Here is a 56981-nt window from a genome sequence, read left to right as displayed (position 1 = left end):
CCGGTCCGCGAGCACCACGAGGCGCAGCGCCGTCGACTGGTCCGGCACCGGGCGCACCCCGGTGAGGCACACGGCCGAGAGGCCGTCGGTCAGCGCGCCGTAGCGGCTGGGGTGGACGCGTGCGAGGTGGTCGAGGAGCGCGGGGAAGTCGTCCAGGGAGGCGCCCTCGGCGGTCTGCGCCGCGCGGGTCACCTGCTCGTCGGAGTACGGCGCCGGTGCCTCGGGCAGGCCGCGGTGGCGGTAGTCCTCGCCGTCGATGCGCAGGGCGCGGAAGTGGGCGGACAGGCCCTGGATCTCGCGCAGGAAGTCGGCCGCCGCGAAGCGGCCCTCGCCGAGCTTGCCCGGCAGCGTGTTGGAGGTGGCGGCGAGCGCCACGCCCGCCTCGACGAGCCGGGCGAGCAGGCTGGAGACGAGGACGGTGTCGCCGGGGTCGTCGAGCTCGAACTCGTCGATGCACAGGAGACGGTGCCCGGAGAGCGTCCGCACGGTCTGCTGGAAGCCGAGGGCGCCGACGAGGTTGGTCAGCTCCACGAAGGTGCCGAACGCCTTGCGGGAGGGCTCGGCGGGGGTGGCGTGCCACAGGGAGGCCAGCAGGTGGGTCTTGCCGACGCCGTAGCCGCCGTCGAGGTAGACGCCGCGGGGGCCGGCGGGGGGCTTCGGGGTCTTGCTCCTGCCGAGGCCGAGACCGAAGAGGCCGCGCCTGCCGGTGGCGGCGGGAGCCCCGTCCAGTCCGGTCGCGAAGTCCTCCAGGACGCGTACGGCCTCGCTCTGGCTGGGCTGGTTCGGGTCCGGGATGTAGGTGCTGAAACGGACCGAGTCGAAGCGGGGCGGCGGCACCATCTCGGCGACCAGGCGGTCCGCGGGGACGTGCGGCTCGCGGGCGCACAGGGACAGCGGGGCGGCGGCGGGCGCCGTCCCGGCTATCGGGGGGCGACCGGAGGGGGTGGAACCGGGGGCGGGGGAGGAGGACGACACGGGGGTCCATGGTAGGGCCTGTCCGGGAGGTGGCGGGGTGCGCGGTCGGGTGTGCCCGGCCCGTGTGTCGTTCGGTGGCCCGGTGGGGGTGCTGGGCGGGGGTGGGGTGCGCGGCCCGGCGTTGCGGGGTGCCGCCGCGCCCACCCGTGCCGCCCCTGGCGGCACGATTGCCCGCGGTTGCGGTTGTGCGGCTGAGCGGCCGCCGATCGCGCGGTTCGGGTTTCGGCCGCGTGGAACACTGCACGGCATGCGACGCCTGTTCCCCGTGACACCCGTGACCCCTGTGACCGATCAGACAGCCGGCCCGGGCTCCGACGGGACCGATCGGGAGTGGAGCCTCGCCGAGCTGGCCGCCGCCTACGCCTATCCCGAGCAGGACGGGCGGCCGGGGGCGTGGCTGCGGGCGAACATGGTCTCCACCCTCGACGGTGCCGCCCAGCACGACGGCCGGTCCCAGCCCATCTCCAGCGCGGCCGACATGCGCGTTTTCGGCACCCTGCGCGCCCTGGCGGACGTGGTGGTCGCCGGCGCCGAGACCGTACGGCAGGAGGGGTACCGCCCGGCGCGCTCGCGTGCGGAGTTCGCGGAGCTGCGGCGGGCCGCCGGGCAGAGCCCCGCGCCGGCGATCGCGGTGGTCAGCGCGAGCCTGGAGCTGGACTTCTCCCTGCCGCTGTTCACCTCGCCGCTGGTGCCGACCCTGGTCCTGACCGGCGCGGCCGCGACCCCGGACCGGATCGCGGCCGCCGAGAAGGCCGGCGCCCGGGTGGTGATCGCCGGTGACGGCGTCGGCGTGGACCCCGCCCGCGCCGTCGACGCGCTCGTCGCCCTCGGTCACACCCGGCTGCTGACCGAGGGCGGGCCTCGGCTGTTGGGGCAGTTCGTCACGGCCGGGGTGCTCGACGAGCTGTGCCTGACCGTCTCGCCGATGCTCACCGCGGGTGACGCGCAGCGCATCGCGGGCGGGCCCTCGGTCGAGGTTCCGCGGCGGTTCGCGCTCGCGTCCCTGCTCGAGGAGGAGGGCTTCCTCTTCACCCGGTACCGGCGTGACTGAGGGAATCGGTGGAATCTACCGTTCCGCTTAGTCCGAGCCGGGCACACTGAATCCGGCAGTACCCGTGCGATCACGGGGCAGGATGGTTTCCGCAGGGACCGGTAGGGCCTACGGAGGGTGGGCCCGACGGTCCCTCGAAGGAGAAGGGGCGCCTGAGTGTTCACAAGCGTTTTGATGATCGAGAAGGCCCTGACGTCCGCCGACGTGGAGTTCGTCACGACCTTGCACGGGGAGGAGGCGGTCGCCTTCCACGTGCTGCTCCAGCCGCGCGGCGATCAGGCGGACAGGCTGCTGAGAGCCATCGACGACGTCGCGCTCGGCGAGCTGGACGACGCCGTGCGCGAGGGGGAGACGCCCGAGGGCCAGGAGGCGCAGAGCGTCGGGCAGCGGGCACTGGAGGTGTCCCTCACCGCCCTGCGCGCGTCCGGGGCCGAGGCCGAGGGCCGCCTGATCGAGGACCACCCGCTCGACGAGCTCAAGTCCCTGGTCCTGGAGATCGGCGCCGACGAGGTGATCGTCCTGACCGATCCGCACTACGTGGAGGAGTTCTTCCACCGGGACTGGGCTTCGCGGGCCCGGCACAAGGTCGGCGTACCGGTCCTGAAACTGTTCTCCCACAGCAAGGCATAGGCTGGGGCCGCGCTCCCGCGCCGGGGGCGCGCCCACCAGCACGACCACCGCTCGCAAGCAGCACGCTCGTGAGCACCCACCTCTCGTACCACCCGCCGCACCTCTGGGGAGAACAGCGCATGGCACCCGGCCTTCCTACCGCCATGGACCGACCGCACTTCATCGGCATCGGCGGCGCCGGAATGTCGGGCATCGCCAAGATCCTCGCCCAGCGCGGCGCCGAGGTGGCGGGCAGTGACGCCCGGGAGTCCGCGACCGCCGAGGCCCTGCGCGCGCTCGGCGCCACCGTGCACATCGGGCACGCGGCGGAGCACCTCGCCGACGACGCCACCTGCGTGGTCGTGTCGTCGGCGATCCGCGAGGACAACCCCGAGCTGGCCCGCGCCGCCGAACGCGGCATCCCGGTCGTGCACCGCTCCGACGCCCTCGCCGCGCTGATGAACGGCCTGCGCCCGATCGCGGTCGCCGGCACGCACGGCAAGACCACCACCACCTCCATGCTGGCGGTCTCCCTGTCCGAGCTGGGCCTGAACCCGTCGTACGCGATCGGCGGCGACCTGGACGCGCCCGGCTCCAACGCGCTGCACGGCGACGGCGAGATCTTCGTGGCCGAGGCGGACGAGAGCGACCGCAGCTTCCACAAGTACGCCCCCGAGGTCGCCATCGTCCTCAACGTCGAACTCGACCACCACGCCAACTACGCGTCGATGGACGAGATCTACGAGTCCTTCGAGACCTTCGCCGGCAGGATCGTCCCCGGCGGCACCCTGGTGATCGCCGCCGACCAGGACGGCGCCCGGGAGCTGACGCGGCGGCTGGCCGGGTCGGTGCGGACGGTGACGTACGGGGAGTCCGAGGACGCCGACGTGCGGATCCTGTCGGTCGTCCCGCAGGGCCTGAAGAGCGAGGTCACCGTGGTGATGGACGGCGCGGAGCTGACCTTCGCGGTCTCCGTCCCCGGCCGCCACTACGCCCACAACGCGGTCGCCGCCCTCGCGGCGGGCGTGGCCCTCGGCATCCCCGCCGCCGAGCTGGCCCCCGCCCTGGCCGCCTACACGGGCGTCAAGCGGCGCCTCCAGCTCAAGGGCGAGGCGGCCGGCGTCCAGGTCGTCGACTCCTACGCGCACCACCCCACCGAGATGACGGCGGACCTGGAGGCCATGCGCGCCGCGGTCGGCGACGCCCGCATCCTGGTCCTCTTCCAGCCGCACCTGTTCTCCCGCACCCAGGAGCTGGGCAAGGAGATGGGCCAGGCCCTCGCGCTGGCGGACGCGTCGGTCGTCCTCGACATCTACCCGGCCCGCGAGGACCCGATCCCCGGCATCACCAGCGAGCTGATCATCGAGGCGGCCCGCGCCGCGGGCGCGGACGTCACGCCGGTCCACGACAAGGACGGGGCGCCCGCGGTGGTCGCGGGAATGGCGAAGGCCGGTGATCTCGTTCTCACCATGGGCGCGGGCGACGTCACCGACCTCGGACCGCGCATCCTGGACCAGCTGTCGAGCACGGGTAAGTAAGGGGCTGAGGACTCATGTCGTACGACGTCGAGAAGCCGGACGAGCAGTGGCGCGCGGAGCTGGCTCCGGCCGAGTACGCCGTCCTGCGCCAGGCCGGCACCGAGCCCGCCTTCACCGGTGAGTACACCGACACCAAGACCGAGGGCGTCTACTCCTGCCGCGCCTGCGGTGCGGACCTGTTCACCTCCACCACCAAGTTCGAGTCGCACTGCGGCTGGCCGTCCTTCTTCGACCCGAAGGACACCGACGCGGTCGAGCTGATCGAGGACCGGTCCCACGGCATGGTGCGCACCGAGGTGCGGTGCGCCCGGTGCGGCTCGCACCTCGGGCACGTGTTCAAGGGCGAGGGGTATCCGACCCCCACCGACCAGCGGTACTGCATCAACAGCATCGCGCTGCGGCTGGCGCCCGCGGAGGGCTGAACCCGCGGTTCAGAGCGCGGCGGCCGGGAGCGTCACGTTGAATCCTCCCCTCCCTGGAGGGGGAGGGGATTCCTGGCTCAGGCCGCCTCCTGGAGCAGCGCTCCAGGAGGTCTTCCGCCCTCGACGCCAGCCCGTGTTTGCGGCCCATCCCGGTCAGGGCGGCCTTGGTGGCGCCGATGGCGGCGTCGGCGGCCTTGCGGGCCATCGTGGTTTTGGCGAGGAACTTGGGGCGGAAGTCCTCGACCGCGATCGTGTCGTGGTCGCGGACCACCTTCTTCGCCCACTTGCGTCCGGTGTCCGCCCGCTGCCTGGCGACCTTCTTGTGTGCCTTCGCCCGCAGTCTCTTCGCCGTCCGGTAGCCCTTCGAACCGGCCTCACCCTTCTTCGGCCTGCGGCGGGCCATCATCCGGTCGTACCGGGCCAGCTTCATCCGGGCCTTCCCGCCGTGCGCGGGATGCGGCAGGTCGTGCGCGTCGGACGTGGTGGTCGCCGTCTCCTTCACCCCCCAGTCGACACCGAGGACCCGGCCGGTCCTGGGCAGCGGCTGGATCTGGACGGGGACGACGAACGAGCAGTACCAGTGCCCGAGACTGTCCTGGTACACGCGCACCGAGGACGGCTCACCCGGCAGCTCCCGCGACCACACGACCGACAGGACGATGCCGCCCGCCAGGTGCAGCCGGCCGTCCCTCAGCCGGAACCCGCGCTTCGTGTAGTTCAGGGTCGGCAGCGCATCACGCTTGGCCTTCCACTTCGGCATCCCGGCCCGGCGCGCCATGGGCAGGCGCTCTGTGATGTCCTTGTGCGCCTTGGCGCGGGAGCGGCCGAAATCGCGGATGACCTGCTGCTGGGGAACCGAGGAGCCCTCCCGTAACCACGGCGTACGGGCACGGGCCTCGGTCAGCATCCTGTCGAGCCGGGCCGGGCCGCACGTGGCCTTCTCGTCGGTGGACGTATTGCGCAGGTGTACAGCCCTGGACTTGGCGACGCACTCGTTCCACACCCAACGGCACCGGCCCCACTCCGCCCCAGCGCGGTGCGGGCAGCGGACGACATCCGCAACCGGTACGTGTACCGGACAAGCCCGGCCCCCACCCCCGCCCCCACCTGCGCCATTCCGCCCCCTCCACGGCCCCGGCCAGGACACTCTGCCGCCCCCGAACCCTGCGAAGGACCATACGTACGACAGCCGCACAAACACCCGCCGATCCCGCAACCACCACCCCAACCAGCGATCTCAGGCACACGCGTTCGCATTACCTCGGGGTCATGCCGACATCGGTACGGGCCCTCCCCGCCCGGAACCGGACGCGGCGACGCTCCGCGTCCCAACATCCGGACGCGATTCCTCCTCGGCGTGAACGCCAGAGTCTCCTCGCAGGAATCAGGTGAACACCGTCGCGTCCGGTTCGCCGCCCAGCTCGATCGTGCCGCCGTGCGCCCGTACCAGCGAACCGGCGACGGCGAGGCCCAGCCCGCCACGGTCGCGGCTGCGGGCCTTGTCGACGCGGTAGAAGCGGTCGAAGTCCCGTTCCCGGTCGGCCACCGGAATCCCCGGGGCGCCGGTACCTGACGTGCGGCGCATCGAACACGTCATGGGCTACCCGGTCTCGCTGCGGGGCGATGACCCGGACGTGCCCGAGGAGCCACCGACGCCGTCTTCGCGTGGCTGCGTGAGGTCGACGCGCGCTTCAGCCCGTTCTGGCCCGACAGCCAGGTGTCCCGGCTGGGCCGGGGTGAAGTCCGTCCCATTGAAAACGAGTTGCGGGAAGTGCCCGACCTCTGCGAGGAGTACCGGGTCACGACCGGCGGCGCCTTCGACGTCGGACACGGTCGCCACGGCGGCTTTCGCGATGGGCGCCGAGGGCGCCGCGTGGGCCGTGGCGCGCGAGGGCTGCCGGGGCGCCTTCCACGGCACAGGGTTACACACGGCCACCACGGTCCCGCGACATCGGACGTCTAGACTCTCCCGGCAACGACCCGTAGCGACCTGGCCAGAACTTTCCGCCCCACCCGAAGGGTATTCGGCGTTTTGATACGGATGGAATCAGTCACCAAGCGGTACCCGGACGGCACCGTGGCGGTCGACAGGCTGTCGCTGGAGATACCGGATCGCTCGATCACGGTCCTCGTCGGACCGTCCGGCTGTGGCAAGACGACGACCCTGCGGATGATCAACCGAATGGTCGAGCCCACCGAGGGCGCCATCCTCCTCGACGGCGCGGACCTCCAGCAGCAGCCGGTCACCACGCTGCGCCGGTCGATGGGGTACGTCATCCAGAACGCCGGGCTCTTCCAGCACCGGACGATCATCGACAACATCGCCACCGTGCCCCGCATGATCGGCTGGGGCAAGCAGAAGTCCCGGGAGCGGGCGGCGGAGCTGATGGAGCGGGTGGGGCTCGACGCCTCCCTCGGCAAGCGGTACCCGTACCAGCTCTCCGGCGGCCAGCAGCAGCGCGTCGGCGTGGCGCGGGCGCTCGCCGCCGACCCACCCGTGCTGCTCATGGACGAGCCGTTCTCCGCCGTCGACCCCGTGGTCCGCAAGGGGCTCCAGGACGAACTCCTGCGCATCCAGGAGGAGCTGGGCAAGACCATCGTCTTCGTCACGCACGACATCGACGAGGCCATCAAGCTGGGCACCATGGTCGCGGTGATGCGCACCGGCGGCCGGCTCGCCCAGTTCGCGCCCCCCGCCGAGCTGCTGTCGAACCCCGCGGACGACTTCGTCGAGGACTTCCTCGGCGCCGACCGCGGCATCCGGCGGCTGTCCTTCTTCCCGTCGGCCGGCCTGGAGCTGACGAGTGACCGGGTCGTGGGCGTGGACGCCACGGCCGAGCAACTCGCCGCACCCGACGCCTCCTACCTGCTGGTGACCGACGCGGAGGGCAGGCCGCTGGGCTGGGCCGAACCGCGGGACCTGACCGCCGGGGACATCGCGGTGGAGGGGCTGCTGTCGTACGGGCGGCCGTTCGTGCCCGGCACCGACTCGCTGCGAGCCGCGCTCGACTGCGCCGTACTCTCGCCCACCGGCTGGGCCGTCGCCGTGGACGCCGACGGCCGGGTGACCGGCGTCGTCTCCCAGCAGACCATCGGCGAGGCGATCCGCACCGCCCACGGCGCCGGGGACACCGGCGACGCGCGGGCCGACGACGCGCCGCAGGCGGAGTCCGCCGGTGTCACGAAGGTCGGTCCGTGAACGGCTTCTTCGACATTCCGAGCGACCTCGGCAACACCTATTTCGGCCTGATCGGGCTGCACCTGCGCGAGGCGCTGCTGCCGGTGCTGGCCGGGCTGCTGCTCGCGCTGCCCATCGCCCAGCTCTGTGTGCGCTTCCGCTGGCTGTACCCGCCCGTGCTCGGCGTGACCACCGTGTTCTACGCCATCCCGTCACTGGCCGTCTTCGTCGTCCTCATCGACTACACCGGCCAGACCGAGCTGACCGTGATGATCCCGCTGGCCGTGTACAGCCTGGTGGTGCTCGTTCCGGCGATCGTCGACGGCGTGCGGTCGGTGCCCGAGGAGACCCTGGCCGCGTCCACCGCGATGGGCTTCGGGCCCGTACGGCGCTATCTGCAGGTGCAGTTGCCGATCGCCGTGCCCGCGATCCTCGCCGGGCTCCGGGTGGCCGTGTCGGCGAGCATCTCCCTGGTCAGCGTAGGCGCCCTCATCGGCAACCAGGGCGCGCTCGGCAACCTGCTCGCCGACGCCCAGAAGTACGGCCGGCCCGAACTCGCGGTGAACTCCGTCCTCACCACCGCCGTACTGGCGATCCTGTGCGACGCGGCGCTCGTGCTGGTCCGGAACCTGTTGACGCCCTGGATGCCGCGCGGCAAGGGCAAGCGCCCGAAGGAGGCCGCCGTGCGGCAGGAGCGGTCCGAGCCGGAGAAGGCGGAGTCGCCGAAGACGCCGGAGACGCCGGAGACGCCGGAAAAGGCGGTCACCCGGTGAACGTCCTCAACTTCGTCAACGCCTTCTTCAGCGACAGCGCCCACTGGCACGGCTACGACGGCATCCCGCAGCGCCTGCTGGAACACGTCCAGTACACACTGATGGCCCTCGGTCTCGCCGCCGCGATCGGCCTGCCCCTCGGGCTGCTCACCGGCCACACCGGACGCGGCGGCAACGCCGTCGCCTTCGTCGCCACCGCCGCCCGCGCGCTGCCCAGCTTCGGTCTGCTGGTGCTGATCGCCGTCGTGGTCGGCATCGGCCTGCTGCCCGTGATGGTCCCGCTGGTCGTACTCGCGATCCCGCCGATCCTGGTGACCACCTACGAGGCGGTCCGCTCCGTCGACCCCTCCCCGGTGGACGCCGCGCGCGGCATGGGCATGCACGAGACGAGCATCCTCTTCCGGGTCGAACTGCCCGTCGCCCTGCCGCTGGTCCTCAGCGGACTGCGTTCGGCGGCCATCCAGGTCGTGTCGACGGCGACCATCGCGGCGTACGTCAGTCTCGGCGGGATCGGCCGGTACATCATCGACGGGCTCTACCAGCGCAATTACGAGAAGGTGGTCGGCGGTGCCACCCTGGTGGCGCTCCTGGCGCTCGTCACGCTCGCCGTGTTCTGGGCGGCGGAACGGCTGGCCGTGTCGCCGGGGGTGCGCAGGCGCTGACGCCGGAACATGATCTCGAACACAGTCTCGAACACCGTTGTGAAAGAAACCGTAACCAGGCCGTTCTTGACTGACCGACAAGTGGCTCGTTTGGATCGGTGGATGACTTCTACCGCGAAGAGCAGCAGGTCCAGGACGAGGCACACCGGCGCGGCGGCCGTCGCGCTCACCGCCGCGGCGGCGCTGCTCGCGGGCTGTTCCTCCTCCGACGACGCCTCCGACAACCCCCTCGCAGGGGAGAAGGCGGAGGCCGGCACCGTCGTCGTCGGCTCGAACAACTTCGCCGAGAGCACCCTCCTCGCCGACATCTACGGCGAGGCGCTCAAGGCCAAGGGCCTCAAGGTCACTTACAAGCACAACATCGGCAGCCGGGAGACGACGTACGGCCTGATGAAGAACGGCTCGGTCACGGTGCTGCCGGAGTACAACGGCGCGCTGCTGGCCTACCTCGACCCGGAGGCGGAGCAGAAGTCCACCGAGGCGGTCAACACCGCGGCCAAGGCCCAGCTCGACAAGAAGCTGACGCTGCTGGAGTCGTCGCCGGCCGAGAACAAGGACTCGGTCAGCGTCAACGCCGAGACCGCGAAGAAGCATGGCCTCACCGCCGAGTCGACCCTCGCCGACCTCAAGGACATCGCGCCGGACCTGGTGATCGGCGGTTCGCCCGAGTTCCAGACCCGGCAGCAGGGGCTGAAGGGCCTGGAGTCCGTGTACGGGCTGAAGTTCAAGTCCTTCAAGGCGCTCGACGCGGGCGGCCCGCTGACCCAGTCGGCGCTGACGAAGAACACCGTGCAGGCGGCGGACATCTTCACCACCGACCCGACCATCATCAAGGAGAAGTTCGTCGTCCTGAAGGACCCGGAGAACCTCTTCGGATACGCGAACGTCACCCCGCTGGTCCACAAGGAGGGCCTGTCCCAGGAGGGCGTCGACACGCTCAACGCGGTCTCCGCCAAGCTGGACACGGAGACCCTCCTCGACCTGGACGCCCAGGTGCAGCTGGACAAGAAGGACCCGCTGGACGTGGCCAAGGAGTGGCTCGAGTCGGCGGGTCTGGTCTGACCCGCCGTACGCCGGTCACGACGCCGCGGCGTCGATCAGCTGGTCGATCAGGGCGATGAGGACGTCCCGGCAGGAGGCCCGCTCCCGCGCGTCGCACAACAGCACCTGCACGTGCTCCGGCAGCGCCAGGGCCTCCCGGATCTCCTCGGCCGGATACGGATGCCGTCCGTGGAAGCCGTTGACGCCGACGACGAACGGAATGCCCCGCCGCTCGAAGAAGTCGATGGCCGCGAAGCTCGACTCGGGCCTGCGCACGTCGATCAGGACCACGGCGCCGAGGGCACCGATCGCCAGGTCGTTCCACATGAACCAGAACCGCTGCTGACCGGGCGTGCCGAACAGGTACAGCACCAGTTCCCGGCCGATGCCGATCCGCCCGAAGTCCAGGGCCACGGTCGTGGCCCGCTTCTCCTCGATTCCGGCGAGGTCGTCGACGTCCAGCCCCGCCGCGGTCAGCGGTTCCTCGGTGCGCAGCGGGGCGATCTCGCTGACCGAGCCGACCATGGTGGTCTTGCCGACGCCGAAACCGCCGGCGATCAGTATCTTCACGGCTTCGGGGGCGGCAGCCGGGGGTGCGGGTGCCGTGGGCGCCTCAGCGGCGCGGTCAGAGCCGGCCAAGGCCGTCCCTCACTTTCTGCAGCAGGTCCAGGTCCGGGGTGGCTCGGGAGACCGGGTGCGGGGGCCGGGCGGTGATCCGGTCGGCCTCCAGCAGGTCGCAGAGCAGGATGACGACCACGCTCACCGGCAGGTCCAGGCGGGCCGCGACCTCGGCCACGGCGACGGGCTCGGCGCACACCCGCAGGATCCGCAGGTGCTCGGGCTGCGGCCGCGCGGCCCGCGTGGGCTGCGGGTCGATCGCGGTCACCGTGGTGATGAGGGTGAAGTCGGCGCGGCTGGGCCGGGTCCGGCCGCCGGTCAGGGTGAACGGCCGTACGAGCCGGCCGCCCGCGTCGCCTCCGGTCACGTCACTCGCCGGGGCCGGCGGTGGCCCGCGGTGCCGCGCTCAGGTGCTCGCCGATCTTCTTCACCAGCATGTTCATCTGGTACGCCACCACGCCGACGTCGGCGTTCGGGCCGGTGAGCACGACGAGGTGGGCGCCGGCGCCCGCGGAGGTGAGTATCAGGTAGCTGTTGGCCATCTCGATCAGCGCCTGGCGCACGGGGCCGCCGCGGAAGTCCATGCTGACGCCCTTGCTGAGGCTCATCAGGCCCGAGGCGGTCGCCGCCAGCCGCTCGGCGTCGTCGCGCAGGAAGCCGGTGGACTTGCTGACGACCAGTCCGTCCTCGGAGAGCACCACCGCCTGGTTCACGTCGGCGACCCGCTCCACGAGTCCGGTGAGCAGTTGGTCCAGCTCGGTGTGCGTGGGGGGGGAGGGTCGGGTCATCGCGAGTCCTTCGTCGGCGGTCGGCGGTCTGCGGTCGGGGTCGAGGGGGCGGCGGAGGAGAGTACCTGCTCGTCGGGTTCGGTGTCGGTGGCGCCCGCTTCGGCGTCATCGGCCTGGGCCCGCAGGGTGCCGCTCCGGAAACCGGCGAGGGAGGAGGCGGCGCGCTCGGCGGTGAAGTCGCCGTCGTCGTCGGACGCGCCCTCCGGTCCGTCCCAGCCGGTCACGGCGTCCTCGTCGCGCAACTCGGCGGCCAGGCTGGTCTGCGGCACCCGGCGGGGCAGCGGGGCCAGGCCGTTCCCCTCGGATGCGGAGGATGCGGAGGATGCGGAGGGGGCGGACGACGCGGCCGGGGCGGTGGTGCCGGGCCGGCTCGCGGGTACGGGCCGCACCGGTCGTACGGGCCGCTTCGCGGGAGCGGGGGCCGCCCCGGGCACGGAGGACGTCTCAGTCACGGAGGACGCCTCGGGCCCGCCGGACGCAGCGGCTTCGGGGCCGGCCGGAGACGCCGTGCGGTCGGGCCCGTGGGCCGCGTCGAGCGGCTCGCGCACCACGACGTCGTGCGGGATCAGCACGATCGCCGTGGTCCCGCCGTACGGGGAGGAGCGCAGCGTGACGGTGATGCCGTGCCGGTGCGCGAGCCGGGCGACGACGAACATGCCGAGCCGCAGGTCGTCGGCGAGCGCGACCACGTCGAACTGCGGGGGCACCGCAAGCTGGGCGTTGAACGAGGCGTAGTCCTCCTCCGACAGGCCCAGCCCGCGGTCCTCGATCTCGACGGCCAGCCCCTTGGCCACCAGCGCCGCCCGCACTCCGACCGGGTGGGGGGCGGGGGAGTAGGCGGTCGCGTTGTCGATGAGTTCGGCGAGCAGGTGGATCACGTCGGCCACCGCGGGCGGCGCGAGCGCCACCTCCTCGTCGGTGTGCAGCTCCACCCGCTGGTACTCGGCGACCTCGCCGACGGCACTGCGCAGGATGTCGACCAGCGCGACGGGCTCGCGCCAGGTGCGCCGGGGCTGTTCGCCGCTGATGATGACGAGGTTCTCCTCGTAGCGGCGCAACTGACTGGCCGTGGAGTCCAGTTCGTACAGTCCCTTGAGGATCTCCGGGTCGGTGTGCTCGCGCTCCAGCGCGTCCAGCTTGCCGAGCTGCATGTTGACGAGGTTCTGGCTCTGCCGGGCGATGCCGAGGATGACCTTCTGGAAGCCGCGCCGGGTGTCGGCGAGTTCGACGGCGGTGTGCACGGCGGTGCGCTGCGCCGTGTTGAACGCCTGTGCGACCTGCCCGAGTTCGTCCCGCCCGTAGTCCAGCGGCGGGGTCGCCGACTCCACGTCCACCTTCTCGCCCCGCTCCAGCCGGGCCACCACGTCGGGCAGCCGTTCCTCGGCCAGGCTCAGGGTGGCCAGCCGCAGACCGCGCAGCCGACGGGACAGCGAGCGGGTGATGCGCCAGGACATCGCGACGCACAGCACCAGGGCGATCAGACCACCCGCGCTGAGCGAGGCGGCCGTGATCAGCAGCCCGCGTGCCTCGTCGGCGCTGCGGTCGAGCAGCCCGTCCGTCTGCTGCCGGATCAGCGCCGCGTACTGGTCGGAGACCTTGTCCAGGGCGGTGGTCCAGCGCTGCCGTGCGTCCGGCAGGTCGATCCGGCCGTCGCCGTCCGCCGCGCGGGCCGCCAGCACCTGGTCCTCGACGGCCCCCAGGGTCTGCCACTCGGGGCTCGCGAGGATCCGCTCGGTCTGCGCCTTCGCGCTGCCGCGCAGGGAGGGGACGATCTGGTCCTGGACGAGCCAGCGCCGGGTGTGGACCAACTGCGCGAACCGCGCCCACTCCTTCTCGTCCATCCGGCCGGACGGCCAGGCGAGGGTGAGCCGGGCGTCCTCCTGGGAGACCAGCTCCGCCGCGTGCTCCAGGGCGACCAGCGGTCCGGCCTGCGAGGTGAGGTCGCCGTCGTCGACCTGGGAGAGCTCCTGGAAGGCGTGGATCTGCTCGTCGATGATCGAGGTGTACTGGTCGAGCGCCTGGTCGGAGGTGATGTCGCTGGGGTCGTCCACCTGGTTGCGGTAGTACTCCAGGCTGCCCACCGAGCCGAGTACCGAGTAGAGGCGGTCCGAGACGCGGGCGGGCGCGCTCTCGATCGCGGCGGACTGGCCGACGAGCTGGGCGACGGCCTCGTCCGTCTTCTTCCGCTGGGCGTCCAGTTCCGTCCGGTCACCGCCGGGTTCGGCCAGATGGGCGGCCGAGAGACCGCGCTCCTTCTGCAGCGCGAGCGCCGCCTCGGTACCCATGGCCCCGGTGTCGCGGCTCAGTTCCGTCTGCGCGCGCAGCCGCAGGCCCTCCGAGAACATCTGGATCGTCGTCACCCCCCACACGGCGGCGAGGGTGACGCCGGGGACGAGGGCCAGGAGGATCAGGGAGAGACGTATGGAGCCGAGGCGGCGCCGGGCACCTGTCCGTGCAGACATCGTCGTCCTAGGCGATCAGTGGGGGAGGGTGGCGGTTGTGCGCGGGCGCCGGCGGCCGCGGTGCCCGGTCACCGGGTGCCCCCGGCGGCGAACTTCGCGACCGCGTCGGCGTTCGTCCGGGTCACGAACGCCGGGCCGGTCAGTACGGGTGCCACTCCGCCACCGCTGACGTTGCCGTTGGTGCGGTACAGCCAGAGCGCGTCCACCGCGAGATATCCCTGGAGGTACGGCTGCTGGTCCACCGCGAACTGCACGTCCCCGCGCTTGACCGCGGCGACGAGGTCCTCGTCGAGGTCGAAGGTGGCGACATGGGCGCTGCTGCCCGCCTCGTCGACCGACTCGACCGCGGTGAGGGCGAACGCCGCGCCGTTCATGACGACCTCGTCGATGCTGGAGTCCTGCCGCAGCCGGGCGGTGACGGCCGCGCCGACGGCCTTCATGTCGGTGCCCTCGACGTAGAGCATCTCGGCTTCGCCCTCGAAGGTCTTCTTCACGCCGGCGCAGCGGGCCTCCAGGGCGACGTTGCCCCGCTCGTGGATGACGCACAGGGCGTGCCGGGCCTTGAGGTCGTTCAGTTTGTCGCCGACGGCCCGGCCGGCGACGCTCTCGTCCTGCCCGAAGTACTGCAAGAGCCCGGTGGACCGCCAGGCGTCGATGCCGGAGTTGAGGCCGACCACGGGGATGCCGGCCGCCCGGGCCTCGGCGACCGGTCCCTTCATCGCCTGCGGTTTGGCCAGGGTCACGGCGATGCCGTCGGCCTTGTCGCGGATCGCGTCCCGCACCAGGTCGGCCTGGTCGGCGGTGTCGGCGTCGCCGGCGTACGTCAGGTCGACGCCGTCCTTGTCGGCCGCGGCCTGGGCGCCCTTGCGCACCCGGTCCCAGAAGGCGTCGCCCTCACCGCCGTGGGTGACCATGACGATCTTCATCCGGTCGGCGCCGGACCCGCCCGCGCCGTCCGCGGCCGAGCCGTCCTCCTCCCCGCCGAGGGCGGAGCAGCCGGCCGCCAGCAGGCAGACGGCCGCGGCGAGGGCCGTGGCGCGGAGGCGTCCGGGGGAGTGGGTGGGCGGGGGAGATGTACTCATGGGGGTTGGGGCACCTCGCTGTGCGGCCGAGCAGGAGGAACGGGGCGAGGTGGACCGGAGCCGTGTTTCGGTACGCCAACCGGGTGAATCTCGCCTGGCCGGAGCAAACCGTGAGTGACGGCCGGTAGTCAAGTGACCAGCGATCAGGTGCGAGTTGTCGGTGCCGCATCGTGATGAACGGGACGGGTGAAGCACCGGTGAAGTGTGGTGTAAGCGCGAGTGCGCACGGAAGGCCGGCGTCCGGCCCCGGGTGCGTGCCGGGGCGCGGACGCCGGTGGCCCGGTGTCAGGCGGGCTCGCCCGCCCGCTGCTCCAGAGGCCGCGGGGCCGTACGCGCGTCCCGGGCCTCCTTCCTGCGGCGTCGGCGGTCGCGGCGCGACTCCTGGTCGGGCAGCCAGCCGAAGACCAGGCAGCTGCCGACACAACCGAGGAGCAGCCCGACGACGAACCCGCCCAGGTTGGAGGTGACCCACGTGCCCAGGGAGGCCAGGACGCCGATGAGCGAGTAGAAGAGCCGCTGGGAGGGGTTCACCAGGGCCAGCAGTCCGCACAGCAGCATCACGACGGGCAGGAGATAGCCGGCCACGCCCTGCATGCCGACGTGCAGCACCACCTTGAAGGACGCCTTCATGGTGAACAGGACCTCGGCCCCGGCCAGCGTGAGCAGCAACCCGCCCCAGAACGGCCGTCCGGAGCGCCAGCGGCGGAAGCCGGCCCGGAATCCCGCGCGGGCGCCGGGCATCAGCAGCCCGACCCGCTGAAGCGCAGCTTCAGGCCGGGAAGCTTGAAGACCCCCGCCGTCGTCGCGTAGTTGGTCTGCCGCAGGTTCTTGATCTGCACGGTGTCGGCCTGCTGGCTGAAGACGCCGATCGGTCCGCGGCCCTTCGGGCTGGCCTTGTCCAGGGTGCTGGCGTCGTTGCCGATCTCGATGTTGTTGAAGGCGGCGTCACCCGACAGGAAGGTCGAGTCGGTGGTCAGGTCGCTCGCGGACACCCGGGTGTCCCCCTCGCCCGCGGTGATGAGCAGGTTGGTGCCGCCCAGATCGACGCTCTGGCACAGCTTGGTGAGCTTCGCCTCCTTGATCACGGAGGTGACGACCAGCACCTGCCCGCCCGTGTCCCCGGCGTTCGGGCTGCCCTCGGCCATGTTGTCGAGGCCGCCGAACTGGGCGAATCCCTTCCCGTCGAGCTCCGTGGCGGTGACGGTGAAGGGCATGCCGGAGATCGCGAACTGCACGCCCAGGGCGCCCTGGGCGGTGAGTATCGCCAGGCCCGCGGTGACCGCGGCGGCCGGTACGGCCAGCACCGCGGCCCGGCGCAGCCTGACCCGGCCGCGTCTCACGGGTGCCCCGGCGGCTTCCGGCGCGAGGGCGCCTTCGGGGCCGGTCTCGGGTTCGGGGGTGTTGCCGGCGGACGGGGTGACGTCCGAGGACGAGGCCATGTCTGCTCCCAGAGGCATAGTGAATGCGGAACGGGTTTCAGTGGCACGTTCTTGAGCGGCACGTTGTCCTGGCGCGGACAGCGGCTGGTGCGCGCGCCTCCCGGCAACTCCCGGCGGATGCAGGGGCTTTCACGTTACGCACCAGTAGCCAATCGGGAAGTTACCGGTGGTTACACCTCGGGGTCAAGCAAGTTGTGCGTAAAGAGTGGGGGTTGTGTGCCACCTGCCGCCTTTCCGGCCCGGCGCCTGCGGAGACCCGCGATTATTCGCCAACTCATGTTCAGTCGCTTGACGTTGGCTGAACGTCAGGTCTACAACTTCCCCTGATTCCCCGGATCCGTGGCGCCGGATCCGTTCCCGCGGCACCGTCCGCGTTCCCGGCCCCGGGACCCGTCCTCCGGACTGGACCCGGCCCCGCCCCCAACGGGGCACGCCGCACCTCCTGGGCAGGGCCCGCACTCACCGGGCACCGCCTGCCCGCATCCACTGGGCCCGGCCCGTGCCCGGCGTCCGACCGGGCACGGCCCGTACCCCATCGCATCGCGCCCGGTCGCACCTCCGCGGCCGGCCACCCCTGCTTCACCGAACCCCACTTCCGGAAGAGGTAGCCGCATGCGTACTCGTACTCTCCTCACCCTCACCGCAGCCGTCGCCGCGCTGACCCTCCCCGCGGCGGTTCCCGCCGTCGCGGGCACCGCGGCCGACACCCCCGTCCTCACCACCGGTGCCGCCGGCGGCACGCCCGTCGCGGTCGGGGACACCCTCACCGCCTCCCTGGCGAGCGGCACCAGCGCCACGTTCCACTCCAGCGCGACCGGCACCAGCGGCGTCTCGTGCACGTCCTCGCAGTTCACCGTGAACGTCACCGACAACCCCACGGCCCCCGGTACGGCCACCGAGTCGCTCACCGCCCACACCTTCGACAGCGGCAGCTGCACCAGCAACGTCACCGGCGTCCTCGGCGTCAACGGCATCACGGTCCACAATCTGCCCTACACCACCACCGTCTCCTCCGACGGCGCCGTCGCCGTCACCCCGCCGAGCGGCTCCACCGTCCGGACGACGGTCGCCCTGCGCACCCTCCTCGGCAGCATCAACTGCGTCTACGAGGCCCCCGGCCTCACCGGCACCGCGAGCAACGACACCAACTCGATCGCCTTCGCCGACCAGCACTTCACCAAGGTCTCCGGCTCGGGACTCTGCTTCGCCAACGGGTACTTCACCGCCACCTACGCCCCCGTGACCGACGGGAACGCGACGGTGTTCGTCAACTGACCCGTACGGCGGCCCGGCCCGCGCCTCGAGGGGCCGGCCGGGCCGCCGTCGGCGGGGTCGCGAAGAAGGCGGATCTGACGGTGAGTTATCGTGTACAGGGGGTTAATACAGGCGGCACGGCCTGTTGAGTTCCAGCCCAGGAGAGTTCAGCCGATGGCGAGGCAGCTACGCGCCGAACAGACCCGCGCGACGATTCTCGGGGCGGCCGCCGACCTGTTCGACCGTCACGGCTACGAGTCGACCAGCCTGAGTGAGATCGTGGCCCACGCCGGAGTCACCAAGGGCGCCCTGTACTTCCACTTCGCGGCGAAGGAGGACCTCGCCCACGCCATCATGGAGCTCCAGTCCAGAACCTCGCGCCGACTGGCGAAGGAGCTGGACGGCCGGGGCTACACCTCCCTGGAGGCGCTGATGCGCCTCACGTTCGGCATGGCCAGGCTGTGCGAGGAGGGGCCGGTCCTGCGGGCCGGGCTGCGGCTCGCCACCGGGGGCGTGCCGGTGCGGCCGCCGCTGCCGCACCCCTTCACCGAGTGGCGGGAGATCGCCTCCTCCCGCCTCGTGGACGCCGTCCGCCAGTCCGACCTGCATCCGGACATCGACGTCGACTCCGTCGCCCACACCCTCGTCTGCTCCATCGTCGGCACCCGCGTCGTGGGCGGCACCCTCGAACCGGCCGCGCGACAGCCTCGCCGGCTCGCCGGGATGTGGCACCTCCTGATCCGAGGCATGGTGCCGGTGACCCGACGCGCCCGCTACCTCACGCTGGCGGCGCGCCTGGAGCGGGAGATGGGCGGGATCTGACCCGGCGGTAGTGAGCCGGGCGGGACGCGGGCCAGCCCTCGCTGCGGCATGGGCTTGGCTCCCGCCGGGATGTGCGGCCGGCCCTGCCGGGGCACGGCGCGGCTCCTGCCGGGATGTGTGGCCGGCCCCCGCCCGGACACGGCCGGCTCCGCCCTTGCGCCGCAGGCCGCGCGATACGGTGAGGCGCATGCCCGACACCCCGTCCGAGCCCGCCCCCGCCCCCGCCCCCGTCATCGTCGGCGACGAGCCCGGGGCCTTCCCCCACGGCGTGCTGGCCGAGCGGCACCCCGCCATCATCCGGCAGGTTCGGGAGGCGTTCCCCTACGGCCCCGAACGGCAACGGGCGCTCGACGCGCTGCTCACGAGTTGCCTGGACGGCGTGATCGAGCCACTGCCCGCCGGTGCCGACGCCCGCGACCGGGACCGCTGGGCGGACTGGGGGATGGACGCGTACGCCGGCCGCTCCTGGTTCGACGTGCCCTGGCTGTGGGCCGAGAGCCACTTCTACCGCCGGCTCCTCGACGCCGTCGGCTACTTCGGCCCCGGCACCTGGCAGGGCGTCGACCCCTTCCGGCCCGCCAAGCTCGCCGAACTCGACGCGCCGGAGACGGACGAGGAACTCGCCGCGCTCGACGGCCTCGCCGACCTGCCCGCCGACGACCGCACGCGGGCCCTGCTGCACGGCTCGCTCTGGGGCAACCGCGCGGACCTCGGCTTCCGCCTCTCCGACAGCGGTACCGGCACCGAGGACCGGGTACCGGCCCTGGTCGCGGACGACAGCGACACGCTCTGGTCGCTGCTCCCGCCCGCCGGACGGGGCACGCCCGGCCCGAGGACCTTGTGCCTGGTCGCCGACAACGCAGGCCGTGAACTCGTCCCCGACCTGCTCCTCGTCTCGCACCTCCTCGACGAGGACCGCGTCGACCGGGCGGTCCTGCACCTCAAGCCGTATCCGTACTACGTCTCCGACGCCACGCCCGCCGACCTGCTCGACGCGCTGCGGCGGCTCATCGGGGCGGGTGGCGCGGCGGCCGTCCACGGTGAGCGGCTGTGGGCCGCGCTGACCGACGGCCGCGTCACCGTCCGCGCCCACCCCTTCTCCTGCGCCCCGCTGTCGTACGCGGACATGCCCGGCGACCTGCGTGGGGAGTTCGCGGCGGCCACGGTCACCGTCCTCAAGGGCGACCTGAACTACCGCCGCCTGGTGGGTGACCGTTGGTGGCCCCCGACCACGCCCTTCGCGGACGCCACCGCCTACTTCCCGGGCCCCGTCGCCGCGCTGCGCACCCTGAAGTCCGACGTCGTCACCGGCCTGTCCGCGGACACGGAGGCGGCACTGGTGGCGAGCGGGGAACAGCGCTGGCGGACCAGCGGGACGCACGCGCTGATCCAGGTCCGGCGCTGAGCGTCCGCGTCAGGAGGCGGCGAAACCCCGCCCGCGACCCCGAGAGGACGAACCGGCGAAAGTTCCCGCGTCCCGCCCCGATTCACGCGATGGTGTGATCATGTCCCAACCCGAGGATGCCCCCGGAGGGCCATGGGTAGTGCCCGGCCATGACGCAACAGCCCTTCGAACTCCCACACTTCTACATGCCGCATCCCGCGCGGCTGAATCCGCATCTCGACGAGGCCCGCGCCCACTCGACGACGTGGGCGCGCGAGATGGGCATGCTGGAGGGCTCCGGGGTCTGGGAGCAGTCCGACCTCGACGCGCACGACTACGGCCTGCTCTGCGCCTACACCCACCCCGACTGCGACGGGCCGGCGCTCTCCCTCATCACCGACTGGTACGTGTGGGTCTTCTTCTTCGACGACCACTTCCTGGAGAAGTTCAAACGCAGCCAGGACCGCGTCGGCGGCAAGGCCCACCTGGACCGGCTCCCCCTGTTCATGCCGCTCGACCTCGCCACCGACATGCCCGAGCCGGAGAACCCGGTCGAGGCCGGCCTCGCCGACCTCTGGAAGCGCACGGTGCCGGCGATGTCGGCCGACTGGCGCCACCGCTTCGCCGTCGCCACCGAGCACCTGCTCAACGAGTCCCTCTGGGAGCTGTCCAACATCAACGAGGGGCGGATCGCCAACCCCGTCGAGTACATCGAGATGCGCCGCAAGGTGGGCGGAGCCCCCTGGTCGGCGGGGCTGGTGGAGTACGCGACCGCCGAGGTGCCCGCCGCCGTCGCCGGGTCCCGGCCGCTCAGGGTGCTGATGGAGACCTTCTCCGACGCCGTGCACCTGCGCAACGACCTCTTCTCCTACCAGCGGGAGGTCGAGGACGAGGGCGAGCTGAGCAACGGGGTGCTGGTCCTGGAGACCTTCTTCGGCTGCACCACCCAGGAGGCCGCCGAACTGGTCAACGACGTCCTCACCTCCCGGCTGCACCAGTTCGAGCACACCGCGTTCACCGAGGTGCCCGCGGTGGCTCTGGAGAACGGCCTGACCCCGGCCGAGGTCACCGCCGTCGGGCTGTACGCCAAGGGCCTCCAGGACTGGCAGTCCGGCGGCCACGAATGGCACATGCGCTCCAGCCGGTACATGAACAAGGGCGCCCGCCCCACCGCCGGCTGGCAGGCGCTGACCGGCCCCGGCACCTCCGCCGCGGACGTCGGCGCGCTGCTCGCCGCGGCCGGCGCCGAGCGGGCGCGCCCGTACACGTACGTGCCGTTCCAGAAGGTCGGGCCCTCGATCATCCCCGACATCCACATGCCGTTCCCGCTGGAGCTGAGCCCCGCCCTCGACGGGGCGCGACGGCACCTGTCCGAGTGGTCGCAGGCGATCGGTTTCCTCAGTGAGGGCGTCTGGGACGAGGACAAGCTCGAGAGCTGCGACCTTCCCCTGTGCGCCGCGGGCCTCGACCCGGACGCCACCCAGGAGCAGCTGAACCTCGCCTCAGACTGGCTGGCCTTCGGGACCTACGGCGACGACTACTACCCGCTCGTCTACGGTCACCGGCGCGACCTGGCCGCCGCCCGGCTGACCACGGCCCGGCTGTCGGCCTGCATGCCGCTCGACGCCGAGCCGGTCCCGCCGCCCGCCAACGCCATGGAGCGCTCCCTGATCGACCTGTGGGCACGCACGACGGCCGGCATGACACCCGAGGAGCGGCGCCCGCTGAAGTCGGCCGTCGACAAGATGACCGAGGCCTGGGTGTGGGAGCTGGCCAACCAGATCCAGAACCGGGTCCCCGACCCGGTGGACTACCTGGAGATGCGGCGCGCCACCTTCGGCTCCGACCTCACCCTGGGCCTGTGCCGCGCCGGACACGGCCCGGCCGTACCGCCCGAGGTCTACCGCAGCGGCCCGGTCCGCTCCCTGGAGAACGCGGCGATCGACTACGCGTGCCTCCTCAACGACGTCTTCTCCTACCAGAAGGAGATCGAGTACGAGGGCGAGGTCCACAACGCGATCCTCGTCGTGCAGAACTTCTTCGGCGTCGACTACCCGGCAGCCCTCGGCGTCGTCCAGGACCTCATGAACCAGCGCATGCGCCAGTTCGAGCACGTCGTCGCGCACGAACTGCCCATCGTCTACGACGACTTCCAGCTGTCGGACGAGGCGCGGGCCGTCATGCAGGGCTATGTGACCGACCTGCAGAACTGGATGGCGGGCATCCTCAACTGGCACCGGGAGGTGCCGCGGTACAAGGCCGAGTACCTGGCCGGGCGCACTCACGGCTTCCTCCCGGACCGGATCCCGGCCGTGCCCGTCCCGAGGTGCTCCGCGTTGCCCGTGCTCGGCTGACCGTCGGTCAGTCTCACTCGTTCGTGGCTCGTCACGCGCCGGTGCGCCGGGTAGAGCACCTGCCGGAGGCGATCCATGGAACAGACAGCGCTGCGACCCAAGCCGATGCCCGGTCGGGAACCGGGGCCCGGCACCGCGCCCGACGGCGTCCGGCGCCCGCACGCCGGGCGCCGGCGCCGCCGGCGGCTCACCAACCTGCTGCTCGGGGTGTTCGCCGCGACGGTCCTGCTCCTGGCGGGCGTGGGACTCGGCACGATGGGCGCCACGGTGATCGGTATGAGCAAACTCGCCGAACTGCAACGACAGGCGGGCGCTCCGGGGACGGGAGCGGGGACGCCGACGGACGGCCGGGCCGCCTCGGCGCGACCGTCGGCCGGTCCGCTCCCGCCCTCGGCGCCTGCCGCCGCGACCCTCGGCGTGGAGGCCGTGGACGACGAGAAGCCGGGGGCCCTGGTCGTGGGCGTCCACGTACCCGGCCCCGGGTACGCGGCGGGCCTGGTCCGGGGCGACGTGCTCCTGGCGTTCGGCACGACCCGGGTCGACTCGGCCGCCGACCTCGCAGCCGCCGTGTCCCGCGCCCGGCCGGGCAAGGAGGTCAAGGTGACCGTGCGCCACGAGAGCGGCGGCTACCAGCAGCTGACGGCCGTACCGGGCGTGGTCACCTGACCCGGCTCACCTGACCCGTGTCGCCCGCCCCGCCGCTGCCCCGCCCGGCCCCGCCGTCAGGCGACCGTACGGAAGTGGCTCGTGAGCCGTCCGGCGTCGTCCAGCACGTGGTAGGCCAGCCCGACCGGGGCGTCCCGGTCCGCGACCTGCTCTCCCTCCCAGGGGAGCCGCAGGGTCCACGTCACCCCGGGGCCGGTCACCAGGGGCCGTCCGGCGAACACCGTGGAGGCGGGCGTGTGCGCGTGTCCCGTGATCAGCCCGGCGATCTCGGGCCGGCGGTCCAGCAGCGCGGCGAGGCGCTCGGGGCGGCCCAACCGGTAGGAGTCGGGCAGCGGGTGGTGCAGGGGCGTCGGCGGGTGGTGGAAGGCGAGCAGGGCCGGACGGTCGCCGCCGAGTTCGTCGAGGGTCGCCTCGATCCAGTCGTACGTCTCCTCGTCCAGCTCCCCTTCGTCGCTCCCCGGGATGCTGGAGTCGCACATCAGCACCGCTCCGCCGTCGAAGACCCGCACCTCGTTGACCGGCCCGTCCGCGGCGGGCCGCCCCAGCAGGGCCTTGCGGTAGGGCGCGCGGCTGTCGTGGTTGCCGGGACAGGTGAGCACGGGAAACGGCGCGGTGCCGTCGCGCAGCCCCAGGACGCGGGCGGCCTCCTCGTACTCCGCCTCCGTGCCGTGGTCCGCGATGTCACCGGTCACCAGCAGGGCGTCCACCCGCCCCGGCAGTTCCCAGAGCCGGTCGCGCACCCGTTCGGCGCGTCCGGTCGCCCGAGCGCTCCCGTCCAGGTGCAGATCGCTGATGTGCGCGAGTACGAGCACGGTGCAGTCCCCCTCCGGGTGCCGAAGGGCACGCTTCGTGGCTAACGTTTGCACTGCATCCAACCATTAGGTGTGGTGGTCGATCAATGCCAATCGGCTCGCGTCGCTCCCTCGCCGGGGGCAGGATGCTGCTCGTAGTCCCTTCACTCTTGTTGCCCTGGGAGGCCCGGATGACCGGCAGCGCGCCCGCTGCTCCCTTCACCGCCGACGACTACCGGGCCCGGATGGAGCGTGCCGCGCGGGCGGCCGCCGACGCCGGACTGGCCGGGCTGCTGGTGGCGCCGGGGCCCGACCTCGTATGGCTCACGGGCTACGCGCCCACCGCGGCCACCGAACGGCTCACCCTGCTCGTCCTCGCCGCCGACCGCGACCCCGTCCTCGTCGTCCCGACGCTGGAGGCCCCCGACGCCGAGAAGGCCGCCGGCGCGCCCGCCCTGAGCCTGCGCGACTGGACCGACGGCAAGGATCCCTACGCCGCCACCGCCGCCCTCCTCGACGGCTCCGGACGGTTCGGCATCAGCGACAACGCCTGGGCGATGCACCTGCTGGCCCTCCAGCGGGCGCTGCCCGGCACCTCGTACACCTCGCTCACCGACGCGCTGCCCATGCTGCGCGCCGTCAAGGACGCGGCGGAGCTGGAACTGCTGGCGGCGGCGGGAGCGGCCGCGGACGCCGCGTTCGAGGAGATCCGGAAGGTGCGCTTCGGCGGACGCCGCGAGTCCGACGTCGCCGCCGACCTCGCCCATCTGCTGCGGCGGTTCGGGCACTCCCAGGTCGACTTCACCATCGTCGCCTCCGGCCCGAACGGCGCCAATCCGCACCACGAGGTCGGCGACCGCGTCATCGAGGACGGCGACATGATCGTCCTCGACTTCGGCGGCCTGAAGGACGGGTACGGCTCCGACACCTCGCGCACCGTCCACGTCGGCGCGCCCACCGACGAGGAGCGCAGGGTGCACGACCTCGTCCGCGAGGCGCAGGAGGCGGGCTTCCGGGCGGTGCGGCCCGGCGTCGCCTGCCAGGAGGTCGACCGGGCCGCCCGCGCGGTCATCGACGGCGCCGGGTACGGCGAGTACTTCATCCACCGCACCGGGCACGGCATCGGCGTCACCACGCACGAGCCGCCGTACATGATCGAGGGCGAGGAGCGGCGCCTCGTGCCCGGCATGTGCTTCTCCGTCGAGCCCGGCGTCTATCTGCCCGGCCGTTTCGGGGTACGCATCGAGGACATCGTGACGGTCACCGAGGACGGCGGCCGGCGCCTCAACGACACCACCCGGGAGATGGTCGTAGTGGAGTGACCGGCACAGACGGACCCCACGCCCCGGCAGACCCGGAAGACGACGGCGCGACCATGACCCAGGTACCGACACCCACCGCGGACACCGTCCGCCGACTGGTCCGTTCCCTGCTGGGGGAGAACGCGGAACCCGACGTGCGGCCCGTCGCCGAGGGCACCGGGCCCGCCACTTGGTGGGTCGGCGCCCGGCATGTGCTGCGCCTGGCCCCGGACCGCGAGACCGCGGTACGGCAGCGGCGCGAACTGCGCCTGCGCGAGCTGGTCCGCCCGTACGTCCCCGTCGCGGTGCCGACGAGTGTCGCGCACGGCGAGTGGGCGCCGGGCCTGACCTACACCCTGGACGCCAAGGTGCCCGGCGGGTCGGGCGAGGACCACGACGTGTCGGCCCTGGGCGAGGCGGACCTCGCGGCGCTGCTCACCGGAGTGCGCGAGGTGCCGGTCCGCCAGGCCGAGACCCTCGGTGTGCCCCGGGCCGCCCCGCGTTCCCTGGAGTCGCTGCGGGAGGCCGCCGAGCGCGCCGCCCGGCGCCTCGCCGAGGCCGACGAGTTCGACCCCGCGCGGCCGGAGCGGCTCACCCGGTCGGCGACGGTCCAGCTGGGCGCCCAGCCCGGCGCGGCGGTCCTGGTCCACCACGGGCTGGCCGGCGAGCACCTCGTGGTCGGCGCCGACGGCCGGGTGCGCGGTGTCCTCGGCTGGACCGACGCGGTCCTCGGCGACCCGGCCGAGGACATCGCCGGGCTCGCGCTCTCGGTGGGCTCGCCCGCCGCCGTCCGCGCCGCCACCCTCGCCGGTTACGGCGCCCGGCCGTGCCTGCGCGGCCTGTGGCTGGCCCGCTGCGACACCCTCGTCCACCTCGCCGCTGCCCTCTCCGGCCGGGCGTCCGCGGCCGGGTCGCTGCCCCTGCTCAGGACCCGGCTGCGGCGCGCCTGGGAGCCGATCATGCTGGAACGGGTGACGGAGCTGCGCGGGGACGGCACGGACGACGAGCCGTCCTGAGCGCCCGTCACTCCTGTACGAGCACGACGCTCGACTCGCCCGGTACCCGCAGCACCCCGTCCGCCCCCGGCGCCTGCACCGGCTCCCACGCGGCGAGCACGCGCGCGGGGCGGGTGCCCAGCGGGATCGCCGCCGGTTCGGCGCCCAGGTTGACGGCCACCCGGATGTCGCCGCGCCGGAACGCCAGCCAGCGCGCCTCGGCGTCGTACGCCACCCGGGTGTCGGCGAGGTCCGGGTCGGTCAGGTCCGGTTGCCCGCTCCGCAGGGCGATCAGCCGGCGGTACCAGTCCAGTACGCGCGCGTGCGGCTCGCGTTCCGGCTCGGACCAGTCGAGGCAGGACCGTTCGCGCGTCGCCGGGTCCTGCGGGTCGGGCACGTCCTCCTCCTTCCAGCCGTGCGCGGCGAACTCACGCCGCCTGCCGCTCCGTACCGCCTGGGCGAGTTCCGGGTCGGTGTGGTCGGTGAAGAACTGCCACGGGGTGCCCGCCGCCCACTCCTCGCCCATGAACAGCATCGGTGTGAACGGCGCGGTCAGCGTCAGCGTCGCGGCGCAGGCCGCCAGGCCGGGGGAGACCAGCGCGGCCAGGCGGTCCCCCTGGGCGCGGTTGCCGACCTGGTCGTGGGTCTGGCTGTAGCCGGTCAGCCGGTGGGCGGCCACCCGGCCGCGGTCCAGCGCGCGGCCGTGACCGCGGCCCCGGAAGCTGGAGTAGGTGCCGTCGTGGAAGTAGCCCCGCGTCAGCGTCTTGGCGAGCGCCGCCAGCGGAGCCCGCGCGAAGTCGGCGTAGTAGCCCTGCGACTCCCCGGTGAGCGCGGCGTGCAGGGCGTGGTGGAAGTCGTCGTTCCACTGCGCGTGCACGCCCAGGCCGCCCTCCGCGCGCGGGGTGATGATCCGCGGGTCGTTGAGGTCGGACTCGGCGATCAGGAACAGCGGGCGCTCCAGGTCGGCGGCGAGGCCGTCCACCGCCGTCGACAGCTCCTCCAGGAAGTGGCACGCGCGCGTGTCCACCAGGGCGTGCACCGCGTCCAGGCGCAGTCCGTCGACCCGGTAGTCCCGCAGCCACGCCAGCGCGCTGTCCACCAGATAGGCCCGCACCTCGTCCGAGCCGGGGGCGTCCAGGTTGACGGCGACGCCCCAGGGCGTGTGGTGGGTGTCGGTGAAGTACGGGCCGAAGGCGGGCAGGTAGTTGCCGGACGGACCCAGGTGGTTGTGCACCACGTCGAGGACCACGCCCAGGCCCAGTTCGTGGGCCCGGTCGACGAACCGTTTCAGCGCCTCGGGTCCGCCGTACGGCTCGTGCACCGCCCACAACGAGACGCCCTCGTACCCCCAGCCGTGCCGGCCCGGGAACGGGCACAACGGCATCAACTCGACGTGGGTGACGCCCAGTCCGGCCAGGTGGTCGAGCCGCTCGGCGGCGGCGTCGAGGGTGCCCTCGGGCGTGTAGGTGCCCACGTGCAGCTCGTACAGCACACCGCCGGGCAGCGGCCGCCCGCCCCACTCGGCACGCCACGCGTACCGTCCGTGGTCGACGACCGCGCTGAGCCCGTCCGGTCCGTCCGGCTGCCTGCGCGAACGCGGGTCCGGCAGCACCGGCCCGTCGTCCACCGCGAAGCCGTACCGTGAGCCGTCGCGCGCCTCCGCCTGACCGCACCACCATCCCGGCCGCTCCGGATCGCGCTCCAACGCGCGCGTGACGCCGTCGCACGTCAGCGTCGTTCGGTCGGCCTGCGGTGCCCACACCTCGAACTGCACGGACGGTTCCCCTTCGTCTGCTCACCGTGATGTAGCCCGTCCATGGTCCTGCAAAAGTGATCTCCGCGCTGCTGAAAGTCCCCGATTGCGGCGCATGTCGTGCCGCGCTCCGCGTGCGACGGCGTGCACGTCGCGCGCGTGGCGGCCGTTTCCCCGTCTTCTGGACACTCCGGCCCGGCTGACCGACAATCACGAGCGTGACGTCGTCCTTCGAGTTCAACACGTACCCCGCGCGGTTGTCCGACGCGGAGCGCGACAAGGCGCTGAAGGTGCTTCGGGACGGCGTCGCCATGGGGCGGCTGTCGCACGACACGTTCATCCGCAGGATGGAGCTGGCGCTCGCCGCCCGCCGCCTGGAGGATCTCGCCCTGCTCACCGCCGACCTGCCCACCGAGGGCCGGGTGTCGCGGCTGGTGTTCGGCACCGTCGAGGCGGTGTCCGGGTTCGGCGTACGGCTGCGCAGGGCCTGGCAGGCCGAGCGGCTGCCCAAGCTGCTGCTGCCGCACCCCGGTGCCGGACATCCGCTGCGCATAGGGCGCGACCCGGCGAGCGGGCTGCGCCTGACCCACGAGACGGTCTCCCGCGTGCACGCCGAACTGAGCCGCCAGGGCGGCATGTGGGTGCTGCGCGACCTGGGCTCCACCAACGGCACCACCGTCAACGGGCGGCGGGTCATCGGCGCGGCCGTCGTGCGCGAGGGTGACCAGATCGGCTTCGGCCAGATGGCCTTCCGCCTCGCGGTGAACTGAGCCGGAGGAGGGGGAGGAGGGGGACGGAGCACAGCTCTGGCCTGGGCTTCACTCGGGGTTGTGCGTTTCCGTGCGGTATTCGGCGCGGTGTTCGGTTCGGTGTTCGGGGTGCTCCCGTGAGGCAAACCCCTTTGCTTTTCATGGTGTTGACGTACCCGTCAAGTCGTGACTGACTGTGCGTACACCGAGCACGCCAGGTGAACCGTCAGTCCGCATCGTGGAGGTGTGCCCTGCCGCCCCTCCTGCGCTATCCGACCGTGGACGAGCTGGGCGTCCGGGCCGCCGCTCTCGTCGCCCGTCATCCCGGACACGCCCGGCTGCGCCGCGTCGGCACGTCCCGGGCGGGCACCCCGCTGTGGCTGCTCTCCGTCGGCCACGGCAGCCGCCAGGCCCTCGTCGTCGCCGGGCCGCACGCCAACGAACCCGTGGGCGGCGCCACCGTCCTGCGGCTGGCCGAGCGCGCCCTGGCCGACCCCCGGCTCACCGAGGGCGCCGACGCCACCTGGAACCTGCTGCTGTGCGTCGACCCCGACGGCCTGCGCCGCAACGAGGGCTGGCTGTCCGGCCCGTACACCCTCGGCCGCTACGCCCGGAACTTCTTCCGGCCCGGCTTCCTGGAGCAACCCGAGTGGCTGCCCCACGGCCCGGACCACGCCACGCTCCCGGAGACCCGTACCCTGCTCGCGCTCCAGGACGAACTGCGCCCCTTCCTGCAGTGCTCCCTGCACGGCGTCGACGTCGGCGGCGGCTTCGTCGAGCTGACCCACGACCTGCCGGGCATCGCCCAGCGCATCGCCCACACCGCGGCCCGGCTCGGCATCCCCCGCGAACTCGGCGCCTACGACACCCTCTACTGGCCCGACCTCGGCCCCGCCGTCTACCGCATCCCGCCGCCCCGGCGCGGCGACCTCACGGCGGCCATCACCGAGGCCGCCGTCGAGTCGACGTGGTGTCACCCGCAGCGGTACGGCACCGTCACCGCGGTCGTCGAGGCGCCCATGTGGGGCGTCGCCGCCGTGGCGGACGGCTCGTCCCCGGCGGACCGCGACGGGGTGCTGCGCTCCGTGAGCCGCACCCTGCGTCACGACACCCGGCGTCTGCACCGCGTCCTGGCCCGGGTCCGGCCGCACCTCGCCACCGTGCCGGAGGCGGCGCACCTCCTCGCGCCGGTCGACGACTACCTGCTGGTCTGCCCCAGGCTCGCCGACGCGTGGGACCCCGACACCGACGACGGATCGGGGCGCTCCCTGCCGCCGATGAGCACCGCCCACCTGGTCGCCCTGCGCCTCGCCGGACGGCGCCTGGCCCTGCGGACCGCGGGGCTGCTGCACCAGCTGGTGACCCGTACCGGAGGCGATCCGGCGGGCGTCCTGCCCGAGTTGGACCGGCTGGTCGACGAAGGCTGCGCCGACTACCGCGAGGGCTGCGCCGCCCGCTGGATCCCGGTCGCACGCCAGGTCGAGTACCAGACGCGGGTCGTACTCGCCGCGTTCGAACTGGCCGGGCGGCGCCCCACCGCGGGCTCCCGTTCGGGTGAGCCGGGCTGGGGTTCCGAGCCCGCGGTGCCGATGCACCGGGAATGACCCACACCATCACGGCCCGAGCGGCCCGGGCCGGCCTCCTGGCGGCCGCGGCCGCCCTCCTCCTCGCCTGCGCGACCCCGGCGCAGGCCACCGCGGAGCGGGAACCGGCCAACGACTGGCTCCTGCTCACGGTCACCCAAGGCGATGCCCAGGCAGGTGTCCGGCCCGGCGCCCCGTCAGGGGTCCCGTCCGGCGCCACACGCGGCGCCCTCCTGCTGTGCGACCCGCCCCGGGGGCACGCCCGCGCGGCCCGCGCCTGCGCGGAACTCGACGCGACGGACGGCCGCATCGCCGACATCCCGCTGCGGGACACCCACTGCCCGATGATCTACGCCCCGGTGACCGCCCACGCGCGCGGGCAGTGGCGGGGACAGCCGGTGGAGTACACGCAGAGCTTCCCCAACCCGTGCGTGATGGCGGCACGGACGGGGTCGGTGTTCGCGTGGGACACGCAGGGGTGAGCGGGCCGGGTCGGCGGGCGGGTGAGGCGTCGGTACGCCTCACCGGCCTCCGGCCGCGTCACTGCTGGTGCAGTCCGCGGTCCGACAGGGTCAGGAACGCCTCGCCCACCGCCTCCGACAGGGTGGGGTGGGCGTGGATGTGGCGGGCCACGTCGGCGGGCTCGGCGTCCCAGCCGACGATCAGCTGGCTCTCGGCGATCATCTCCGACACGTGCGGTCCCACCAGGTGCACGCCGAGCACCCGGCCGCCCCCTTCCTCGGCGACGACCTTCACCATCCCGCCCCGCCCGTGCACCATCCCCTTGGCGACGGCCGTCAACGGCATGACGTTGACGGACACCTCGTACCCACGCGCGCGTGCCTCCGCCTCGCTGAGGCCCACGGCCGCGGTCTGCGGCGCCGAGTACGTCACCCGGGGCACGGCCGCGTAGTCGACGGGCGCGGACGGCACGCCCGCCAGGGTCTCCGCCACCAGCAGGCCCTCCGCGAACGACGCGTGGGCCAGCCCGAGCGACGGGGGCGGCAGCAGGTCGCCCACGACGTGGACGCCGGGGACCGCCGTCTCGAGCCGGTCCCAGTCGGCCGGTACGACGAAACCCCGCTGGTCGGTCTCCAGGCCCGCGGCGGCCAGGCCGAGGCCGTCGGTGACCGGCGCCCGCCCCACGGCCACCAGGAGCCGCTCGGCCTCGACGGTGAGGGTCTCGCCCCGGGACGTACGCACGCGCGCGCGTACGCCGTCGTCGAGCACCTCGGCGTCCAGCAGGCGGGCACCCACCCGCACGTCGACGCCGCGCTTCTTCAGACCGCGCGTCAGATGGCGGCTCACGTCGGCGTCCTCCAGCGGCACGATCCGGTCGGCGGCCTCCACGAGGGTCACCTCCGCGCCCATCGACCGGTGGAACGAGGCGTACTCGACGCCGATCGCGCCGCCGCCCAGCACCAGCACGGACGCCGGCAGACCGGGCGCGAACAGCGCGTCGTCGCTGGTCACCACGCGCCGCCCGTCCGACGCGAGCCCGGGGAGCGTGCGCGGGCGTGAACCGGTGGCGAGGACGACGCCCCGGCGTGCGGTGAGGTCGCGCGCGCCGTCGACCCGCACGGCCCGGGCGTTCGTCAGCCGCGCGTCGCCCCGCACCACCCGCACGCCCGCGTGGGCGAGGTGCGCCTCCACGCCCTTGTGGTTGCGGCTCACGATGTCGTCGCGGGTGGCGACCAGGGCCGGCCAGTCGACGCCGTCCAGGCTCGCCTTCACGCCCCAGCGCTCGCGCGCCTCGGCTATCGCGTCGACCAGTTCCGCGGCGTGCAGCATCGCCTTGCTCGGGATGCAGCCGCGGTGCAGACAGGTCCCGCCGACCTTGTCGCGTTCGACGAGGGCGACGTCGAGACCCAGGGCCGCGGCACGCAGAGCGGTGCTGTAACCGCCGGTGCCGCCGCCGATGACGATCACGTCGTGTGTGTTCATGCCCTCAGCGTCCGCCCGGCCCTTGTCATGAGTCCAAGGCAATGTTCTTGTGGGTTCGATGCAGGACGTTCATGGCAGCAGCCGGTGACGCGGCGGTGGTTGGGGGGCGGGAATGAGCCTGCGGCAGATGGAGTACTTCCTGACGGTCGTCGAGGAGGCGTCCTTCACCCGAGCGGCCGAGACGCTCCACGTGACGCAGTCCGCGCTCTCCCACCAGATCAAGGCCCTGGAGAGATCGGTCGGCGGAGCCCTGCTGGAGCGCATGCCGCGCGGGGTGCGCCTGACCCCGATGGGCCGCGCCTTCCGTCCGCACGCCGAACTCGCCGTCCGCAGCGCCGCCCAGGCCCGCCGCGCGGCCCGCGCCGCCGCCGGGGTCGAGGGCGGGGAACTGCACATCGCGGCCGTGCACTCGGTCGCCGTCGGCATCCTGCCCGACGTCTTCGCCCGCTGGCGCGCCGCGCACCCCGGTGTCCTGCTGCACCTCCACGAGTACGCGACGACCGAGGCACTGGAGGAGGAGGTCGAGCGCGGCACCGCGGACCTCGCCGTCGGCCCGGCGCCCCTCGACTGGCCCGGCACCGTCGTCACGGTCGGCGAGGAGGAGATCGTCCTCGTGGTGCCCTTCGACGACCGGTTCGCGGGCCGTACGACGGTGACGCTGCCCGAACTCGCGGACCGGCCCTGGGTCCGGTGCGCCATGGAACCCGTCATCGAGGGCGAACGCTTCCTCGACTGGGCGTGCGGACGCGCCGGCTTCCGGCCGTACACCGCCGTCTTCACCGAGCACACGTCGACGGCCGTGCGGATGGCCGCCGCCGGTGTCGGCGTCTGCACGGCGCCCTCGCACATCGTGGGCGGCGCGGTCGGCGAGGGCTGCGTGGTCCTGACACCCGACCCGCCCTGGCGACGCGCCCTGACGGTCTTCGCGCGGGTACCGCCGACCGGCGCCGCCGAGGCCTTCGTCGACCTCCTGCGCCTGACGTGGCCGGGCCGGGCACCCACCGCCCCGCCCACCTCACCGGCCCGCCCGGCCGACATCTGCGGCGCCCCGGCTCCGGCTTCGGCGCTGGGCTGACGCGCCGCTTCCCACGCGGCCGGGGCTGGGCGACGCACGGAGCGAGCGACACAGCAGTGCGCCGAGGCGCCCGCGAGCCGGCCCGGGTTCCGGCGCGTGTCTCGAACGCCCGCGCGGGAAGGTGCCCGGAGGCGAAGGCGCTCACGGCGCCGTTCCGCCCCGCGGGTCGGCCCTTGAAGGGGCCCGGCGCGTGTCACGAACGCCCGCTCGGGCAGGGGCCCGGAGACGAAGGCGGCCCCGTCCCGACACTCAGCCCCCGCCCCCCTCCTCCGCCCCCACCCGCTCCAGCAGCGCCACCGGCACCCCCGCGAAGAGGTCCTCCACGCGCGCGTGCCCCGTGAACTCGCGTCCGGGCGTCAGCGCGTCGGCCCAGCGGCCCGGCGGCAGGGGCAGTGCCGTGTCCTGCCAGCCGCCCGCCTCGGCCAGCCGCAGTGACAGCCGGGTCACGGCCGTGACGACGGCCCCGGAGCGGACGAACGCCACGCAGTGCGCCGCCGCGTGACCCTCGGCAGGCAGCGGCTCGTACGTCGCCGCGTCGCCGAACGCGTCGGGGCGCCGCGCGCGCAGCGCGAGCGCCGCCCGGGTCACCGCCTCCTTCTCACCGCCCTCGCCGGCCTCGCCGCCCTCTCCGAACCGCACGGGACGGCGGTTGTCCGGGTCCACCAGGGAGAGGTACTCGTGCTCTGTGCCCTGGTAGAGGTCCGGCACCCCCGGCATCGTCAGGTGCGTCAGGGCCGTGCCGAGGACGTTGGCCCGGATGTGCGGTTCCAGGGCGTCGCGGAAGGCGACCAGCCGCTCGCCCGGCGCGCCGCACGGCCCCGCCGCCACGAACCGGGCCACCGCCTCCTCGTACGGCGGCTCCTGCTCCGTCCAGCTGGTGTACATCCCCGCCTCGCGCACATGCTTCAGCAGCGCCTCCCGCACGCGCTCGCCCTCCGCCGGCCCCAGCCCGAACACCGTCTGCCAGGCCGCCCACGCCAGCTGCGCGTCCGGCACGCCCTCGCCGGTGCGGGTGACCTCCGTGAGGACGTCCGCCCACCGCTCGGGACACTCCGTGAGCACGGCCAGCGCGGCGCGCACGTCGGCGCTGCGCTTGGTGTCGTGCGTCGAGACCACCGTGCCGGTCGCGGGCCAGTCGCGCTGCACGCGCGCGCAGTACGCGTGGAACTCCTCCGGCGACAGGGCCGGACTCCCCGGGTTCCCGCCCACCTCGGTCGCCGAAAGCAGCGGCACGTAGCGGTAGAACGCCGTGTCCTCCACCGACTTGGCGCGCAGCGCCGACGCCGTCTGCGCGAACCGCGTACGGAACTCCACGTGCTCCGGCCCGTCCCCGAACCGCCCCAGCACCAGGCCCCGCACGACGTCCACCGCGCCGGCCTCTTCCGGCACCGCGAACGCGAGCCGCGCCTCGGCCGCCGCCTCCTCGGTGACGACCGACGCCGCGTCCACCGACGCGTACGGCCGGTACACCTCCAGCCGGACCAGCAGCTCCCGCAGCGCCGTGCGCAGCGCCCACGGCGCCCGGTCGCGCAGCGCGGCGTCCGGGGAGGCGACGCACAGGCGGTGGGCCACCCGGGTCAGCCGGTCCATCTCGGTGGCCAGCTCGTGCGTGAGTACCTTGTACGCCGCCCGCCGCACCGTCGCCGCCCAGTCGCCGCCCCGGTCCGTCTGCGGGGCGGCGAACCTGCGGTACTGGCCGAGGAGTTCCCCGTACCCGGCCGGGTCGGTGAAGAGCCCGTCGATGTGCCGCAGCGCGTCGTAGCCGGTCGTGCCCGCGACGGGCCAGGCGGCGGGCAGCCGTTCGCCGTCCGCGAGGATCTTCTCCACGACCGTCCACCGGCCGCCGCTCGCCTCGTGCAGCCGCCCGAGGTAGGTGTCGGGGTCGGCGAGGCCGTCGGGGTGGTCGACGCGCAGGCCGTCGACCACGCCCTCGTGCAGCAGCCGCAGAACCGTGGCGTGCGTCGCCTCGAACACCTCCGGGTCCTCCACGCGTACGCCGATGAGCTCGGAGATGCTGAAGAAGCGCCGGTAGTTCAGGTCGGTGCGGGCCAGCCGCCACCACACGGGGCGGTACCACTGCGCGTCCAGCAGCCGCGGCAGCGGCAGGTCACCGGTGCCGTCCCGCAGGGGGAACGCGTGGTCGTGGTAGCGCAGTACGTCGCCGTCGACCCGGAGCTCGTCCAGCACCTCGCCGACCGGGGCGCCGAGCACCGGCATCAGCACCTGGCCGCCCTGAGCCTCCCAGTCGATGTCGAACCATCGCGCGTACGGCGACTTCGGGCCCTCCCGCAGCACCTCCCACAGGGCGCGGTTGTGCCGGGGCGACATCGCCATGTGGTTCGGCACGATGTCCACCACCAGGCCGAGACCGTGCTCCCGCGCGGTGCGCGCCAGCGCCCGCAGTCCCTCCTCGCCGCCCAGCTCCTCGCGCACGCGCGCGTGGTCCACGACGTCGTAGCCGTGCAGCGAGCCCGGGACCGCCTCCAGGACGGGGGACAGGTGCAGGTGGGACACGCCGAGCGAGGCCAGGTACGGGACGGCCGCCGCCGCGGCGGCGAAGGGGAACGCGGGCTGCAACTGCAGCCGGTAGGTGGCCGTGGGGGCCTGGGACGTCGGGGACAGCACCGGGTCGGGTCGCTCAGGTGTCATGGAAACCTACGTACCCGCCTCGCCGCCTTTCGTGTCATCGGCCCCTCCACGGGCGTACGCGCGCGTGGCTAGCTTCGAGCGATGGGAAGCAGTGGAGGCACCGGACGGCGAGGCGCGCTGGAGACGTACCGAGAGGTGATCGGCCTGACCGGGCCGCTGCTGCCGGTGGTGTCCTTCCTGGGACGGCTGCCGACGGCCACGATCCAGTTCGGCAGCCTCCTGCTGGTCGCCCGTACCAGCGGCTCGCTGGCCGTCGCGGGGCTGACCGGCGGAGCGCTCGCCGTCGGCCAGGTCGCCTGCGGCCCGCTGGTCGGCCGGCTCGCGGACCGGTACGGCCAGCGCACCGTCGTCCTGGTCTTCGCACTGGTCAACGCCGTCGCGATCGCCGCCCTGGTGGCCGGTGCGCTCGCGGAGGTACCGACGCCGCTGCTGGTGGTCCTCGGGGTGGCGGCGGGTGCGAGCGTGCCCCTGATCGGCCCGCTGGCCCGCGCCCGCCTGGTGGCGCTCGCCCGCCGGGCCGGTGCCCCCGAGCCCACCGTGGGCGCCGCGCTGTCCTTCGAGAGCACCCTCGACGAGGTCTCCTTCGTCCTCGGCCCGGCCCTGGTCGGCCTGGCGGCGGTCCTCGCCCACCCGGCGTACGCCCTGACCGGCGCCGCCGTACTCGTCGCCGTGTGCGGCACCGCCTTCGCCCTGCACCCGACGGCCCGCGCGTCGGCGCCCTCGGCCGTCGGGGCGACGGGCACGCCGGGCGGGCCCCGCGCCCGCCCCCGCATGCCCCGCGCGGTGCACGCCCTGCGGGCCTCGCTCGCCCTCCAGGGGGCGATGTTCGGGGCCTGCCAGGCGGGGATCACCGCGCTCACCGAGCGGCTCGGGCAGCCGGAGCAGGCGGGGCTCGTCTACGCCGCGATGGGAGTGATGAGCGCGATCGCGGGTCTCGCCATGGCCGTCGTGCCCGCCCGGGTCGGACTGCGGGCCCGCTGGCGGGCGGCCACCGCGACGGCGTGCGCCCTGTCGCTGCCCTTGCTGTGGACGGACAGCCTGACCGGACTGTACGTGGTGGTCACCGTCCTGGGCATCGCCTACGCCCCCCACCTGATCACCGTGTTCGCGCTCACCGAGCGGACGGTGCCGCGGGCCCGGCTCGCCGAGGCGATGGCCTTCGCGACCAGCGCGATCGTCGGCGGCCAGGCCCTCGCGGTCGCCGTCACCGGCCGCCTCGCCGAGTCCCACGGCCCGGTCGCGGCGTTCGCGGCGGCGAGTGTGACCGCCGCGCTCGCCTGCGTGATCGCCCTGGCGGCGCGCCCGGCGCCGGGCATCGGACGGCACACCGGAGCGGCCTCCCACGCGCGCGTGGGAGGCCGCTCCAGCAACACGACTTCCTAGACCGGCCGCTGCAGCACCGTCATGCTCCGGTCCACGAGGGTCAGCCGGTCCCCGGCCTGCACCTTCGGGCCCGTGCCCGAGGGAACCCCCTCCGTGCGGGCGGTGTCGACGATCACCTCCCACTGGCGGCCGTGGTCGACCGGCACCACGAAGTCCAGCGTTTTGGGCGAGGCGTTGAACATCAGCAGGAACGAGTCGTCGGAGATGCGTTCCCCGCGCGCGCCGGGCTCGGAGATCGCGTTGCCGTTCAGGAACACCGTGAGGGCCGACGCCCGCGCCGAGTTCCAGTCCCGCTGGGTCATCTCCGCACCCTCGGGGGTGAACCAGGCGATGTCCGACAGCTCGTCGTGGGTGCCCTCCACGGGACGCCCGTGGAAGAAGCGCCGCCTGCGGAAGACCGGGTGGTCCTTGCGCAGCCACACCATCGCGCGGGTGAACTCCAGCAGCCCGGCAGCGGTGACGTCACCGTCGCCGTCCGGCCACGCCACCCACGCCAGCTCGTTGTCCTGGCAGTAGGCGTTGTTGTTGCCCCGCTGGGTGCGGGCGAACTCGTCACCGTGGCTGATCATCGGCACGCCCTGCGAGAGCAGCAGGGTGGCGATGAAGTTCCGCATCTGGCGCGCCCGCAGCTCCAGCACCGCCGGGTCGTCGGTCTCGCCCTCGGCCCCGCAGTTCCAGGACCGGTTGTGGCTCTCGCCGTCCCGGTTGTCCTCGCCGTTGGCGTGGTTGCGCTTGTCGTTGTACGCCACCATGTCGTGCAGGGTGAAGCCGTCGTGGCAGGTGACGAAGTTGATCGAGGCCAGCGGGCGGCGGCCGTCGTCCTGGTAGAGGTCGGACGATCCGGTCAGCCGGGACGCGAACTCGGCCAGCGTGCGCTGCTCGCCGCGCCACAGGTCCCGCACCGTGTCCCGGTACTTGCCGTTCCACTCGGTCCACAGCGGCGGGAAGTTGCCCACCTGGTAGCCGCCCTCGCCCACGTCCCACGGCTCGGCGATCAGCTTCACCTGCGAGACCACGGGGTCCTGCTGCACCAGGTCGAAGAACGACGACAGCCGGTCCACCTCGTGGAACTGCCGGGCCAGGGTGGCGGCGAGGTCGAAGCGGAACCCGTCGACGTGCATCTCGGTGACCCAGTACCGCAGCGAGTCCATGATCATCTGGAGGACGTGCGGGGACCGCATGAGCAGGGAGTTCCCGGTGCCCGTGGTGTCCATGTAGTACCGGGGGTCGTCGGTGAGCCGGTAGTACGAGGCATTGTCGATGCCCTTGAAGGACAGGGTCGGGCCCAGGTGGTTGCCCTCGGCGGTGTGGTTGTAGACCACGTCGAGGATGACCTCGATACCGGCCTCGTGCAGCGCCTTCACCGCCGACTTGAACTCCAGCACCTGCTGCCCGCGGTCGCCCCAGGAGGCGTACGCGTTGTGCGGGGCGAAGAAGCCGATCGTGTTGTAGCCCCAGTAGTTGTTCAGGCCCATGTCCACCAGGCGGTGGTCGTTGACGAACTGGTGCACCGGCATCAGCTCCAGCGCGGTCACCCCCAGTTCGGTGAGGTGCTCGATGAGCGCCGGGTGCGCGAGGGCCGCGTAGGTGCCGCGCAGTTCCTCGGGGAGGCCCGGGTGCCGCATGGTCAGGCCCTTCACATGGGCCTCGTAGAGCACCGTGTGGTGGTACTCCGTCCGGGGGCGCCGGTCGTCGCCCCAGTCGAAGTAGGGGTTGACCACGACCGAGGTCATCATGTGCGGAGCCGAGTCGAGGTCGTTGCGCCGGCCGGGGTCGCCGAAGTGGTAGCCGTACACCTCCTCGCCCCACTGGATCGAGCCGCTGATCGCACGCGCGTACGGATCGAGGAGCAGCTTGGCGCTGTTGCAGCGCAGCCCGCGCTCCGGGGCGTACGGGCCGTGCACGCGGTAGCCGTACCGCTGCCCGGGCATCACGCCCGGCACGTAGGCGTGCCGTACGAACGCGTCGCTCTCCCGCAGCTCGACCGCGGCCTCCGAGCCGTCGTCGTGCAGCAGACACAGCTCTACTCGGTCGGCGGCCTCCGTGAAGACCGCGAAGTTGGTGCCGGCGCCGTCGTACGTGGCACCGAGTGGATACGCCTCTCCAGGCCAGACCTGCATGGACACGACTCTTTCAGGTGTACGGCGCCGGTGCGGACGCCTTGGCTCCGAGTCTCCGGGAAGTCTCCCCGAAAGTGAGGTGACCACCTAGCACGTACGTCCTCCTACCCACCCTTCGGCGTTCTGTGCCGCATGCGCCCCGCTGCGGGATGCGAGGGATCCTTCCCCGTACCGGGCCGTGTCACCGCTATGAATCCGCTCACTCCCCGGTGTCGGGCCGACCGGAACGGGCTTGTGGCTCACGGATGTTGGGAAAACCGGCCCGTCCATCGGGCTGCACCGCGGACCGCTCGCGGAGTACCCTTCCTTGATCGTTGGGACGGGGTCTCCCCGGGAGTGCTCCGGGGGAGCGGAAGGCGGTGCGCGGGTGGGCTCGGGAGGGCTGGAGCTGCCTCCTGGTGACGACGGTCACCAGGGGAACTCCGCGGACGTCCCGCCCGGTGCGGTGTCCCTGGCGCGGCCGATGAGCGCGGGCGCGATCGGTCCGGAACTGGACTGGGACACCGACGCCTGGCACGAGGTGCGCACCCGTGCGCAGCGGGCGGGCCGGGCCTACATCTGGCTCAACCTCGTCGAACAGCGGCTGCGCGCGGTCGTGGCCGCCGTTCTGAGGCCGGTCTACGAACCCGTCCACGGCGACGAATGGGTGGTCGCCGCGGCCGGACCCGCCGGCCAGGAGTGGGTGCAGCGCGCCGTCGCCGTCCGCGAGGTGAGCCGCCGCAAGGGCTACCTGCTCGACCCGGCCGACGACAACGTCCTCAGCTTCCTCACGCTGCCGCAGCTGCGCGAGCTGATGGTGCAGCACTGGCCCTGCTTCGAGCCGTACGTGGACGAGCGCCGCGACGTGGAACTCGCCCTGGACGAGCTGGAGGTCACCCGCAACGTCGTCTCCCGCAACCGGGCGCTGTCCGAGGCGGTCCTGAACCAGGCCGAGCGGGCCTCGGCGCGGCTGCTGGAGGTCCTGGGCGCGGGCGGCGACGTGCCGTCCACGCGCCGGCTGCCGGTCGACGCGGTGGAGGACCTGGTCGGCGACCGGTACGCCGACGTGGTCGCCGTGCACTCGGACCGGGTGCGGCTGCTGCGCCAGTTCCCGGCGGAGGACCTCTTCGGCAGCGCGCGGCGCGTGGACGCCCTCGGTATCGGCCTCAACCTGCTCGTGCAGAACTTCTCCGGCCGCCGCCTGCTGCGGCTGGCCGAGTCCGGTGGCCGGGTGCGGCTGCTCTTCCTGAACCCGGCCTCCAGCGCGATCAAGCGCCGCGAGCGCGAACTGGGCATCAAGCGGGGCGAGCTGAGCCGCGCCGTGGAGATGAACATCCTGCACATGCGCCGGGTGCGCTCCCGGCTGCGGGACCCGGGCGCGTTCGAGATCCAGGTCTTCGACGAGACCCCCCGCTTCACGGCCTACCTCGTCGACGGGGACGGCGCCGACGGCATCGCGGTCGTGCAGTCCTATCTGCGCCGGACGCGGGGGATGGAGGCGCCGGTGCTCGTCCTGCGGAACGGGCGCAACGGCGGCAAGGTCGTGAAGTCGGACCAGCTCGACGAAGGCGGACTTTTTCCCACCTATCGCGAGGAGTTCGAGCTGATGTGGGCGGATTCGCGGCCCGTGTCGTGAGCGCCGGCGCCGGGTCGGACCGCTGCCTGGCCGGGCGTAAGCGGAATGCGATCCTCTGATTGTCAGTGGTCCGTGGGAAGGTGAAGACCACTGGGGGAACGCACCACCAAGAAGGGGGACCGCCCATGGGCTGGCACCGGGAGCTGCTGATCGGCTTCGACCTGGAGACGACGGGCACCGATCCGCGCGAGGCGCGCATCGTCACGGGGGCCGTGATCGAGGTCATGGGCGGGGAGCCGCGAGGACGCCGGGAGTGGCTGGCCGACCCCGGCGTGGAGATCCCGGCGGACGCGGTGGCGGTGCACGGCATCACCAATGAGCGGGCGGCCACCGAGGGCTGCCCCGCCGACCAGGTCGCCGACGCCATCGCCGGTGTGCTCGCGGCCTACTGGAAGACGGGCGTCCCGGTCGTCGCCTACAACGCGGCCTTCGACCTCACCCTGCTCTCCGCCGAACTGCGGCGCTATGGACTGCCGTCCCTGCGCGACCGCCTCGGCGGCCTCGACCCGGCCCCGGTCATCGACCCGTACACCATCGACCGTTCCGTCGACCGCTACCGCCGCGGCAAGCGCAATCTGGAAGCGGTCTGCCGGGAGTACGGCGTCCCGCTCGACGCCGCCCACGACGCCACGGCCGACGCCCTCGCCGCGGCCCGGCTGGCCTGCGCGATAGCCGGCCGCCACCCCAAGGTCGCGTCCCTCGGCCCGGCGGACCTGCACCACCGCCAGATCGAGTGGTACGCCGAGTGGGCGGCGGACTTCCAGAGCTTCCTGCGCCGCAAGGGCGACGCCACGGCCGTCGTCGACGGGACGTGGCCGCTGCGCGAACCGGCCGACGAACGGGTCTGACCGGACACCGGACGGCGACGCGCGGTCAGAAGGAACGGTGACGAGCGGTCAGAAGGAACAGCCGCCCGGCGCGTGAGACGCGCGGTCAGAACGGATACCACCGCACGGTCGGATCCCCGTCCCGCAGCGACGCCACCCGGCGTTCGAACTCCGCCAGTGCCTTCGGGTTGCTCGGCGCGTGCTGGGCCACCCACGCGCAGCTGGCCGTCTCCCGGGCGCCGCGCAGCACCGCACAGCCGTCCCACTCGCGCACGTCCCAGCCGTAGGTCGCGGTGAAGGCGTCGTGCGCCTCGGCGGGCAGCCCGTAGCGGTCCCGGCTGAGCGCCATCACCACCAGATCGTGCTCGCGCAGGTCGGCGGAGAAGGTCTCCAGGTCGATCAGGACCGGCCCGTCGGGACCGACGTGCACGTTGCGGGGCAGCGCGTCGCCGTGGATCGGGCCGGGCGTCAGGTGGGGGGTGAGCGCGGCGGCGGCCGTCGCGAAGCCGTCGCGGCGCTCGCGCAGATACGCGGCGTCCGCCGGGTCGATCACGTCGCCCGCGAGCCGCAGCCAGCGTTCCACACCGCCCAGCAGTTCGCGGGGCGGCAGCTCGAAGGCGGGGGAGGGCAGCGCGTGGACCAGCCGGAGCAGCGCGGCCACGTCCCGGGGCTCGGTGGGCCGCACCGGGTCGGGCAGCCGCCGCCACACGGTCACCGGATGCCCCTCGACGAACAGCGCCGAGGGGTCGGCCGCCCGCACCGCCGGCACACCGGCCTCTTCCAGCCACACCGCGACGGCCAGTTCCCGGCGCGCCCGGTCGAGGAGTTCGGCGTCGCGGCCCACCTTGACCGCCAGGTCACCGGCGGCGAACACCGCGTTCTCGCCGAGGGCGAGCAGCCGCGCCTCCCGCGCCGGGCCGGGCAGCACCCCCGCCGCGGCCAGCACCTCCCGCGCCCGTGCCTCGTCCATCGTCGCCTGCCTCCGTGTCGGTCGTGTCCGTGGTGCCGGTCGTCCGGTCGTGTCCGTCGTGTCCGCCCGGTTCCCGCCATCCGTCGGCCAGTGTCGCATTCGCACAGGTGGGAGCGTGTGCGTGGGCTCTTGACGGGGCACGGCGCCTTCACGACCATGACCAGGCCCGTTCGAGCCGTGCAAAGGGGCTGATTACGTGACATTGGTGACCGAGTCGAGAAAGCCGGCGCGCCGCGCGCCCGGTACGGACCGGCCACGGCGCGGCCCCGACCACGGCGCCTGGTTCCTGGTGCTGCCCGCGTTGATCCCCATCCTGGTGCTCAGCGTGGGGCCGCTGCTCTACGGCATCATGCTGGCGTTCACCGACGCCCAGTCGGGCCGGACGGAGCCCACCCGGTGGATCGGCACCCTGAACTTCCAGGACCTGATGCACGACACGCTGTTCTGGGAGTCGTTCAGGATCGGGCTGGTGTGGGCCGTCGGGGTGACGGTGCCGCAGTTCCTGCTCGCACTCGGCCTCGCCCTGCTGCTCAACCAGAATCTCCGGTTGCGCTGGCTGGCCCGTGCCCTGGCGATCATTCCCTGGGCGATGCCCGAGGTCGTCGTCGGCATCATGTGGCGGCTGGTCTACAACCCGGACGCGGGCATCCTCAACGAGACCCTGCGCGATTTCGGCCTCGGCGACGGCCGCGACTGGCTCAGCGGCCTCGCCACCGCCCTGCCCGCCGTCATCGTCGTCGGCGTCTGGGCCGGCATGCCGCAGACGACGGTCGCCCTGCTCGCCGGGCTCCAGAACACCCCGCGCGAGCTGCACGAGGCCGCCGCGGTCGACGGCGCCGGAGCGTGGCGCCGCTTCCGCACGGTGACCTGGCCCGCCCTCAGACCGGTCGCGCTCGCCATCACCGCGCTCAACCTCATCTGGAATTTCAACTCCTTCGCCCTGGTCTACGTGCTGACCAACGGAGGGCCCGGCGGCCGGACCCGGCTGCCGATGCTCTTCGCCTACGAGGAGGCCTTCCGCTACGGGCAGTTCGGCTACGCGGCGGCGATGGGCTGCGTCATGGTCGCCGTGATCTCGATCCTGCTGGCCGTCTTCCTCGTCGGCCGGCTCAGGGGAGGTGACGAGGCATGAGGACCTCGACCGGGGCCCGCGTGGGCCAGTACGCCGCGCTGCTCGCGTACCTCGTCTTCCTGGCCTTCCCGTTCCTGTGGCTGATCTCCACCGCGTTCAAACCGCCGCAGGAGCTGGCGAGCCTCCACCCCACCTGGATCCCCGAGAACCCCACCCTCGACAACTTCCGGCAGGCCTTCGACGAGCAGCCGCTGCTGCGGGCCGCCCTCAACTCGCTGCTCGCCGCGCTCGGCGCCGCGGTGGTCGCCGTGGTTGATCGCGACACCGATGGCGTACGTCATGGCCCGGCACCGCGGCCGGCTCACCAAGGCGGCCACCGGGTGGGTCGTGGTCAGCCAGGCCTTCCCCTTCGTCCTGCTGATCATCCCGCTCTTCCTGGTCCTGAAGAACCTCCAGCTGATCAACTCCGTGCCGGGACTCGTGATGGTGTACGTCGTATGGTCGCTGCCGTTCGCGCTGTGGATGCTCGCCGGGTACGTCCGGGCTGTGCCGGCCGAGTTGGAGGAGGCGGCGGCGGTCGACGGCGCCGGGCGGCTGCGCATCCTGGTCTCGGTGACCGCGCCCCTGCTCGCGCCGGGGATCGTGGCGACGGCGTTGTTCGCGTTCATCACCGCGTGGAACGAGTTCTTCTTCGCGCTGGTGCTGCTGAAGACACCGGAGAAGCAGACGCTGCCGGTGATCCTCACCCACTTCATCGGCGCGGAGGGCGTCGCGGACCTCGGACCGCTCGCCGCGGCGGCCTTCCTCGCGACGCTGCCCTCGCTGGTGGTCTTCTCACTCATCCAGCGGCGGATCACGGGCGGCATGCTCGCCGGGGCGGTGAAGAGCTGATGGCGACGCGTACGAGGATCGTGACCCTGCTCGTCTCCCTCGCCCTGCTGCTCGCGGGCTGCACGGGCGGCGGCGACGGAGCGGACGACGGCCGGATCACCCTGCGCTTCCAGTCCCTGGCCTGGCAGGACGAGTCCGTGGCGGCCAACAAGGAACTGGTGCGGGAGTGGAACGCCACCCACCCGGACGTGCGCGTCGAGTACGTCCAGGGCAGCTGGGACAGCGTCCACGACCAGCTCCTCACCTCCTTCGAGGGCGGCGAGGCACCCGACATCATCCACGACGCCTCCGACGACCTCGCGGACTTCGCCTACGGTGGCTACCTCGCCGACCTGACCGGTCTGCTGCCCGAGCGGCTGAAGTCGGACATTCCGCAGCGCAGTTGGGAAACCGTCACCTTCGGCGACGGCGTCTACGGCGTGCCGTTCCTCCAGGAACCCCGCGTCCTGATCGCCAACGCCGACCTGCTGAAGAAGTCCGGCGTCCGGATTCCCACGCCCGGACACCCCTGGACCTGGGCGGAGTTCCGGCAGGTGACGAAGCGGCTGAGCGGCGACGGGAAGTACGGGGTGGCCTGGCCGCTGAAGGAGCCCGTGTCCGCCACGCTCAACCTGTCCCTGTCCGCCGGCGGTCGGCTGTTCCACCGCGACGCGGACGGGAAGGTCACCGTCCGGTTCGAGGAGGGCGACCAGGTGGTGCCCCGCACCATCCACGACCAGGTCAACACGGACCACAGCGCCTCCTCCGCCACCCTCGGCAGCGGCGGCTCCGACACCCTGCCCGGCTTCTTCGCGGGCAAGTACGCGATGGTGCCGCTCGGGTTCTCCTACCGCCAGCAGATCGAGCAGCAGGCACCCGAGGGCTTCGACTGGCGGGTGCTGCCCGCCCCGGCCGGCACCGACGGACCCACCCAGGGCGTCAGCCCGCAGACCCTGTCGATCGCCGAGGACAGCCCGCACAAGAAGGAAGCCGCCGCGTTCCTCGACTTCCTCCTCCAGCCGGACAACATGACGCGCCTCGCCCTCGGCGACTGGATGCTGCCCACCGGAACCGAGGCGCTGAAGGACCCCGCCCTGCACACGGCCGAGCACGGCTGGGCCACGGGCACCGCCCTCGCCGAACACCTGCGCCTGGCGCCCGCGCAGTCCGTCCGGGGCTATCCCGAGTGGAAGGACAAGGTGGCCACCCCCGCACTCCAGGAGTACTACAGCGGAGCGATCGGCATGGAGGAGCTGTGCGACCGCCTGGAGAAGGACGGAAACCTCGTCCTCGCCCGCTACCAGCGCTGACGGCGCTCGCGCCGGGCGGCGGAAAACCCGTTGCCCACCCGGCGCCCGGGCCCCTAGCGTCGTCTCCGTGGCAGCTTTCAACGCGATCTACAACTCCGGTCTCGGCCGGGGCTGCACGTACTCCATCAGGATGCGTCGTGGCCCCGGAGCCCTGACCGGCCCGGGGACCCCCCGCCGCTGACCCGCGCGCTGACGCGTGTCACACACGCGCTGACGCATGTCACACACGCTCTGACGCGTGTGACCCACGCGCGGCGGGACTGAGCCTCCGCATCCCTTTTTCGCCTTCGTCTTCCGGTCAGGGCCTTCGGCTGCCCTTTCCCCCTTCACGGAAGACAAGGACCGCAGGCCATGGCCCGCCCCACCCAGCGTGCCCGCACGCTCTCGCAGAACTTCCTCGCCGACCGCGCCACCGCCCAGCACGTCGCCCGGCTCGCCGCCCCCGACCGCCGGCACCCGCCCCTCGTCCTCGAAGTGGGCGCCGGCAAGGGCGCCCTCACCGAGCCGCTGGCCCGCCGCAGCCGGGAGCTGCGTGCCTACGAGATCGACACCCGGCTCCTCCCCGCGCTCCGCGCCCGTTTCGCGGGCACGCCCCACGTCCACGTCGTCGCCGGTGACTTCCTCGCCGCGCGGCCCCCGCACACGCCGTTCTCCGTCGCCGGGAACGTGCCCTTCTCGCGTACCGCGGACATCGTCGAGTGGTGCCTCACCGCGCCCGGCCTCACCGACGCCACGCTGCTCACCCAGCTCGAGTACGCCCGCAAACGCACCGGCCACTACGGCCGCTGGAGCCTGCTGACGGTCCGGACCTGGCCCCGTCACGAGTGGCGGCTGGTCGGGCGGGTGAGCCGGTACGGCTTCCGGCCGGCGCCCCGCGTCGACGCCGGGATCCTGCGCATCGAACGCCGCCGCACCCCGCTGCTCGCCGACGCCGCCCACCGAAGCTGGCGGGACCTGGTCGAACTGGGCTTCTCGGGAGTGGGCGGCTCCCTGCACGCGTCCCTGCGGCGTGCCCACCCCCGGCGCCGGGTGGACGCGGCGTTCCGGGCCGCGTGCCTCGACCCCGGCGTGCTCGTCGGCGAGGTGGCGCCGACGCGCTGGCTGCGGCTGCACGAGGAGCTGGCGGCATGAGGGGGAGCGCGCGGGGAAAAGGGTTGCACGAGACGTCTCGTCTCGCATACATTCGGCGCATGACCGCTCCCGCACACATCGCCATGTTCTCCATCGCCGCGCACGGCCACGTGAACCCCAGCCTGGAGGTGATCCGCGAGCTCGTCGCGCGAGGGCACCGGGTGACGTACGCGATCCCGCCGCTCTTCGCGGAGAAGGTCGCCGAGGCGGGTGCCGAACCCAAGCTGTGGAACAGCACGCTGCCCGGCCCCGACGCCGACCCGGAAGCGTGGGGGACCACCCTGCTGGACAACGTCGAACCGTTCCTCGATGACGCGATCCAGGCGCTCCCGCAGCTCGTCGAGGCGTACGAGGGAGACGAACCGGACCTGATCCTGCATGACATCTCCGCCTACCCGGCCCGGGTCCTCGGCCACCGCTGGGGCGTACCCGTGGTCTCCCTCTCGCCGTGCATGGTCGCCTGGGAGGGGTACGAGCAGGAGGTCGGCGAGCCGATGTGGGAGGAGCCCCTGAAGACCGAGCGCGGCCAGGCGTACTACGCCCGTTTCCACGCCTGGCTGGAGGAGAACGGGATCACCCAGCACCCCGACCCGTTCGCCGGCCGCCCCGACCGCTCCCTGGTGCTGATCCCCAAGGCACTCCAGCCCAACGCGGACCGGGTCGACGAGAAGACGTACACCTTCGTCGGCGCCTGCCAGGGCGACCGCACCGCCGAGGGGGACTGGCAGCGTCCCGAGGGGGCCGAGAAGGTCGTCCTGGTGTCCCTCGGGTCCGCGTTCACCAAGCAGCCGGCCTTCTACCGGGCCTGCGTCGAGGCCTTCGCCGGGCTGCCCGGCTGGCACGTGGTGCTCCAGATCGGCAAGCACGTCGACGCGGCAGAACTGGGCGACGTACCGGAGAACGTCGAAGTCCGCTCGTGGGTGCCGCAGTTGGCGATCCTCCAGCAGGCCGACCTGTTCGTCACCCACGCGGGCGCCGGCGGCAGCCAGGAGGGACTGGCCACCGCCACGCCGATGATCGCCGTACCGCAGGCCGTGGACCAGTTCGGCAACGCGGACATGCTCCAGGGGCTCGGCGTCGCCCGCCACCTCCCCACCGAGGAGGCCACCGCCGAGGCGCTGCGCACCGCCGCCCTCGCCCTGGTCGACGACCCGGAGGTGGCCGGGCGGCTGAAGGAGTTCCAGGCCCAGATGGCACAGGAGGGCGGCACTCGACGGGCCGCGGACCTGATCGAGGCGGAACTGGCGGCGGCGCGGGCCTGACCGCACCGAAGCGGACGACGGCGCAGGGCCCGTCGGTTCCAGGAGGACTTCCCGGAACCGACGGGCCCTTCGGCTGTCAGCCGCAGCGGCGCTCGCTCACACCCCGACCCGCTCGCCCTCGTCGTCCCGGGCCGCCGGCCCGATCGCCTCCGGCGTCTCGTCGTGGGTGAGGTCGGGCAGCCGGTGCAGCCACTTCGGCAGATACCAGTTGCGCTCGCCGAGCAGGGCCATCACGGCCGGCAGGAGCACGCCCCGGATGATCGTCGCGTCGATCAGCACCGCCGCCGCCAGGCCCACGCCCATCTGCTTCATGGACTGCATCGACAGCGTGCCGAAGATGGCGAACACGGCGACCATGATGACGGCGGCGCTGGTGACCACGCCCGCCGTGGTGACCACGCCGTGCTGGATCGCGTCCCTGGTGGTCCGTCCCCGCAGCCGCGCCTCGCGGATCCGCGAGACCACGAACACGTGGTAGTCCATCGACAGGCCGAACAGGATCACGAAGAGGAACAGCGGCAGCCAGGTGATGATGGCGCCCACCCCCTCGGCGCCCACCAGCGAGGCACCCCAGCCGTGCTGGAAGACGGCGACCAGGATGCCGTACGCCGCGCCCACCGACAGCAGGTTCAGCACGATCGAGGTGAGCGCGATCGTCAGCGAGCGGAAGGACAGCAGCATCAGCAGGAAGGCGAAGACCACCACGAACACGAAGACCGGGAGGACCGACCCGACGAGCTGGTCGTTGAAGTCCTTGGACCCCGCGACCTGTCCGGTGATCGGGGCCTCGACGCCGTCGACCTTGCCGAGTGTCGCCGGCCGTACGTCGTCGCGCAGCTTGTCCAGGCTGTCGCCCGCCTTGTCCTGGTCGGAGCCGCCGACCAGCGGGACGTAGACCAGGGCGACGTTCTGCTCGTCGTGCATCGTGACGTCGACCGGCCCGCGCGAGGCACCGGAACTGACCGCCCGCTCCCGGAAGTCGGCGAGCGCGGCCCGCACCTCGGGCGCGTTGATGTCGTCGGCCTTCACGACCACCTCGGCCGGGTCCGACCCGCCCGGGAACGCCTCGTTGACCCGGTTGTACGTCTGCACGATCGGCAGCGAGTCGCCGAACTCCTGGTCCAGCGTGAGGTTCTCCGTCTTCATGCCGATGGCGGGCGCGGCGACGGCCAGCAGCGCGCCGGTCGCCACCGCGGCGGCGAGCAGCGGCTTGGCGAGCACGCGCCGAAGGACGGCCGTCCAGAACCGGCTGCCCTCGGAGGCGCCGTTCTTCCGGCGCCGGCGCAGGAACGGGAGACGGCCCTTCTCGACCCGCTCGCCCAGCAGGGACAGCAGCGCGGGCAGCACCGTCACCGAGCCGACCATGGCGACCGCGACCACCATCAGCGAGGCCAGGCCCATCGCCTCGAACTCGGCGATACCGGTGAACAGCATGCCCGCCATCGCCACGCACACCGTGACACCGGAGACGACGATCGCCCGGCCGCTGGTGGCGGCGGCGATCCTGAGCGCGGTCTGCGCGTCCCGCCCGGCGGCGCGCTCCTCGCGCTCGCGGCGCAGATAGAACAGGCAGTAGTCGACGCCGACGGCCAGACCGACCAGCAGCATCACGGAGTTGGCGGTCTCGCTCATCGGCTGGAAGTGGCTGACCAGACCCATCAGACCCATCGTCGCCATGATCGCGGTGATCGCCAGCGCCACCGGAACCAGCGCCGCCACCAGCGCGCCGAACGCGACGAGCAGGATGCCGAGGGCCACCGGGACCGCGGAGTACTCGGCCTTCTTGAAGTCGTCGCCGAACGCGTCGTCGAACGTCTTCATCATGCTGGCGCCGCCGATCTCCTCGATCCGCAGCGACTCGTGCTCCTTCTGGACGCCCTCGACGGCCTTCAGCACCGGCTCGACCCGCTCGCCCGCGGTGTCCGCCTCGCCGCGCATGTCGAACTGCACCAGCGCGCTGCGGCCGTCCTTCGAGATGGTCCTGGCCTCGTACGGCGTGGTCACCCCCGTGACCTTCCCGGTTGCCTCCACCGCCGTGACGACCGCGGTGACGGCGGCGCGGAACTCGGCGTCCGTGGCCTTCAGGGACCCGTCCTTCGCCTGGATCAGGACGGTCTCACTGGCCGGCTCGTCGATCCCGGCGTCCTCGACGATCATGGCGGCGGTGTGCGTCTCGCCGCCCATCTGGTCGCTGTCCTTGACGTCGACACGGCCGGCCGCCGAGCCGAGCCCCATCGCCAGGACGACGAACAGTACCCAGATCCCGACGGCAGCCCATCGGTGCCGGGCACTCCAGCCGCCGGCCCGGGCGGCTATGCCCCGCACCCGTGTGTCTCCGTTCCCCATGACGGGCTTGCCCCCTCGAAAGCGGTGACGACCCCCTGCCGCCACCTCTCGCTTCGAAGGTATGGCCCGCATAAAGCCATCTCGTCGGCCTCTTCGGTGACGTGCGACGGGGTCGGCTCATCCCTCCGTATCGCCGTTCCTCACCGCTGAGGAGGACTCGGGCCCCTACACCTACCGGGGTTACTCGAAAGTCATGATCAGGGTGTGACGCCGGTACGACGCCGGTACGGGAGCCTTCCGCGAAGTTGTTGAATAAGTCACAGGAGTGTGTAGTGGTTGAACCGCGCACCCCGCATCGGCGAGAGTGGCGCGCACGTCGGCCGTCGTGCCCACCCCCACGGGGCACGACGGCCGTCCTATGGTGTGCGCATGACGACGACGTACGCGGCGCTGCTGCGCGGGATCAACGTGGGCGGCGCGAGGAAGGTCCCGATGGCCGAACTGCGCGCGCTGCTGGAAGGCCTCGGTCATGACGCCGTACGCACCCATCTCCAGAGCGGGCAGGCCGTGTTCGCGTCCGGCCACGGGGACGAGGAGTCCCTGGCCGCCGAGTTGACGCGGGCGATCGAGGAGCGCTTCGGCTTCGCGGTGGACGTGATCGTGCGCGACCACGCCTATCTGCGGGCGGTCGCCGAGGAGTGCCCGTTCCCGGCCGCCGACCTGGAGGCCAAGCAGCTGCACGTCACGTACTTCTCCGCGCCGGTCGACGCGGAACGCTTCGCGGCGATCGACCGGCCGGCGTTCCTCCCGGAGGAGTTCCGCCTCGGCGACCGCGCCCTGTACCTGTACGCGCCGGACGGCCTCGGCCGCTCCAAGCTCGCCGAGACCCTCGCCAGGCCCCGGGTGAACAAGGGAGTGATCGCCACCTCCCGCAACTGGAACACCGTCACCAGGCTCGTGGAGCTGACCGCCCCCTGACCGACCCGACGCCGCGCGGTCAGGCCCCGACCGCCGCAGCCAGCGCCGGCGTCCGCGCCTCGTCGTACCGCTCAAGCAGCACCCGCGCCACCTCCGGCGAGGGACCGAGGACGTCCGCCAGCACGTCCGCCCGCTCCGCGCCCCGCGCGATGCGGTCCGGCAGGTGACCGGGGGCCAGGACGTACGGCGCCACGGCCACGCGAGCGCAGCCCAGCTCCCGCAGCTCGCGCACCGCGTCCTCGGTGCGTGGAAGGGATGCGGAGGCGAACGCAGGCCGCACGGCGCACCAACCGGTGTGCCGCCACTCCCGCGCGATTTCTGCGATCACTGCGATCGCCTCCGGGTCGGAGGACCCCGCCGAGGCCAGCACGACCCCGGTCGAGGACTTGTCGGCGGGCGTCAGGCCCGCCTCGTACAGGCGCCGCTCCAGCGCCGACAGCAGCAGCGGCGAGGGGCCGAGCACCTCGGCCTGCCGGATCCGCAGCCGCGGGGGCGCGTCCGCGAGGACCGCCGGGATGTCCGCCTTGGCGTGGAAGGCACGGGTCAGCAGGAGCGGGAGCGCCACGACGTCCCGCACGCCCTCCGTCTCCAGGGACTCCAGCACGCCCTGCACCGAGGGCACGTTGAAGTCCAGGAAGCCGGTCTCCACCCGTACGTCCGGGCGCACCGCCCTGACCCGGCGCACCAGGGCGTGCACGGTCGCGGCGTGCCGCGGGTCGCGGCTGCCGTGGGCGATGACCAGGAGGACCGGCGGGGACGTCATGGCTGTCAGCTCCTCACCAGCAGGCCGCGGCTGCGCAGCACCCACCGCTCCAGCGGGCTGAAGATCAGCAGGTCGATGGCGATGCCGACGATCAGGATGAGCAGGATCGCCTCGAAGACCATGGCCATGTCGCTGGCGTTGCGGCCGTTCTCCAGCAACTGCCCGAGGCCGACGCCGAGGTCGGGGAAGGAGGCGATGATCTCGGCGGCCATCAGGGAGCGCCAGGAGAACGCCCAGCCCTGCTTGAGGCCCGCGACGTAGCCGGGCAGCGCGGCCGGCAGCACGATGTGCCAGGTGCCCTTCAGCCCGGTCGCTCCCAGGGTGCGGCCCGCGCGCAGGTAGAGGGGGGAGACCTGGTCGACGCCGGAGACCAGGCCGTTGGCGATGGAGGGGACCGCGCCGAGCAGGATGACGGCGTACATCATCGAGTTGTTCAGGCCCAGCCAGATCACGGCCGGCGGTACCCACGCCACCGACGGCAGCGACTGGAGGCCGGAGAGGATCGGGCCGATCGCGGCGCGCACGAACCTCACCCGGGCCACCAGCAGTCCCAGCGGCGTGCCGATCACCAGTGCCAGCAGGAAGCCGGACAGCCCGCGCGAGACGCTGGTCCAGATGTAGCCGAGCAGTTCGCCCTGGAGCCAGGCCTGGTGGACCACGTCCCACACGTCGGACGGGGCGGGCAGCTTGGTCGGATCGTCGACGATCTTGAAGGAGACCAGGGCCTGCCACGCCGCCAGCACCAGCAGTACGGCCACCACCGGCGGCAGGATCTTCTGCGTGAGCGTCTGACGGAAGGGCGTGCGGCCCGTCTGCCGGGTCTCCAGCGCGTCGAGGCCCGCCTCCAGACCGGCGAGGTCGCCCGCGTCCTTGCCGGGCGTGGTGGTCTCAGTGCTGGCCATGTCGGCGGATCTCCCCACGCAGTTCTTCGGTGATCTCGACGGACAGTTCCGCCACGGCGGTGTCCTCGATGCGGCGCGGATGCGGGATGCCGACCGTCCACTGGCGGGCGATGCGTCCGGGGCGGGAGGAGAGCAGCACCACGCGCTCCGCGAGCCGGACGGCCTCGCGGACGTTGTGCGTGACGAAGAGGACGGACAGCCGCGTCTCGCGCCAGATCCGGGTCAGCTCGTCGTGCAGCACGTCCCGCGTGATGGCGTCCAGCGCCGCGAACGGCTCGTCCATCAGCAGCAGCTTGCTCTCCTGGGCGAGCGCACGGGCCATCGCGACCCGCTGGCGCATACCGCCCGACAGCTCGTGCACCCGCTTGCCGTACGCGCCCTTCAGCCGGACGAGTTCGAGCAGTTCCTCCGCCTTGTCGCGGCGCTCGGACTTGGGCACGCCCCGCAGCTTGAGGGCGAGTTCGATGTTCTTGCCTGCGGTCAGCCACGGGAACAGGGCGTGCTCCTGGAACATCAGGGCCGGCCGCCCGTCCGTGGTGATCGCCCCGGCGCTCGGTTTGTCCAGGCCCGCCACCAGGTTCAGCAGTGTGGACTTGCCGCAGCCGGAGGCCCCCAGGAGGGTGACGAACTCGCCGGGCGCGACATCGAGGCTGATGTCGTCCAGCACGAGCTGCTGCCCGGCGGGGCCCCCGAACGACTTGGAGACGTGCTCGATCCGCGCGGCGTGCGAGGCCGCCTCGGTGCCTTCGTCGGCCTTGGCGAGGGTCGTGGTCGTGGCCATGGTCGTCACCTCCTGGGAATGGTCGGGATCCGGGCCTACTGGACGCCGAGACCGGCGTCGTCGACCGCGGGTTCGCCCTTGGCCTTGAGGACCTTGTTGAGCAGCGTGAGGTCGTAGATGCCCTTGAGGTCGGGCTGCTCCAGCAGACCCGCCTTGACGGCGTGGTCGGCCTGGGCGTCGAGGGTGGCGGCCAGCGGGTCGTCGGTCAGCCGGATCGACTCCCACGCCGGGTCCAGGACGTCGGCGGGCAGCGCCTTGCCGGTGTCCTTCTCCAGCTGCTTGTTCGCCGCGGCCTTGGCCTCGTCGGGGTTGGCCTCGATCCACTCGTTGGTGTCCACCGAGGCCTTGAGCACCGCCTCGACGACCTTCGGGTGCTCCTCCAGGAACTCCTGCCGCACGATGATGTTCGTGATCACGAACTTCTCGTCCGGCCACAGCGTCGACTCGTCCAGCAGCACCTTGCCGCCCTGGGCGACCAGCCGGGACGCGGTCGGCTCCGGCACCCACGCGCCGTCGACGGAACCGGACTTGAAGGCGTCCGGGGTCACCTTGTTGTCACTGCGGACGACCGTCACGTCGCCCTTGCCGCTCTGCGCGTCGACCTTCCAGCCCTGCTCGGCGACCCAGTTGAGGAACGCCACGTCCTGCGTGTTGCCCAGCTGCGGGGTCGCGATGCGCTTGCCCTTGACGTCCTTCAACGACTTGATCTTGTCCGGGTTCACCACCAGCTTCACCCCGCCGGAGGCCGAACCGCCGATGACCCGCAGGTTCCTGCCGTCCGACTTGGCGTAGCCGTTGATCGCCGGGGAGGGGCCGATCCAGCCGATGTCGACGGAACCTGAGTTCAGCGCCTCGATCTCGGACGGGCCCGCGCTGAAGACCGCGTACTTGGCCTCGGTGGCGCCCAGCTCCTTCTGGAAGAAGCCCTTCTGGTTGCCGACCAGCGCGGTGGCGTGGGTGACGTTGCCGAAGTAGCCGATCCGGACGGAGTCGAGACCGTCGATCTTCTCGGCCCCGGCGGCGATCTCCGCGCCCGAGTCGTCCTTGGCCTGGGAGCCGTACCCGCAGCCGGCGAGCGCCAGCAGCGGGAGGGCGGCCAGGGCCGCGAGAGTGCGGCGCAGGGCGGTGGTGGCAGGCACGGGAGGTGTTCCTCTCGTTGGCCCGGCTCTCACGCCTGTCGGTTGGTCCGAGGTGTCAGGTCGTGGCCGGGAGATCGGCGGGTTTGCGTCTGTGGCGGTGGGGGGTGAGGGCGCGCGAGCGGTGCGCGTACGTCAGCACGCACATCGCGCCACCCCGCCCTGCCCGCTGCCGAGGGCGCCGCTGCCGACGCGGCCGCCCTCCTTCGCGAACGTGGAGTAGAAGTCGGGGGAGACCATGGCTAGAAGTCCCACCCGTCGTCGTCCGCCGCGTCCTTCACCGGCTCCGGCGTGGCGAAGGACTCGCCGGCCATGCCCGCGGTGAGCGTGGTGCCGTCGCTCGGGTCGATCAGGATGAACGAACCCGTGCGCCGCGAGTCGGCGTAGGAGTCGGCGGGCAGCGGCTCGGCCGTACGGATCTTCACCCGGCCGATGTCGTTCGCGACGAGCTGCCCGGGGTGCGGGTGCAGCGACAGGTCGTCCAGCGTGAGCCGGGCCGGGATGTCCTTGACGATCGCCTTGACCGTGCGGGTGCCGTGCTTGAGCAGTACCCGGTGCCCGACGGTGAGCGGCGCGTCGGCGACATGGCAGACGGTGGCCTCGACGTCCTGGGTGGTGGCCGGCGCGTCCTTGCGGGGCACGATCAGGTCGCCGCGCGAGACGTCGATGTCGTCCTCGAGGAGCAGCGTCACCGACTGCGGCGTCCAGGCGGCGTCCACCGGCTCGCCCAGCAGGTCGATGCCGGACACCTTCGAGGTGCGGCCCGAGGGCAGGACGGTGACCTCGTCGCCGACGCGGAAGGTGCCGGCGGCGATCTGACCCGCGTAGCCGCGGTAGTCGGGGTGCTCGGCGGTGCGCGGCCGGATCACGTACTGCACGGGCAGCCGGGCGTGGCAGTGCGCCAGGTCGTGACTGACCGGGACGGTCTCCAGGTGTTCGAGGACGGTCGGGCCGCCGTACCAGTCCATGACCGCCGACGGTTCCACCACGTTGTCGCCGGCGAGCGCCGAGATCGGGATCGCGGTGACCTCCGGGACGCCCAGCTCGGTCGCGTACGCCGTGAACTCCTCGGCGATGGCGGCGAACACGGGCTCCTTGTAGTCGACCAGGTCCATCTTGTTGACGGCGAGGACGACGTGCGGGACCCGCAGCAGGGCGGCGATCGCGGCGTGCCGACGGGTCTGCTCGACCACGCCGTTGCGGGCGTCGACCAGGATCACCGTCAGCTCGGCCGTGGAGGCGCCGGTGACCATGTTCCGGGTGTACTGCACGTGCCCGGGGGTGTCGGCCAGGATGAACCGGCGGCGCGGGGTGGCGAAGTAGCGGTAGGCCACGTCGATGGTGATGCCCTGCTCGCGTTCGGCCCGCAGGCCGTCGGTGAGCAGCGCGAGGTCCGGGGCCTCCTGGCCGCGGCTCGCGGAGGCGCGCTCCACCGCCTCCAGCTGATCGGTGAGGATCGACTTGGAGTCGTGCAGCAGCCGGCCGACCAGGGTGGACTTGCCGTCGTCGACGGACCCGGCGGTGGCGAACCGCAGCAGGGTCGTCTCCGACAGCTGCCAGGCCGCCAAGGGCTCGGTGGGTTCGGTGGTGCTGGTCATGGCTAGAAGTACCCCTCGC

48 protein-coding genes and 4 pseudogenes (2 of these 52 only partly in view) are annotated in these 56981 nt (G+C 72.6%); 29 read left to right on the top strand and 23 right to left on the bottom strand.

Translation table 11 applies throughout. The annotated features are described in order from the left end of the window. Nucleotides 1-975: the 5' portion of a cell division protein ZapE gene (gene zapE, locus RI578_RS08455; RefSeq protein WP_310870523.1), read on the bottom strand. The gene continues 162 nt to the left of window position 1, outside the view; only the first 975 of its 1137 coding nucleotides appear in the window; its start codon is at nt 973-975; its stop codon lies beyond the left edge, outside the window. Nucleotides 976-1222: 247 nt separating this feature from the next. Here zapE and RI578_RS08450 point away from each other — a divergent pair, with 247 nt between their 5' ends. From RI578_RS08450 to msrB, 4 genes are all read left to right on the top strand, one after another. Then, a complete protein-coding gene (locus RI578_RS08450) occupies nt 1223-2026 on the top strand; it encodes a pyrimidine reductase family protein (RefSeq protein ID WP_310870522.1) in 804 nt (267 codons plus the stop codon). A 156-nt stretch (nt 2027-2182) separates the two neighbouring features. Further along, entirely contained in the window at nt 2183-2656 is a 474-nt protein-coding gene (locus RI578_RS08445; protein ID WP_310870521.1) for an indole-3-glycerol phosphate synthase, read from the top strand. Between the two features lie 119 nt (nt 2657-2775). Beyond that, the gene (gene murC / locus RI578_RS08440; RefSeq protein WP_310870520.1) at nt 2776-4173 is read left to right on the top strand and encodes a UDP-N-acetylmuramate--L-alanine ligase; all 1398 of its coding nucleotides are present in this window, start codon (nt 2776-2778) and stop codon (nt 4171-4173) included. A 14-nt stretch (nt 4174-4187) separates the two neighbouring features. Continuing rightward, nucleotides 4188-4595 (top strand): peptide-methionine (R)-S-oxide reductase MsrB, encoded by a 408-nt coding sequence (gene msrB, locus RI578_RS08435; protein ID WP_310870519.1) that lies wholly within the window; start codon nt 4188-4190, stop codon nt 4593-4595. A gap of 130 nt (nt 4596-4725) precedes the next feature. Here msrB and RI578_RS08430 read toward each other — a convergent pair. Together RI578_RS08430 and RI578_RS08425 are read right to left on the bottom strand one after the other, a co-directional pair. Then, a pseudogene (locus RI578_RS08430) lies at nt 4726-5711 on the bottom strand (RNA-guided endonuclease InsQ/TnpB family protein); the annotation flags it as partial. A gap of 268 nt (nt 5712-5979) precedes the next feature. Beyond that, nucleotides 5980-6153, bottom strand: a pseudogene (locus tag RI578_RS08425) (ATP-binding protein); the annotation flags it as partial. A 16-nt stretch (nt 6154-6169) separates the two neighbouring features. On the opposite strand from RI578_RS08425, the pseudogene RI578_RS08420 reads away from it, so the two are divergent. The 5 genes and pseudogenes from RI578_RS08420 to RI578_RS08400 form a co-directional block, all read left to right on the top strand. Further along, a pseudogene (locus RI578_RS08420) lies at nt 6170-6420 on the top strand (FAD:protein FMN transferase); the annotation flags it as partial. 207 nt (nt 6421-6627) lie between these two features. Continuing rightward, nucleotides 6628-7794 (top strand): ABC transporter ATP-binding protein, encoded by a 1167-nt coding sequence (locus tag RI578_RS08415; protein ID WP_310870518.1) that lies wholly within the window; start codon nt 6628-6630, stop codon nt 7792-7794. Next, nucleotides 7791-8546, top strand: a complete 756-nt coding sequence (locus RI578_RS08410) for an ABC transporter permease subunit (RefSeq protein ID WP_310870517.1) — start codon at nt 7791-7793, stop codon at nt 8544-8546. Before RI578_RS08415 ends, RI578_RS08410 begins: the two co-directional genes overlap by 4 nt. Continuing rightward, nucleotides 8543-9208, top strand: coding sequence for an ABC transporter permease (locus tag RI578_RS08405; RefSeq protein ID WP_310870516.1), 666 nt, complete (start codon nt 8543-8545; stop codon nt 9206-9208). Before RI578_RS08410 ends, RI578_RS08405 begins: the two co-directional genes overlap by 4 nt. A gap of 102 nt (nt 9209-9310) precedes the next feature. Beyond that, a complete protein-coding gene (locus tag RI578_RS08400) occupies nt 9311-10270 on the top strand; it encodes an ABC transporter substrate-binding protein (protein ID WP_310870515.1) in 960 nt (319 codons plus the stop codon). 15 nt (nt 10271-10285) lie between these two features. On the opposite strand, the gene RI578_RS08395 is transcribed toward RI578_RS08400, so the two are convergent. From RI578_RS08395 to RI578_RS08365, 7 genes are all read right to left on the bottom strand, one after another. Continuing rightward, a complete protein-coding gene (locus RI578_RS08395) occupies nt 10286-10888 on the bottom strand; it encodes an ATP/GTP-binding protein (protein ID WP_310870514.1) in 603 nt (200 codons plus the stop codon). Next, entirely contained in the window at nt 10875-11234 is a 360-nt protein-coding gene (locus tag RI578_RS08390) for a DUF742 domain-containing protein (RefSeq protein WP_210964544.1), read from the bottom strand. Before RI578_RS08390 ends, RI578_RS08395 begins: the two co-directional genes overlap by 14 nt. A 1-nt stretch (nt 11235) precedes the next feature. Further along, complete coding sequence (locus tag RI578_RS08385; RefSeq protein WP_310870513.1) at nt 11236-11655, bottom strand: roadblock/LC7 domain-containing protein; 420 nt, start codon at nt 11653-11655, stop codon at nt 11236-11238. Beyond that, nucleotides 11652-14117 carry a nitrate- and nitrite sensing domain-containing protein gene (locus RI578_RS08380; protein WP_310870512.1) on the bottom strand — a complete coding sequence of 822 codons (2466 nt, stop codon included), beginning with the start codon at nt 14115-14117 and terminating at the stop codon, nt 11652-11654. The genes RI578_RS08385 and RI578_RS08380 overlap by 4 nt, the downstream gene beginning before the upstream one ends. 68 nt (nt 14118-14185) lie before the next feature. Further along, nucleotides 14186-15199, bottom strand: a complete 1014-nt coding sequence (locus tag RI578_RS08375) for a substrate-binding domain-containing protein (RefSeq protein WP_310870511.1) — start codon at nt 15197-15199, stop codon at nt 14186-14188. Between the two features lie 285 nt (nt 15200-15484). Next, nucleotides 15485-15940: a DUF6114 domain-containing protein gene (locus RI578_RS08370; protein ID WP_310870510.1), complete on the bottom strand. Its 456-nt coding sequence runs from the start codon at nt 15938-15940 to the stop codon at nt 15485-15487. After that, nucleotides 15940-16638, bottom strand: a complete 699-nt coding sequence (locus RI578_RS08365; RefSeq protein ID WP_310870509.1) for a DUF6230 family protein — start codon at nt 16636-16638, stop codon at nt 15940-15942. Before RI578_RS08365 ends, RI578_RS08370 begins: the two co-directional genes overlap by 1 nt. Nucleotides 16639-17250: 612 nt before the next feature. Here RI578_RS08365 and RI578_RS08360 point away from each other — a divergent pair. The 5 genes from RI578_RS08360 to RI578_RS08340 all read left to right on the top strand — a co-directional run bounded on the left by RI578_RS08360 (nt 17251) and on the right by RI578_RS08340 (nt 23118). Beyond that, on the top strand, nt 17251-17913 hold the full coding sequence (locus RI578_RS08360) for a Tat pathway signal sequence domain protein (protein ID WP_310870508.1): 663 nt from the start codon (nt 17251-17253) through the stop codon (nt 17911-17913). Between the two features lie 153 nt (nt 17914-18066). Then, nucleotides 18067-18714, top strand: a complete 648-nt coding sequence (locus tag RI578_RS08355) for a ScbR family autoregulator-binding transcription factor (protein ID WP_310870507.1) — start codon at nt 18067-18069, stop codon at nt 18712-18714. 187 nt (nt 18715-18901) lie between these two features. After that, nucleotides 18902-20119 (top strand): damage-control phosphatase ARMT1 family protein, encoded by a 1218-nt coding sequence (locus RI578_RS08350; RefSeq protein WP_310870506.1) that lies wholly within the window; start codon nt 18902-18904, stop codon nt 20117-20119. A gap of 149 nt (nt 20120-20268) precedes the next feature. Continuing rightward, on the top strand, nt 20269-22452 hold the full coding sequence (cyc2, locus tag RI578_RS08345; RefSeq protein ID WP_310870505.1) for a germacradienol/geosmin synthase Cyc2: 2184 nt from the start codon (nt 20269-20271) through the stop codon (nt 22450-22452). Between the two features lie 75 nt (nt 22453-22527). Continuing rightward, nucleotides 22528-23118 (top strand): PDZ domain-containing protein, encoded by a 591-nt coding sequence (locus RI578_RS08340; RefSeq protein ID WP_310870504.1) that lies wholly within the window; start codon nt 22528-22530, stop codon nt 23116-23118. Nucleotides 23119-23174: 56 nt separating this feature from the next. Here RI578_RS08340 and RI578_RS08335 read toward each other — a convergent pair whose 3' ends face one another. Then, nucleotides 23175-23930, bottom strand: coding sequence for a metallophosphoesterase (locus RI578_RS08335; RefSeq protein ID WP_310870503.1), 756 nt, complete (start codon nt 23928-23930; stop codon nt 23175-23177). A 170-nt stretch (nt 23931-24100) separates the two neighbouring features. Between RI578_RS08335 and RI578_RS08330 the strand changes: the two genes are divergently transcribed. Together RI578_RS08330 and RI578_RS08325 are read left to right on the top strand one after the other, a co-directional pair. Further along, entirely contained in the window at nt 24101-25231 is a 1131-nt protein-coding gene (locus RI578_RS08330) for an aminopeptidase P family protein (RefSeq protein ID WP_310870502.1), read from the top strand. A 53-nt stretch (nt 25232-25284) separates the two neighbouring features. After that, complete coding sequence (locus RI578_RS08325) at nt 25285-26226, top strand: aminoglycoside phosphotransferase family protein (protein ID WP_310870501.1); 942 nt, start codon at nt 25285-25287, stop codon at nt 26224-26226. A 7-nt stretch (nt 26227-26233) separates the two neighbouring features. Here the strand turns inward: RI578_RS08325 and treZ are convergent, their stop codons facing one another. After that, complete coding sequence (gene treZ / locus RI578_RS08320; protein WP_310870500.1) at nt 26234-27979, bottom strand: malto-oligosyltrehalose trehalohydrolase; 1746 nt, start codon at nt 27977-27979, stop codon at nt 26234-26236. A 197-nt stretch (nt 27980-28176) separates the two neighbouring features. Between treZ and RI578_RS08315 the strand changes: the two genes are divergently transcribed. From RI578_RS08315 to RI578_RS08305, 3 genes are all read left to right on the top strand, one after another. Continuing rightward, nucleotides 28177-28728, top strand: a complete 552-nt coding sequence (locus RI578_RS08315; RefSeq protein ID WP_310870499.1) for a DUF1707 and FHA domain-containing protein — start codon at nt 28177-28179, stop codon at nt 28726-28728. Nucleotides 28729-28985: 257 nt separating this feature from the next. After that, a complete protein-coding gene (locus RI578_RS08310) occupies nt 28986-30311 on the top strand; it encodes a M14 family zinc carboxypeptidase (protein ID WP_310875705.1) in 1326 nt (441 codons plus the stop codon). Further along, nucleotides 30308-30772: an SSI family serine proteinase inhibitor gene (locus RI578_RS08305; protein ID WP_310870498.1), complete on the top strand. Its 465-nt coding sequence runs from the start codon at nt 30308-30310 to the stop codon at nt 30770-30772. The genes RI578_RS08310 and RI578_RS08305 overlap by 4 nt, the downstream gene beginning before the upstream one ends. A gap of 58 nt (nt 30773-30830) precedes the next feature. On the opposite strand, the gene lpdA is transcribed toward RI578_RS08305, so the two are convergent. Then, nucleotides 30831-32234: a dihydrolipoyl dehydrogenase gene (gene lpdA / locus RI578_RS08300; protein WP_310870497.1), complete on the bottom strand. Its 1404-nt coding sequence runs from the start codon at nt 32232-32234 to the stop codon at nt 30831-30833. A gap of 112 nt (nt 32235-32346) precedes the next feature. Here lpdA and RI578_RS08295 point away from each other — a divergent pair, with 112 nt between their 5' ends. Continuing rightward, complete coding sequence (locus RI578_RS08295) at nt 32347-33309, top strand: LysR family transcriptional regulator (RefSeq protein ID WP_310870496.1); 963 nt, start codon at nt 32347-32349, stop codon at nt 33307-33309. Nucleotides 33310-33558: 249 nt separating this feature from the next. Here RI578_RS08295 and treY read toward each other — a convergent pair whose 3' ends face one another. After that, a complete protein-coding gene (treY, locus tag RI578_RS08290) occupies nt 33559-35958 on the bottom strand; it encodes a malto-oligosyltrehalose synthase (RefSeq protein ID WP_310870495.1) in 2400 nt (799 codons plus the stop codon). Nucleotides 35959-36039: 81 nt separating this feature from the next. Between treY and RI578_RS08285 the strand changes: the two genes are divergently transcribed. After that, a complete protein-coding gene (locus RI578_RS08285; protein WP_310870494.1) occupies nt 36040-37341 on the top strand; it encodes an MFS transporter in 1302 nt (433 codons plus the stop codon). Here RI578_RS08285 and glgX read toward each other — a convergent pair. Next, nucleotides 37338-39461, bottom strand: a complete 2124-nt coding sequence (gene glgX / locus RI578_RS08280; RefSeq protein ID WP_310870493.1) for a glycogen debranching protein GlgX — start codon at nt 39459-39461, stop codon at nt 37338-37340. The genes RI578_RS08285 and glgX overlap by 4 nt on opposite strands. 367 nt (nt 39462-39828) lie before the next feature. Here glgX and RI578_RS08275 point away from each other — a divergent pair, with 367 nt between their 5' ends. Then, nucleotides 39829-41076, top strand: a complete 1248-nt coding sequence (locus RI578_RS08275; RefSeq protein WP_310870492.1) for an SAV2148 family HEPN domain-containing protein — start codon at nt 39829-39831, stop codon at nt 41074-41076. A gap of 125 nt (nt 41077-41201) precedes the next feature. After that, on the top strand, nt 41202-41924 hold the full coding sequence (locus RI578_RS08270) for a 3'-5' exonuclease (RefSeq protein WP_310870491.1): 723 nt from the start codon (nt 41202-41204) through the stop codon (nt 41922-41924). Nucleotides 41925-42009: 85 nt separating this feature from the next. Here RI578_RS08270 and RI578_RS08265 read toward each other — a convergent pair whose 3' ends face one another. Next, nucleotides 42010-42873 carry an aminoglycoside phosphotransferase family protein gene (locus RI578_RS08265; protein WP_310870490.1) on the bottom strand — a complete coding sequence of 288 codons (864 nt, stop codon included), beginning with the start codon at nt 42871-42873 and terminating at the stop codon, nt 42010-42012. Between the two features lie 196 nt (nt 42874-43069). Here RI578_RS08265 and RI578_RS08260 point away from each other — a divergent pair, with 196 nt between their 5' ends. From RI578_RS08260 to RI578_RS08240, 5 genes and pseudogenes are all read left to right on the top strand, one after another. Next, nucleotides 43070-44005: a sugar ABC transporter permease gene (locus tag RI578_RS08260; protein WP_310870489.1), complete on the top strand. Its 936-nt coding sequence runs from the start codon at nt 43070-43072 to the stop codon at nt 44003-44005. Continuing rightward, nucleotides 44002-44836 (top strand): annotated as a pseudogene (locus tag RI578_RS08255) (carbohydrate ABC transporter permease). Before RI578_RS08260 ends, RI578_RS08255 begins: the two are co-directional and overlap by 4 nt. Beyond that, complete coding sequence (locus RI578_RS08250) at nt 44836-46125, top strand: sugar ABC transporter substrate-binding protein (protein ID WP_310870488.1); 1290 nt, start codon at nt 44836-44838, stop codon at nt 46123-46125. Before RI578_RS08255 ends, RI578_RS08250 begins: the two are co-directional and overlap by 1 nt. A 351-nt stretch (nt 46126-46476) precedes the next feature. Then, nucleotides 46477-47256, top strand: a complete 780-nt coding sequence (gene erm(O), locus RI578_RS08245) for a 23S rRNA (adenine(2058)-N(6))-methyltransferase Erm(O) (RefSeq protein WP_310870487.1) — start codon at nt 46477-46479, stop codon at nt 47254-47256. Then, nucleotides 47253-48518: a macrolide-inactivating glycosyltransferase gene (locus RI578_RS08240; protein WP_310870486.1), complete on the top strand. Its 1266-nt coding sequence runs from the start codon at nt 47253-47255 to the stop codon at nt 48516-48518. The genes erm(O) and RI578_RS08240 overlap by 4 nt, the downstream gene beginning before the upstream one ends. Nucleotides 48519-48614: 96 nt before the next feature. On the opposite strand, the gene RI578_RS08235 is transcribed toward RI578_RS08240, so the two are convergent. After that, nucleotides 48615-50864 carry an MMPL family transporter gene (locus RI578_RS08235; protein WP_310870485.1) on the bottom strand — a complete coding sequence of 750 codons (2250 nt, stop codon included), beginning with the start codon at nt 50862-50864 and terminating at the stop codon, nt 48615-48617. Nucleotides 50865-51233: 369 nt separating this feature from the next. Between RI578_RS08235 and RI578_RS08230 the strand changes: the two genes are divergently transcribed. Then, nucleotides 51234-51782 carry a DUF1697 domain-containing protein gene (locus RI578_RS08230; RefSeq protein ID WP_310870484.1) on the top strand — a complete coding sequence of 183 codons (549 nt, stop codon included), beginning with the start codon at nt 51234-51236 and terminating at the stop codon, nt 51780-51782. 19 nt (nt 51783-51801) lie between these two features. Here RI578_RS08230 and RI578_RS08225 read toward each other — a convergent pair whose 3' ends face one another. From RI578_RS08225 to cysD, 6 genes are all read right to left on the bottom strand, one after another. Next, the gene (locus RI578_RS08225) at nt 51802-52545 is read right to left on the bottom strand and encodes a sirohydrochlorin chelatase (protein ID WP_310870483.1); all 744 of its coding nucleotides are present in this window, start codon (nt 52543-52545) and stop codon (nt 51802-51804) included. Nucleotides 52546-52550: 5 nt separating this feature from the next. Next, a complete protein-coding gene (locus RI578_RS08220; RefSeq protein WP_310870482.1) occupies nt 52551-53447 on the bottom strand; it encodes an ABC transporter permease in 897 nt (298 codons plus the stop codon). Continuing rightward, entirely contained in the window at nt 53434-54228 is a 795-nt protein-coding gene (locus tag RI578_RS08215) for an ABC transporter ATP-binding protein (RefSeq protein ID WP_310870481.1), read from the bottom strand. The genes RI578_RS08220 and RI578_RS08215 overlap by 14 nt, the downstream gene beginning before the upstream one ends. A 35-nt stretch (nt 54229-54263) precedes the next feature. Further along, on the bottom strand, nt 54264-55367 hold the full coding sequence (locus RI578_RS08210; protein WP_310870480.1) for an aliphatic sulfonate ABC transporter substrate-binding protein: 1104 nt from the start codon (nt 55365-55367) through the stop codon (nt 54264-54266). A gap of 239 nt (nt 55368-55606) precedes the next feature. After that, a complete protein-coding gene (locus RI578_RS08205) occupies nt 55607-56962 on the bottom strand; it encodes a GTP-binding protein (RefSeq protein WP_310870479.1) in 1356 nt (451 codons plus the stop codon). 2 nt (nt 56963-56964) lie between these two features. Next, nucleotides 56965-56981, bottom strand: partial view of a sulfate adenylyltransferase subunit CysD gene (cysD, locus tag RI578_RS08200; RefSeq protein ID WP_310870478.1) — the final stretch only. The gene runs 922 nt beyond the window's last position; only the last 17 of its 939 coding nucleotides appear in the window; its start codon lies beyond the right edge, outside the window — the gene reads right to left on this strand; the stop codon is at nt 56965-56967.

This window comes from Streptomyces sp. BB1-1-1 (genome assembly GCF_031597775.1).
GTDB classification, from domain to species: Bacteria; Actinomycetota; Actinomycetes; order Streptomycetales; family Streptomycetaceae; genus Streptomyces; species Streptomyces thinghirensis.
This window is presented reverse-complemented; position numbering and strand designations above follow the sequence as displayed.

What these genes read in the sequence shown, in the direction of transcription:
- glgX (WP_310870493.1), bottom strand. Translation starts at nt 39,461, where the DNA reads ATGCAGGTCTGGCCTGGAGAGGCGTATCCACTCGGTGCCACGTACGAC.
- msrB (WP_310870519.1), top strand. Translation starts at nt 4,188, where the DNA reads ATGTCGTACGACGTCGAGAAGCCGGACGAGCAGTGGCGCGCGGAGCTG.
- RI578_RS08230 (WP_310870484.1), top strand. Translation starts at nt 51,234, where the DNA reads ATGACGACGACGTACGCGGCGCTGCTGCGCGGGATCAACGTGGGCGGC.
- RI578_RS08295 (WP_310870496.1), top strand. Translation starts at nt 32,347, where the DNA reads ATGAGCCTGCGGCAGATGGAGTACTTCCTGACGGTCGTCGAGGAGGCG.
- lpdA (WP_310870497.1), bottom strand. Translation starts at nt 32,234, where the DNA reads ATGAACACACACGACGTGATCGTCATCGGCGGCGGCACCGGCGGTTAC.
- RI578_RS08205 (WP_310870479.1), bottom strand. Translation starts at nt 56,962, where the DNA reads ATGACCAGCACCACCGAACCCACCGAGCCCTTGGCGGCCTGGCAGCTG.
- treY (WP_310870495.1), bottom strand. Translation starts at nt 35,958, where the DNA reads ATGACACCTGAGCGACCCGACCCGGTGCTGTCCCCGACGTCCCAGGCC.
- RI578_RS08375 (WP_310870511.1), bottom strand. Translation starts at nt 15,199, where the DNA reads ATGAGTACATCTCCCCCGCCCACCCACTCCCCCGGACGCCTCCGCGCC.
- RI578_RS08270 (WP_310870491.1), top strand. Translation starts at nt 41,202, where the DNA reads ATGGGCTGGCACCGGGAGCTGCTGATCGGCTTCGACCTGGAGACGACG.
- RI578_RS08240 (WP_310870486.1), top strand. Translation starts at nt 47,253, where the DNA reads ATGAGGGGGAGCGCGCGGGGAAAAGGGTTGCACGAGACGTCTCGTCTC.
- RI578_RS08235 (WP_310870485.1), bottom strand. Translation starts at nt 50,864, where the DNA reads ATGGGGAACGGAGACACACGGGTGCGGGGCATAGCCGCCCGGGCCGGC.
- RI578_RS08250 (WP_310870488.1), top strand. Translation starts at nt 44,836, where the DNA reads ATGGCGACGCGTACGAGGATCGTGACCCTGCTCGTCTCCCTCGCCCTG.
- RI578_RS08365 (WP_310870509.1), bottom strand. Translation starts at nt 16,638, where the DNA reads ATGGCCTCGTCCTCGGACGTCACCCCGTCCGCCGGCAACACCCCCGAA.
- RI578_RS08305 (WP_310870498.1), top strand. Translation starts at nt 30,308, where the DNA reads ATGACCCACACCATCACGGCCCGAGCGGCCCGGGCCGGCCTCCTGGCG.
- murC (WP_310870520.1), top strand. Translation starts at nt 2,776, where the DNA reads ATGGCACCCGGCCTTCCTACCGCCATGGACCGACCGCACTTCATCGGC.
- RI578_RS08265 (WP_310870490.1), bottom strand. Translation starts at nt 42,873, where the DNA reads ATGGACGAGGCACGGGCGCGGGAGGTGCTGGCCGCGGCGGGGGTGCTG.
- RI578_RS08325 (WP_310870501.1), top strand. Translation starts at nt 25,285, where the DNA reads ATGACCCAGGTACCGACACCCACCGCGGACACCGTCCGCCGACTGGTC.
- RI578_RS08355 (WP_310870507.1), top strand. Translation starts at nt 18,067, where the DNA reads ATGGCGAGGCAGCTACGCGCCGAACAGACCCGCGCGACGATTCTCGGG.
- RI578_RS08215 (WP_310870481.1), bottom strand. Translation starts at nt 54,228, where the DNA reads ATGGCCACGACCACGACCCTCGCCAAGGCCGACGAAGGCACCGAGGCG.
- RI578_RS08385 (WP_310870513.1), bottom strand. Translation starts at nt 11,655, where the DNA reads ATGACCCGACCCTCCCCCCCCACGCACACCGAGCTGGACCAACTGCTC.
- RI578_RS08370 (WP_310870510.1), bottom strand. Translation starts at nt 15,940, where the DNA reads ATGCCCGGCGCCCGCGCGGGATTCCGGGCCGGCTTCCGCCGCTGGCGC.
- RI578_RS08450 (WP_310870522.1), top strand. Translation starts at nt 1,223, where the DNA reads ATGCGACGCCTGTTCCCCGTGACACCCGTGACCCCTGTGACCGATCAG.
- RI578_RS08360 (WP_310870508.1), top strand. Translation starts at nt 17,251, where the DNA reads ATGCGTACTCGTACTCTCCTCACCCTCACCGCAGCCGTCGCCGCGCTG.
- RI578_RS08285 (WP_310870494.1), top strand. Translation starts at nt 36,040, where the DNA reads ATGGGAAGCAGTGGAGGCACCGGACGGCGAGGCGCGCTGGAGACGTAC.
- RI578_RS08380 (WP_310870512.1), bottom strand. Translation starts at nt 14,117, where the DNA reads ATGTCTGCACGGACAGGTGCCCGGCGCCGCCTCGGCTCCATACGTCTC.
- cyc2 (WP_310870505.1), top strand. Translation starts at nt 20,269, where the DNA reads ATGACGCAACAGCCCTTCGAACTCCCACACTTCTACATGCCGCATCCC.
- RI578_RS08350 (WP_310870506.1), top strand. Translation starts at nt 18,902, where the DNA reads ATGCCCGACACCCCGTCCGAGCCCGCCCCCGCCCCCGCCCCCGTCATC.
- RI578_RS08340 (WP_310870504.1), top strand. Translation starts at nt 22,528, where the DNA reads ATGGAACAGACAGCGCTGCGACCCAAGCCGATGCCCGGTCGGGAACCG.
- RI578_RS08225 (WP_310870483.1), bottom strand. Translation starts at nt 52,545, where the DNA reads ATGACGTCCCCGCCGGTCCTCCTGGTCATCGCCCACGGCAGCCGCGAC.
- RI578_RS08330 (WP_310870502.1), top strand. Translation starts at nt 24,101, where the DNA reads ATGACCGGCAGCGCGCCCGCTGCTCCCTTCACCGCCGACGACTACCGG.
- RI578_RS08400 (WP_310870515.1), top strand. Translation starts at nt 9,311, where the DNA reads ATGACTTCTACCGCGAAGAGCAGCAGGTCCAGGACGAGGCACACCGGC.
- RI578_RS08220 (WP_310870482.1), bottom strand. Translation starts at nt 53,447, where the DNA reads ATGGCCAGCACTGAGACCACCACGCCCGGCAAGGACGCGGGCGACCTC.